Origin of the sequence: Methylosinus sp., from assembly GCF_036560965.1 — a bacterium.
GTDB lineage: Bacteria > Pseudomonadota > Alphaproteobacteria > Rhizobiales > Beijerinckiaceae > Methylosinus.
Map to the genome: position 1 here is coordinate 1 of NZ_DATBQF010000044.1, position 55375 is coordinate 55375.

Annotated in this window: 58 protein-coding genes and 1 tRNA gene (1 of these 59 cut by a window edge); 26 read left to right on the forward strand and 33 right to left on the reverse strand. The window is 64.8% G+C overall.

Going from position 1 to position 55375, the window contains the following annotated elements; translation table 11 throughout:
* Positions 1 to 860 (reverse strand): tyrosine-type recombinase/integrase (locus VIF40_RS11975; protein WP_331937739.1); only part of this gene is annotated, 860 nt, incomplete at its 3' end.
* A gap of 401 nt (positions 861 to 1261) precedes the next feature.
* On the reverse strand, positions 1262 to 1723 hold the full coding sequence (locus VIF40_RS11980) for a hypothetical protein (RefSeq protein ID WP_331937740.1): 462 nt from the start codon (positions 1721 to 1723) through the stop codon (positions 1262 to 1264).
* Between the two features lie 919 nt (positions 1724 to 2642).
* Between VIF40_RS11980 and VIF40_RS11985 the strand changes: the two genes are divergently transcribed.
* From VIF40_RS11985 to VIF40_RS11995, 3 genes are all read left to right on the forward strand, one after another.
* Positions 2643 to 2807, forward strand: coding sequence for a hypothetical protein (locus tag VIF40_RS11985; protein ID WP_331937741.1), 165 nt, complete (start codon positions 2643 to 2645; stop codon positions 2805 to 2807).
* Positions 2804 to 3112, forward strand: coding sequence for a hypothetical protein (locus VIF40_RS11990; protein WP_331937742.1), 309 nt, complete (start codon positions 2804 to 2806; stop codon positions 3110 to 3112). Before VIF40_RS11985 ends, VIF40_RS11990 begins: the two co-directional genes overlap by 4 nt.
* Positions 3113 to 3173: 61 nt before the next feature.
* Positions 3174 to 3449: a hypothetical protein gene (locus VIF40_RS11995; RefSeq protein ID WP_331937743.1), complete on the forward strand. Its 276-nt coding sequence runs from the start codon at positions 3174 to 3176 to the stop codon at positions 3447 to 3449.
* Positions 3450 to 3847: 398 nt separating this feature from the next.
* Here VIF40_RS11995 and VIF40_RS12000 read toward each other — a convergent pair whose 3' ends face one another.
* Complete coding sequence (locus tag VIF40_RS12000) at positions 3848 to 4108, reverse strand: GlsB/YeaQ/YmgE family stress response membrane protein (RefSeq protein ID WP_331937796.1); 261 nt, start codon at positions 4106 to 4108, stop codon at positions 3848 to 3850.
* Between the two features lie 318 nt (positions 4109 to 4426).
* Here VIF40_RS12000 and VIF40_RS12005 point away from each other — a divergent pair, with 318 nt between their 5' ends.
* The 4 genes from VIF40_RS12005 (at position 4427) to VIF40_RS12020 (ending at position 7630) form a co-directional block, all read left to right on the forward strand.
* Positions 4427 to 4813, forward strand: coding sequence for a hypothetical protein (locus VIF40_RS12005; RefSeq protein WP_331937744.1), 387 nt, complete (start codon positions 4427 to 4429; stop codon positions 4811 to 4813).
* A gap of 40 nt (positions 4814 to 4853) precedes the next feature.
* Complete coding sequence (locus VIF40_RS12010; RefSeq protein WP_331937745.1) at positions 4854 to 5375, forward strand: hypothetical protein; 522 nt, start codon at positions 4854 to 4856, stop codon at positions 5373 to 5375.
* A complete protein-coding gene (locus VIF40_RS12015; protein WP_331937746.1) occupies positions 5372 to 6688 on the forward strand; it encodes an APC family permease in 1317 nt (438 codons plus the stop codon). Before VIF40_RS12010 ends, VIF40_RS12015 begins: the two co-directional genes overlap by 4 nt.
* Before the next feature lie 528 nt (positions 6689 to 7216).
* Complete coding sequence (locus tag VIF40_RS12020; RefSeq protein ID WP_331937747.1) at positions 7217 to 7630, forward strand: isoprenylcysteine carboxylmethyltransferase family protein; 414 nt, start codon at positions 7217 to 7219, stop codon at positions 7628 to 7630.
* Positions 7631 to 7936: 306 nt separating this feature from the next.
* On the opposite strand, the gene VIF40_RS21485 is transcribed toward VIF40_RS12020, so the two are convergent.
* From VIF40_RS21485 to rpe, 6 genes are all read right to left on the reverse strand, one after another.
* Complete coding sequence (locus VIF40_RS21485; RefSeq protein ID WP_414684797.1) at positions 7937 to 8005, reverse strand: hypothetical protein; 69 nt, start codon at positions 8003 to 8005, stop codon at positions 7937 to 7939.
* The gene (locus tag VIF40_RS21490; RefSeq protein WP_414684794.1) at positions 7978 to 8235 is read right to left on the reverse strand and encodes a hypothetical protein; all 258 of its coding nucleotides are present in this window, start codon (positions 8233 to 8235) and stop codon (positions 7978 to 7980) included. The genes VIF40_RS21485 and VIF40_RS21490 overlap by 28 nt, the downstream gene beginning before the upstream one ends.
* On the reverse strand, positions 8235 to 8576 hold the full coding sequence (locus tag VIF40_RS21495; RefSeq protein ID WP_414684795.1) for a DUF6538 domain-containing protein: 342 nt from the start codon (positions 8574 to 8576) through the stop codon (positions 8235 to 8237). The genes VIF40_RS21490 and VIF40_RS21495 overlap by 1 nt, the downstream gene beginning before the upstream one ends.
* A 97-nt stretch (positions 8577 to 8673) precedes the next feature.
* Positions 8674 to 8748: transfer RNA gene (locus VIF40_RS12030), tRNA-Gln, on the reverse strand.
* Positions 8749 to 8827: 79 nt separating this feature from the next.
* Positions 8828 to 10324, reverse strand: coding sequence for a pyruvate kinase (locus VIF40_RS12035; protein ID WP_331937749.1), 1497 nt, complete (start codon positions 10322 to 10324; stop codon positions 8828 to 8830).
* 83 nt (positions 10325 to 10407) lie between these two features.
* The gene (gene rpe / locus VIF40_RS12040) at positions 10408 to 11094 is read right to left on the reverse strand and encodes a ribulose-phosphate 3-epimerase (RefSeq protein ID WP_331937797.1); all 687 of its coding nucleotides are present in this window, start codon (positions 11092 to 11094) and stop codon (positions 10408 to 10410) included.
* Positions 11095 to 11292: 198 nt separating this feature from the next.
* Between rpe and VIF40_RS12045 the strand changes: the two genes are divergently transcribed.
* Complete coding sequence (locus VIF40_RS12045; protein WP_331937750.1) at positions 11293 to 11655, forward strand: hypothetical protein; 363 nt, start codon at positions 11293 to 11295, stop codon at positions 11653 to 11655.
* Positions 11656 to 11708: 53 nt separating this feature from the next.
* Here the strand turns inward: VIF40_RS12045 and fba are convergent, their stop codons facing one another.
* The 3 genes from fba to VIF40_RS12060 form a co-directional block, all read right to left on the reverse strand.
* A complete protein-coding gene (gene fba, locus VIF40_RS12050; RefSeq protein ID WP_331937751.1) occupies positions 11709 to 12791 on the reverse strand; it encodes a class II fructose-bisphosphate aldolase in 1083 nt (360 codons plus the stop codon).
* A gap of 220 nt (positions 12792 to 13011) precedes the next feature.
* The gene (gene tkt / locus VIF40_RS12055; RefSeq protein WP_331937752.1) at positions 13012 to 15012 is read right to left on the reverse strand and encodes a transketolase; all 2001 of its coding nucleotides are present in this window, start codon (positions 15010 to 15012) and stop codon (positions 13012 to 13014) included.
* Between the two features lie 13 nt (positions 15013 to 15025).
* A complete protein-coding gene (locus VIF40_RS12060; RefSeq protein ID WP_331937798.1) occupies positions 15026 to 15901 on the reverse strand; it encodes a phosphoribulokinase in 876 nt (291 codons plus the stop codon).
* 451 nt (positions 15902 to 16352) lie between these two features.
* Between VIF40_RS12060 and VIF40_RS12065 the strand changes: the two genes are divergently transcribed.
* Positions 16353 to 17354 (forward strand): adenosine kinase, encoded by a 1002-nt coding sequence (locus VIF40_RS12065; protein WP_331937753.1) that lies wholly within the window; start codon positions 16353 to 16355, stop codon positions 17352 to 17354.
* Positions 17355 to 17418: 64 nt separating this feature from the next.
* On the opposite strand, the gene VIF40_RS12070 is transcribed toward VIF40_RS12065, so the two are convergent.
* From VIF40_RS12070 to VIF40_RS12090, 5 genes are all read right to left on the reverse strand, one after another.
* On the reverse strand, positions 17419 to 18327 hold the full coding sequence (locus tag VIF40_RS12070; protein WP_331937754.1) for a hypothetical protein: 909 nt from the start codon (positions 18325 to 18327) through the stop codon (positions 17419 to 17421).
* 3 nt (positions 18328 to 18330) lie between these two features.
* The gene (ubiB, locus tag VIF40_RS12075) at positions 18331 to 19893 is read right to left on the reverse strand and encodes a 2-polyprenylphenol 6-hydroxylase (protein ID WP_331937755.1); all 1563 of its coding nucleotides are present in this window, start codon (positions 19891 to 19893) and stop codon (positions 18331 to 18333) included.
* A gap of 31 nt (positions 19894 to 19924) precedes the next feature.
* Positions 19925 to 20686, reverse strand: coding sequence for a bifunctional demethylmenaquinone methyltransferase/2-methoxy-6-polyprenyl-1,4-benzoquinol methylase UbiE (ubiE, locus tag VIF40_RS12080; protein WP_331937756.1), 762 nt, complete (start codon positions 20684 to 20686; stop codon positions 19925 to 19927).
* A gap of 120 nt (positions 20687 to 20806) precedes the next feature.
* Positions 20807 to 21421, reverse strand: a complete 615-nt coding sequence (locus VIF40_RS12085) for a hypothetical protein (RefSeq protein WP_331937757.1) — start codon at positions 21419 to 21421, stop codon at positions 20807 to 20809.
* A gap of 2 nt (positions 21422 to 21423) precedes the next feature.
* Positions 21424 to 22836: a P-loop ATPase, Sll1717 family gene (locus tag VIF40_RS12090; protein WP_331937758.1), complete on the reverse strand. Its 1413-nt coding sequence runs from the start codon at positions 22834 to 22836 to the stop codon at positions 21424 to 21426.
* 184 nt (positions 22837 to 23020) lie between these two features.
* Here VIF40_RS12090 and thyX point away from each other — a divergent pair, with 184 nt between their 5' ends.
* The 3 genes from thyX to VIF40_RS12105 all read left to right on the forward strand — a co-directional run bounded on the left by thyX (position 23021) and on the right by VIF40_RS12105 (position 25585).
* Entirely contained in the window at positions 23021 to 23701 is a 681-nt protein-coding gene (gene thyX, locus VIF40_RS12095; protein WP_331937759.1) for an FAD-dependent thymidylate synthase, read from the forward strand.
* 6 nt (positions 23702 to 23707) lie between these two features.
* The gene (mutM, locus tag VIF40_RS12100) at positions 23708 to 24580 is read left to right on the forward strand and encodes a bifunctional DNA-formamidopyrimidine glycosylase/DNA-(apurinic or apyrimidinic site) lyase (protein ID WP_331937760.1); all 873 of its coding nucleotides are present in this window, start codon (positions 23708 to 23710) and stop codon (positions 24578 to 24580) included.
* Between the two features lie 129 nt (positions 24581 to 24709).
* Positions 24710 to 25585: an FkbM family methyltransferase gene (locus VIF40_RS12105; protein ID WP_331937761.1), complete on the forward strand. Its 876-nt coding sequence runs from the start codon at positions 24710 to 24712 to the stop codon at positions 25583 to 25585.
* A 143-nt stretch (positions 25586 to 25728) separates the two neighbouring features.
* On the opposite strand, the gene VIF40_RS12110 is transcribed toward VIF40_RS12105, so the two are convergent.
* A complete protein-coding gene (locus VIF40_RS12110) occupies positions 25729 to 26118 on the reverse strand; it encodes a hypothetical protein (RefSeq protein WP_331937762.1) in 390 nt (129 codons plus the stop codon).
* A 345-nt stretch (positions 26119 to 26463) separates the two neighbouring features.
* Here VIF40_RS12110 and VIF40_RS12115 point away from each other — a divergent pair, with 345 nt between their 5' ends.
* The 4 genes from VIF40_RS12115 to VIF40_RS12130 all read left to right on the forward strand — a co-directional run bounded on the left by VIF40_RS12115 (position 26464) and on the right by VIF40_RS12130 (position 30346).
* A complete protein-coding gene (locus VIF40_RS12115; protein WP_331937763.1) occupies positions 26464 to 27219 on the forward strand; it encodes an ABC transporter ATP-binding protein in 756 nt (251 codons plus the stop codon).
* Positions 27216 to 28043 carry an ABC transporter permease gene (locus VIF40_RS12120; protein ID WP_331937764.1) on the forward strand — a complete coding sequence of 276 codons (828 nt, stop codon included), beginning with the start codon at positions 27216 to 27218 and terminating at the stop codon, positions 28041 to 28043. Before VIF40_RS12115 ends, VIF40_RS12120 begins: the two co-directional genes overlap by 4 nt.
* Positions 28044 to 28220: 177 nt before the next feature.
* Positions 28221 to 28901, forward strand: coding sequence for a response regulator transcription factor (locus VIF40_RS12125; protein WP_331937765.1), 681 nt, complete (start codon positions 28221 to 28223; stop codon positions 28899 to 28901).
* Complete coding sequence (locus VIF40_RS12130) at positions 28898 to 30346, forward strand: HAMP domain-containing sensor histidine kinase (protein WP_331937766.1); 1449 nt, start codon at positions 28898 to 28900, stop codon at positions 30344 to 30346. The genes VIF40_RS12125 and VIF40_RS12130 overlap by 4 nt, the downstream gene beginning before the upstream one ends.
* Here VIF40_RS12130 and VIF40_RS12135 read toward each other — a convergent pair.
* From VIF40_RS12135 to VIF40_RS12145, 3 genes are all read right to left on the reverse strand, one after another.
* A complete protein-coding gene (locus VIF40_RS12135) occupies positions 30307 to 31149 on the reverse strand; it encodes a tRNA nucleotidyltransferase (RefSeq protein ID WP_331937767.1) in 843 nt (280 codons plus the stop codon). The genes VIF40_RS12130 and VIF40_RS12135 overlap by 40 nt on opposite strands.
* A 62-nt stretch (positions 31150 to 31211) precedes the next feature.
* A complete protein-coding gene (locus VIF40_RS12140) occupies positions 31212 to 32963 on the reverse strand; it encodes a SulP family inorganic anion transporter (protein WP_331937768.1) in 1752 nt (583 codons plus the stop codon).
* 69 nt (positions 32964 to 33032) lie between these two features.
* The gene (locus VIF40_RS12145) at positions 33033 to 33302 is read right to left on the reverse strand and encodes a helix-turn-helix domain-containing protein (RefSeq protein ID WP_331937769.1); all 270 of its coding nucleotides are present in this window, start codon (positions 33300 to 33302) and stop codon (positions 33033 to 33035) included.
* A gap of 147 nt (positions 33303 to 33449) precedes the next feature.
* On the opposite strand from VIF40_RS12145, the gene ung reads away from it, so the two are divergent.
* Positions 33450 to 34118, forward strand: a complete 669-nt coding sequence (ung, locus tag VIF40_RS12150; RefSeq protein ID WP_331937770.1) for a uracil-DNA glycosylase — start codon at positions 33450 to 33452, stop codon at positions 34116 to 34118.
* A gap of 291 nt (positions 34119 to 34409) precedes the next feature.
* On the forward strand, positions 34410 to 35321 hold the full coding sequence (locus VIF40_RS12155) for a phosphatase PAP2 family protein (protein WP_331937771.1): 912 nt from the start codon (positions 34410 to 34412) through the stop codon (positions 35319 to 35321).
* Here VIF40_RS12155 and VIF40_RS12160 read toward each other — a convergent pair.
* From VIF40_RS12160 to VIF40_RS12175, 4 genes are all read right to left on the reverse strand, one after another.
* The gene (locus VIF40_RS12160) at positions 35246 to 36001 is read right to left on the reverse strand and encodes an SGNH/GDSL hydrolase family protein (RefSeq protein WP_331937772.1); all 756 of its coding nucleotides are present in this window, start codon (positions 35999 to 36001) and stop codon (positions 35246 to 35248) included. The two genes, VIF40_RS12155 and VIF40_RS12160, sit on opposite strands and share 76 nt — an antisense overlap.
* An 11-nt stretch (positions 36002 to 36012) precedes the next feature.
* The gene (locus VIF40_RS12165; protein WP_331937773.1) at positions 36013 to 37116 is read right to left on the reverse strand and encodes an OpgC family protein; all 1104 of its coding nucleotides are present in this window, start codon (positions 37114 to 37116) and stop codon (positions 36013 to 36015) included.
* Positions 37117 to 37236: 120 nt separating this feature from the next.
* Positions 37237 to 38400, reverse strand: coding sequence for a DNA replication/repair protein RecF (recF, locus tag VIF40_RS12170; protein WP_331937774.1), 1164 nt, complete (start codon positions 38398 to 38400; stop codon positions 37237 to 37239).
* Positions 38401 to 38453: 53 nt separating this feature from the next.
* Entirely contained in the window at positions 38454 to 38864 is a 411-nt protein-coding gene (locus VIF40_RS12175) for a hypothetical protein (RefSeq protein ID WP_331937775.1), read from the reverse strand.
* Positions 38865 to 39041: 177 nt separating this feature from the next.
* On the opposite strand from VIF40_RS12175, the gene coaBC reads away from it, so the two are divergent.
* The 5 genes from coaBC to rpsT all read left to right on the forward strand — a co-directional run bounded on the left by coaBC (position 39042) and on the right by rpsT (position 42661).
* Entirely contained in the window at positions 39042 to 40358 is a 1317-nt protein-coding gene (gene coaBC, locus VIF40_RS12180; RefSeq protein WP_414684796.1) for a bifunctional phosphopantothenoylcysteine decarboxylase/phosphopantothenate--cysteine ligase CoaBC, read from the forward strand.
* On the forward strand, positions 40358 to 40843 hold the full coding sequence (dut, locus tag VIF40_RS12185; protein ID WP_331937776.1) for a dUTP diphosphatase: 486 nt from the start codon (positions 40358 to 40360) through the stop codon (positions 40841 to 40843). The genes coaBC and dut overlap by 1 nt, the downstream gene beginning before the upstream one ends.
* Positions 40840 to 41286, forward strand: a complete 447-nt coding sequence (locus VIF40_RS12190) for an Rrf2 family transcriptional regulator (RefSeq protein ID WP_331937777.1) — start codon at positions 40840 to 40842, stop codon at positions 41284 to 41286. The genes dut and VIF40_RS12190 overlap by 4 nt, the downstream gene beginning before the upstream one ends.
* Before the next feature lie 110 nt (positions 41287 to 41396).
* The gene (locus tag VIF40_RS12195; RefSeq protein WP_331937778.1) at positions 41397 to 42170 is read left to right on the forward strand and encodes an enoyl-CoA hydratase; all 774 of its coding nucleotides are present in this window, start codon (positions 41397 to 41399) and stop codon (positions 42168 to 42170) included.
* 224 nt (positions 42171 to 42394) lie between these two features.
* A complete protein-coding gene (rpsT, locus tag VIF40_RS12200) occupies positions 42395 to 42661 on the forward strand; it encodes a 30S ribosomal protein S20 (protein ID WP_331937779.1) in 267 nt (88 codons plus the stop codon).
* A 157-nt stretch (positions 42662 to 42818) separates the two neighbouring features.
* Here the strand turns inward: rpsT and VIF40_RS12205 are convergent, their stop codons facing one another.
* On the reverse strand, positions 42819 to 43127 hold the full coding sequence (locus VIF40_RS12205; RefSeq protein ID WP_331937780.1) for a hypothetical protein: 309 nt from the start codon (positions 43125 to 43127) through the stop codon (positions 42819 to 42821).
* A gap of 438 nt (positions 43128 to 43565) precedes the next feature.
* Between VIF40_RS12205 and dnaA the strand changes: the two genes are divergently transcribed.
* Positions 43566 to 45044, forward strand: a complete 1479-nt coding sequence (gene dnaA, locus VIF40_RS12210) for a chromosomal replication initiator protein DnaA (RefSeq protein ID WP_331937781.1) — start codon at positions 43566 to 43568, stop codon at positions 45042 to 45044.
* A gap of 19 nt (positions 45045 to 45063) precedes the next feature.
* Here the strand turns inward: dnaA and VIF40_RS12215 are convergent, their stop codons facing one another.
* From VIF40_RS12215 to trxA, 5 genes are all read right to left on the reverse strand, one after another.
* Positions 45064 to 47097, reverse strand: a complete 2034-nt coding sequence (locus tag VIF40_RS12215; protein WP_331937782.1) for a glycosyl transferase — start codon at positions 47095 to 47097, stop codon at positions 45064 to 45066.
* 97 nt (positions 47098 to 47194) lie between these two features.
* On the reverse strand, positions 47195 to 48748 hold the full coding sequence (locus tag VIF40_RS12220) for a hypothetical protein (RefSeq protein ID WP_331937783.1): 1554 nt from the start codon (positions 48746 to 48748) through the stop codon (positions 47195 to 47197).
* Between the two features lie 421 nt (positions 48749 to 49169).
* A complete protein-coding gene (modC, locus tag VIF40_RS12225) occupies positions 49170 to 50264 on the reverse strand; it encodes a molybdenum ABC transporter ATP-binding protein (RefSeq protein ID WP_331937784.1) in 1095 nt (364 codons plus the stop codon).
* Positions 50261 to 50980, reverse strand: a complete 720-nt coding sequence (modB, locus tag VIF40_RS12230; RefSeq protein ID WP_331937785.1) for a molybdate ABC transporter permease subunit — start codon at positions 50978 to 50980, stop codon at positions 50261 to 50263. The genes modC and modB overlap by 4 nt, the downstream gene beginning before the upstream one ends.
* Positions 50981 to 51022: 42 nt before the next feature.
* On the reverse strand, positions 51023 to 51349 hold the full coding sequence (gene trxA / locus VIF40_RS12235) for a thioredoxin (RefSeq protein WP_331937786.1): 327 nt from the start codon (positions 51347 to 51349) through the stop codon (positions 51023 to 51025).
* Between the two features lie 219 nt (positions 51350 to 51568).
* Here trxA and VIF40_RS12240 point away from each other — a divergent pair, with 219 nt between their 5' ends.
* On the forward strand, positions 51569 to 52369 hold the full coding sequence (locus VIF40_RS12240; RefSeq protein ID WP_331937800.1) for an ABC transporter permease: 801 nt from the start codon (positions 51569 to 51571) through the stop codon (positions 52367 to 52369).
* Positions 52359 to 53099: an ABC transporter ATP-binding protein gene (locus VIF40_RS12245; RefSeq protein WP_331937787.1), complete on the forward strand. Its 741-nt coding sequence runs from the start codon at positions 52359 to 52361 to the stop codon at positions 53097 to 53099. Before VIF40_RS12240 ends, VIF40_RS12245 begins: the two co-directional genes overlap by 11 nt.
* Before the next feature lie 36 nt (positions 53100 to 53135).
* Here the strand turns inward: VIF40_RS12245 and VIF40_RS12250 are convergent, their stop codons facing one another.
* Both VIF40_RS12250 and VIF40_RS12255 read right to left on the reverse strand, forming a co-directional pair.
* Entirely contained in the window at positions 53136 to 54299 is a 1164-nt protein-coding gene (locus VIF40_RS12250) for an LptF/LptG family permease (RefSeq protein WP_331937788.1), read from the reverse strand.
* Positions 54300 to 54454: 155 nt separating this feature from the next.
* Positions 54455 to 55375: the 3' portion of a hypothetical protein gene (locus VIF40_RS12255; RefSeq protein WP_331937789.1), read on the reverse strand. 9 nt of this gene lie beyond the right edge of the window; only the last 921 of its 930 coding nucleotides appear in the window; the start codon falls outside the window, past its right edge — the gene reads right to left on this strand; its stop codon occupies positions 54455 to 54457.

Genomic DNA, 55375 nt, shown 5'->3' on the forward strand with positions numbered 1-55375 from the left:
CCTTCCCGGCGCGGGATGGCGCGCAAGATCGCAACGGCGGCGGGAGACAGGGGAACGTCATGGGCCTTGCGATTTTTCGTGCGGGCCGAGCCGATGCTCCAAAGCCCCGCCTCCAGGTCCAGCTCATCCCAAAGCATTCCGCCAATTTCCTCGCGGCGCTGGCCCGTCAGTATGAGAAGCCGGATAATGGCGCCATAGTCGCCATCGCCGGCATGGCGCCACACAAGGGCGAGTTCGGCGTCGCCTAGCACGCGGTCGCGGGCCGTCTCGGCTGTTGCTTTGTTCGTCCCGACCACGGGGTTTATGTCGGTTAGCCCCTCGCCGATCGCCCAACCATAGAAGCTCGACAAGGCGGCGCGGGCGCGATTCGCGGCATATGGTCCATTAGCTCCCGCGATCTCGGCGAGGCGCGCGGCGACCATCGCTCGCGTGACGGAATGGACGGCTGTTTCATGCAGCGGCGACCAAAGCACGCACAGATAGCGGCGAACCTCGATTAAGCTGTTCTTTTTCAGTCGACTCTCGGCATGGCGAATCAAATAGCTATCAATGATCGCCCGCAGTGTGACGGCTGCTCGAGCGCGGGTGTCGTTTTTCTCGTCTTGCGGATCGTGCCCCAGGTGAACCTTGCTCAGGGTAGTTTTCGCGCGGCGGCGGGCTTCGTCCGCGTCCGTGTTTTCAACCGTTCCCAAAGACACGCGGCGCTGCTTCGCGCCGATCCTGTATTGCGCGAGCCAAGTCCGCTTGCCTCCAGCCCTTAAGCGAAGCCCGAACCCGGGAAGGTCGTCGTCAAAAATGATGGCGTCGGATTTTCCGGCGGGCAAAGAGACTTTGGCGACATTCGCCTTTGTGAGCCGCATGGGATAGCCTTGGGAAGCACATGGGAAGCAATCTTGTGGCTTCGTATGATTGCTTATGGTTCCCAAAATCAGAGGTTATACGCCGAATGTCAAGTGAAATCGGCGGTAATGCTCCCTTAAAAATACGTATGACCACGCAAAGCCCGTGACTTTTAATCAGAGGGTCCCGGGTTCGAGCCCCGGCGCGCTCACCAAATAAAATCAAATAGTTACGCCAGAATCCGCGATCCAAAAAGTCCCGAATATGCCGTTTCGGACAACAATCGAGGGATTTCGTCGTCCACCCAAATGCGACACCATGCCTCGGGACTGCCAGCCCACAATCGCCGGCCTGCAATCCCAAGGTCCCAGCACGGCGTCCAAACGGGCGGCGAAGGCATGCCGGCAAGGTGGAAGCTGATCTAGCGTCCGGCCACAATCCGCCGAATCGCCTCTTTCACCCACTCCCAATGACCCGCCGGGCGCTTTGCGTCCACAACGTCCGGCGCGTCGTGCTGGCGAAACCGCGCCTCGGAATAGGCTTGCTCGCCGAAACGCTCGATTAGCACCTTGGCGTCGGATTCAATGAGGGCGCGGTATGCGGCGCGGCGGCGGAGCCAACCGATCACTGGCAAACCTTCCCAGCCGTGCGCCAGACATATTGTGGTCGCGATGGTCTCTTGCGTGACGGCTGGATTCAGTGGGAGATCGGAGCTCATAGCCGGCCACGTCGACGCCCACAGCGCGGCCAAGATCACTTTTGGGTCCATCTGGCGCCGAATCTCGAAATTGCGTAGGCTTCGATTCTGCATGACGATCGCCTCCCGCACAATCGCCGCTCTCCAATCCCAAGGCGTCGCCGGCGCATGGGTGACGTGCTGCAATCCGGTTTGCCTGCGCTCAGTCCGGCGTTCCCATGTCATTCGCTTGCAATCACTTAACGCTATTCGACGACGCCAAACCTCGAATTGCAGGGGTTTCAACATCGGAGAATTTCGCGGAATGGTTAAGGTCAGGCATGACGCTGAATTTGCCTGGCTTGTCTCAGGCGAAATTGGCTCGAACGAGGTCCTGTCCCCCCAAACGTCGTTCTCTCCTCTCAAGCTAGCGGCTGAATTTGACGCGTGGTCAGAAAGTCGTGCATGACATGATCGTGGCCGATATCCATGCGTCTCTCGACCTCGGCGCGTTGAAGCACGCGACGGATTTGTCTTTTGTCTGTCGTATTACGCGCGTTCATTTCGGAATTCCCGGCGCCTGTTCGCCCGACGGACTGTGAGTAAGGCCCAGCCCTTCACGGCGCTTGGTCTCGTTTGCCAAAACGACGCCCTTCGATTGTCGCCAGCGCGCGCTGGTCGGCGCCTCTGGACGAGATGATCCTCATGCAACTCGAATTCTATGGATACGGCATCTCGCGGACCATGCTCGCGTGCGCAGGCATGGGCGCCACTATGGGCATGCTTGTTGGTGGGACAACTTTCGGCGTTCCGACCGCGATTGTTGCGGCGGTTATTGGTGCGATCGGGGGTGGCGTCCTAGGGCGATTCATAGAGTGGAAGGGCCAACATTCCGGCTTGCCGTCCAAGCGGAGGCGCGGTTCTGGCCAAACGCGGCATTACGTCGCCAGATCGATTCCGGAGCGCGCGTTGCACTTGGAAAACAGTGACTTAGGAAACCAGGCGGGGACTAGCGCGACGAAAGCCGCGCCATCGTGACGCACTCGTCTCTTGTTGTCCGTCAAACCAACTGGCGCAGAATTCCGATATTTTGCCAGATGTGAAAACTTCCCGTGAGGAGCCTCAATTGCAGAAGCGTCGAGATACGGGCGATCTCGTAAAGTTTATAGGGATGATCGGCATTATCGCGGTGATGTCCATTGCGGTCGGCGCGGCTCTTATTGGTAGCAGCGGTGTGGCTGCCGTGATGCCGGATTTGAGCGAGCGCCAGATGGTGGAAATGGGGCGTTGATCAAAGAAAAACCCGGTTCGCACGGGACTGCGAACCGGGAAAAGAAAGGGACGGCTATGGTCTCGACCATTAAGGGCGACCGTCCCGCAAATCAATTTGGCGCAGGGGCGATTATCGTCAAGCCTCAGCAAGCGCAAAAAACCCGGCCATTCCTGACCGGGCTACGCAGATACCTGGGATGGTTTGCTGATGGAAAGCACCAGCACATAGAATTGGAATTCCGCCATGCGCGACTTCAAGCCCGGCAGTACGTCGATCATACCAAAGAAAGGCTCTTCGACGCCACTTGTTGCCTGAGCGAATAGCCCCACGTTCTCCTTCAAGGCGCCTCGCGCCGGGCGAGACGCTCGCAAGAGGGAGGCGACGATGAGGAATGCAATCTGCTCTACGTTTGCCCCGCCCAGCGAGTGGGGATTGAGCCGGCACACACATCCAGCTGTGGTCCAAGCGATCTTCGCTCTTTCCAGTGAGGAGCGGGCGCCAGAAGCGATATGTAACATGCCGACCGCCGACGAATGGCGCAAGGCGGGCGAGCTCGTCGCGGAATATGTCGATGATGGCGACTTCGCGATCGACGGCGGTCGATTTGCTTGGAATTCCTTCGTGTCGTTCCGCTTGCGGCCAATCCGTCGGGAACATTAGCTCCACGCAAGACGGCCCATCGCTACATCCGCGCTCGGGGGGTTCCATCCGCTCGGAGTGCGAGTTGCAGCGCCTCGACGTTTCGCCGGACTGGCGCCGGTATGGGGTGGCGGGAATGGGACGGTGACCCCAAAGGAAAAGCCCGGCCATTGCTGACCGGGCTGTGCAAAACTTGCAAGGAACGCAGGCACTCGGAACTCTGCCTCGCGAGATTACCTGTTTCCACGGCGGTCGATATTCAATTGCGTCAGATTGACGCAAAACCCAAGCGCCGGCCTCAAAACGCAAAAACGGCCCGCCGTACATCCGGGCGGGCCGCTTCGTGGCGTGTGGTCTTGATAACGCTCGGCTGAGGGACGAAGCTACAGCAGGCCGGCCGTCGCTCGCCGATGTTTCCTTCAAACGCGCCGGATTAAACGAACCAGCAAGAGCAGGACGATAGCGCCGCCCGTGGCGTTCAGACTGGCGCGCACGAGCCCGGTTCCAAAGTGAACGCCGAGCCGAGGCGCCAGCCAATTCCCGACATAGGCGCCGATCACTCCGACGACGATGTCGCCAACGATCCCCATTCCATATTTCGTCATGAACTTCGCGGCGATCCATCCGGCGACGAGGCCGACCAACAGAATCACGACAAGGCTTTGATAGGGCAGATGCAGGGCGGCCAGATGCATGCGGTTTCCAATGTGCTCGTTCAGACTATCCGGCGCGCATCTCAAACACAAAACGGCCCGCCGCTACAACCGCGCTCGGGCTTCTGGGTCGCGTCTGATTTGTAATCAGTAGGTCGCGGGTTCGAATCCTGCAACCGGCACCATCTCCCGTCAGATCGTCTGATAGCGTCCGAAAATCCCTAAAAAATAAGCATGTATCGGCGAAATTGCGTCCGAGTAGGTCTCGTGGCGCGCGTCGGTATCCACCGCATAGGTGGGTATTTATGTTGGTCTCTGCGAAACCCCGTCCCGGCGGATACCAACATGCATCTCACGGACCTCGAAATCCGCGCCGCCATCGTCGAGCCCAAAGCGTTCGGGGAGCCGCTTCGCGCCATTGCGAGCTATGAAGGCGCGCCGGAGACTTGTGTCGCGCTCGAGCTCTCGGCTTTGACCTTTGTGCGCCCCGGCGAGTTGCGCGCCGTCGAAGGGGCGGAGTTCGATCTCGACAAGGCGGCTTGGACGATATCGGCCCGCTCGCGCCGCCACGGCCTCATGGGCTCGCGGATCGCCTCGATCGACGACCTTCCCATCGCCGCCGTCGACCGCCATTTTCGCTGTGAAGAATCGGTTCGAGCGCCAATATGTGATGGCGGCGTTCCGCATTCCCAACACATTGACCCGGCTCTGCTCGCTCAATGGGCGGCGTGAAGGTCGAGTTCTGAGAATCCATTGATGCGAGGAGATTGCGATGAGGGCGGTGATTTGGATTGCGGTCTCGCTGGCCGCTCTGTCGGTAGTCGGAGGCGCTCATGCGCAAGTTCCGGCCGAGCACAAGAATCCCGATGGCGGTTTTCATCGTCGCTTCGAAGACGCCGACAAAGGGGCGAAGCATTTCGACGATCCCGCCTGCGACGTCTGGCAGAAGCCCGATGAGAACGTCGCCGCGCTGCAGCTGCCGAACATCGCGCCTGTGCAGGCGAGGCCTGAAAGCGCCAATTTGCCGCGGCCGGTCGATCTCGCGCTGCTCGTCGATACTTATCATCACATCGACAATCGCGTCGATAATTTCAGCGGGCGCTCGTCGAAGCCGGGCGGCCGGCTCGCGCTCGTCGATTTCAACGGCGCCGCCAAGGACGGTCCGCCCGCGGCGCATCGCGTCTCGCTCGACACGGCGACCGAGGAGCTGAAAGCCGCCGGCTATGAGCGCGTCGATATGGTCGATTTCCTGCCGCGGCAATATTTCGCCATGTTCGAGACGTCCGCGCAATGAGCGCCGCGCCGGCGTCTCCTTCGAAAAGCGCTGCGCTCATCGACGAGCGCGGCGCTATCGCGCTCGTCGTCGCCAATACGATCGGAACCGGAGTGTTCACGACATCCGGTTTCGCCCTCGGCGATCTCGGCGCGCCCTCCTATGTGATGCTGGCCTGGGCGGCCGGCGGTCTCTATGCGCTCTCCGGCGTCGTGGTCTACGCCGACCTCGCCACGAAGATTCCCGTCTCCGGAGGCGAATACGCGTTTCTGCGGCAGACATTGCATCCGGCGCTCGGCGTCGTCGCGGGATGGATATCGCTCGTCGCCGGCTTCACGGCGCCGATCGCCGCCTCCGCGCTCGGCGCCGAGCTCTATCTCACCAAGGCGGGCGGTCCCGTTTGGAGCGCCCCTTTCGTCGCCTCGGCGATCGTGCTCGTCCTCTCTCTGCTGCACGCTTTCGCGCCGAAGCAGGGCGTCGCGTTTCAAAACGTCGCCGTGCTCATCAAGGTTTTGGCGATCGTCGCCTTCGTCGGCTTCGGCGCGCCGCATGCGGCCGAAACCGTCTCGCGCGGCGATGCGGGCGTCGCGCCCTTTTCGACGCTCGCCTTTTTCGGCTCGTTGGTTTGGATTTCCTACGCCTATTCCGGCTGGAACGCCGCCGTCTATGTGACGGGAGAAGTCGCCGGCGGCGGCGTGACGGTTCGCCGCGCGCTCTACGCCGGAACGCTGCTCGTCATGGTCCTCTATCTCGGCGTCAGCGCCGTCATTCTCTATGGCGCGCCGATCGAGGCGCTGAAGGGCGTCGCCGAGAGCGGCGCCGTCGCAGCGCGGTCCTTCGGCGGCCCCGTGGCCGAACGGGCCCTGAGCGCGCTCATCGCCCTCGCGCTCGTCACCTCCGCTTCATCGATGATCGTCAGCGGACCGCGCGTCTACGCGCGCATGGCGCAAGACGGCGCGCTGCCGGCGATTCTCGGACGCCTGCATGGCGAGCGACCGCGCATCGCCGTGCTGACGCAGGGCGTGCTCGCGCTTCTTGTCGTCTGGTCGGCGAGCTTGCGCGATATTCTCGAATTCGTCGGCGTCACATTGAGCCTCTCCGCCGCGGCAGTCGTCGTCGGCTGGATTCGGCTCGAGCTGCGCGCCTCCTATCGGCCGCGCTTCGTCCAGGCGGGCGCGGCGCTGCTGTTCCTTCTCGCCACGGCCGGCGTCGCTGTCGCGGCGATCCTCATGCGCCCGATGTCGGCGTTGGCTTCGACCGCGCTGATCGGGGCCGCGGCGATCGCTTATTTCGGAGGCGCGCATGGCCGCCGACGTTCCGCGAATTCATCATGACCAATGGAAGGAGCCCGCTCTATCGAATTCGTAAGGACGGACGCCGACCGCTTCGCCGAATGCGCCGCCGGAGCCTCGACCTCGGCGGCGCAGGATGTTGTATTTCACGACCACGAGACGTTGGCGTGACCGGATCGAAGTGATAGTTCAGACTGCGCGGTCCGCGTCCAGGCCGCGCCATGCGCGTCGCCATCGAAACCGTCTGAATGCGTCGACAAGTGCGGATTGGTCGGCTAAGCCGAGACGAGCCGGCTCGGGTCGTTCGCCCGGCGACATATTTCGAAATTGGCGGAAGGTCGAATGACACGATCATATTTGAAGGCGAAGCTGCTCGATCTCGTTTTAATGAGCCCGGTCGTCGCTTGGTTCTGTCTCGGAATATTCGGCTCGTTTCAGATGATCTCGCCGTCCGAAGGGCTTCTCGTGAATTGCTCTCTCGTGGCGAATATCGCGTTCCTCGGTCTGATCGTCTTTTTGATGCTCGTCCGTCTGCCCTCTCTTCGAACCGAGAAAGGCGTCGGCCCGAAATTGGCCGGCGTCCTCGGCTTTTTGCTGCCGATTCTCATCGTCACCGCGCCGGCTGCCAAACTGTCGCCCCCGATGAAGGATTTTTCCATCGGCCTGGTCCTCGTCGGGACGCTGATCTCCATCGCGGGGATCATCTCGCTCGGCCGGTGCTTCAGTATTTTGCCGCAAGCTCGCGCGCTCGTGACGAACGGACCTTATCGGCTCGTGCGACATCCGCTCTATGCCGGAGAAATACTGGCTCTGATCGGAATCATGTTCCGCTATCAGCAGCCAACGGCGCTGTTTTTGACGCTGCTTTCGATTGCCGCTCAACTGCCGCGCATGTATTTCGAGGAGCGCGTCCTGGAGGCGGCTTTCCCATCGTATCGTGAATACGCCAAGCGCACCGCGAGGCTCATACCCGGCGTTTATTAGAAAAGCGAAGGGCCGCGTCGGAGCCTGCGTCTTCGGCGGTCTCCGCGGACGCGCTCGACGACTCCGTCGACTCCGTCGACTCTTCGTCCTCGTCCTTCGGCATTTCCGGCGCGTTCTCGCCGAAGTCCTCTGGAATCCAATCCATCGCGCTTTGGCGCGGCTCCGGCCGGATGCGCAATCGTGCGTCCGCCGGATTCGCCGCGCGCGATCAACGACGCCTGCGCGATCGCATGGCCGACGGCCAAATGCGCGACGACATGCCCGGCCTCGTGGACGGCGGCGATGCGCAGCTCTTCCGGCGACCGGTTAGCCGAACGCTTCCTCGTGAACCTCGACATCCAACTCGGCTATGCGGGCTTGTAGCCTTTGTTGCACATCCTCGACCGCCTTGTCGTAGATAATCGGCCCGATCTCTCCTCGACGAGCGTCGCGAGCCGCTCCTGCTTTTCGGCGGCGACGTTTTGGCGCTGCATGAGATCGAGCATGAAGGCGATCTCGGCGATCTCGTCCGGCCTCATGCCCTGCGCCGCCATTTGCGCGGCAGAGCGCTCGTCGACGGCGGTGGCGCGTCCGCGCGTCTCGAGCAGGCGATAGACGTGCCCCATCACGCGCTCGCTGCGGCGGCTCTTCTCGGGATCGAAGTCGTTCTCCGTGCGTTCGCGCGCAGCCACGGCCTCGAGCTTGTCGAGGCGCTGCGTGAAGACGATGCGGAACACCTTCTGGATTTGTTGTTGGGAGAGGCGGCGGGTCTCGAGCGGCCGGAAAAAAACAACGATCGGCGAGCGCTTAAAATCTGGCCGGCGAGGTAGCGCGCTCTCCCGGGGTTGCTGGCGCCCAGGCCGAGAATCAGGGTCGCAGAATTTCTCGATTCGGCGAGCGCCGACGGCAGTCGCCGCCGCCAATAATAGAACGCGCCGCGACGCACGACATGGGGTATGGCGGGCACGAAAATCTCCGTGGTGCACCAGCCATATGTCGCACGGATGTGGAAACGCGCCCCAGCTGAGGCGATTTTCCAGCGATTCCAATGATTTGTGGGATTCTGGCTGGGGCGGGAGGATTCGAACCTCCGTATGGCGGAATCAAAATCCGCTGCCTTACCACTTGGCGACGCCCCATCGCGCCGACCGGCCGAGTCGCCGGGCGGCGGCTATCCCATAATGCCCCGGCGTCGCCTCCGCAACCGTCTCGCGCGCTTCAGTCCCAGGCGCGCAGCGGGGTGAAGCGGGCGAATTTCTTCGATTGGTGGCGATCCATGCGCGCCAGCACGTCGCGCAGGAATGTCACCGCCTCGGCGAGAAACGGCCCTTTGTTCAGCATCACGCATTCGGCCCGTTGCGCCATGGCTGCGTCTGTGGTCTCGGCGCGGCTCGGCGCGCCCTCCTTGATGAACTGGTCGAGCACCTGCGTCGCCCAGATCACCGGCACATGCGCCGCCTCGCACAGCCAGAGAATCTCCTCCTGCATTTCCGACAGCCGGGCGAAGCCGAGCTCGACCGCGAGGTCGCCGCGCGCGATCATCACCGCCGTCGGATGATGCAGCGCCGAGCGCACGATGAGCTGCGGCAGATTGCGCACCGCGAGCGGCGTCTCGATCTTCAGCACGATCGTCTGTCTCGGCAGCGCGCCGCGCCGCGCCGCGAGATGGTCCTGCAGCAGATCGACATCGGAGGTCTCCTGCACGAAGGAGAAGCCGACGAGATCGGCCTTGGCGGCGACGACGTCGAGGTCGCGGAAATCCTTCGGCGTCAGCGGCGGCAGGCGCAGATCGGTGGTCGGAAAATTCAGCCCCTTCTCGACCTTCAGCCGCTCGCCCTTGCTGCGCGCGCTGAACACCTCGAGCTCCACGGCGCCGGCGCCGGCCTCGGCGCTGACGACGCGCGCGCCGATCTTGCCGTCATTGATCCACACCTCGGCCCCGAGCGCGAGCTGGCCGATCGCCTCCGGAAAGGAGGGGCGGATCGCGACGGGGCCGGCGGAGCGCGGATCGAGCGTCGCGACCATGGAGAAACGGTCGCCGCGATAGAGGCGCAGCTTCTCGGGCGCGCGCAATTGCTCGATCCGGCACTTCGGCCCGGCGAGGTCCATCAGCACGCGGCAATTGCGCCCGAGCGCGGCTTCGGCGGCGCGTATATTGGCGATCATCGCCTCCCAGGCGGCGGCGTCGTCATGCGCGCAATTGATGCGCGCGCAGCCCATGCCGGCCTCCATCAGACGGCGGATGAGCGCAGGCTCGCCCGCGGCCTCGCTCGGCAGCGTCACCATCACGACGGCGTGGGGCGTCCTGGGGACGGCGCCGAAAATGCGGTCGCGCGCGGCGTCGAGGGCGTCCTCGCCGGCGCGCATCGCCGTGGGTGTGGGGTAGGGGGCGTCGGTCTCGCCGGTCAGCCGGCGCAGCGTCGCCGATAAAGCGTCGAGCGCCTCGATCACCTTCGCTTCGCTGCGGCCGAGCGAGGACAGGCCGTAGCTCGACAGGCGAGATTGCAGATCGCTGAGGTCGCGGCGGCGCAAAGCGAGATAATGCGCGAGATTTTCGGTCCCCGGGACGGCGTCCCCGGAGAATGGCCCGCCCCAGCGCTCGATGAGCGCGCGGCCGTCGGCGACGACCGCCTCGCGCAATTGCGACAGGGCGGTCGAAAGGTCCAGGAGATCGGCGCGAGCCTCGCTCGCCGGCCTGTGGGTGACGTCGTTCATCGGATGAGGTCCGCTGGAGACTGGGGCCTGATGCTCTCGTCCTCCTTCGTGACGGTTTCGCAACGGCGGTCCGCGACGATTTGTCAAACGGCGAGCGAGCCGGCCGCCGCGGCGGCCCCACGCAGCGCCGCGATATTTTGCGCATAGGCGGCGACGCCGGCTCCCGCGAAGACGGCGGATCCGGCGACGAGAACGTCGGCGCCCGCCTCGACGATCGCAGTCGCCGTCTGCGGCGTGACGCCGCCATCGACCTCGAGGAATATGTCGCGCCGACCGATCGTCTCGCGGATGCGGCGGATCTTTTCGAGCTGCGCTGGGATGAAGCTCTGGCCGCCGAAGCCCGGATCGACGCTCATCACCAATATGAGGTCGACATCGTCCAGCACATAGTCGAGCGCGCGCTCGCTCGTGCCCGGATTGAGCGAGACGCCGGCCTTCTTGCCGAGCGAGCGGATGAGCCGCAGCGAGCGATGCAGATGCGCGCCGGCCTCGGCGTGGACGGTGATGACGTCGGCGCCGGACTTGGCGAAGGCCTCGACATAGGGGTCGACCGGCTCGATCATCAGATGCGCGTCGAAGACGCAGGCGGCGTGCGGGCGCAGCGCCTTCACCAATGCGGGGCCGAAAGTGATGTTGGGCACGAAATGCCCGTCCATCACATCGAGATGAATCCAATCGGCGCCGGCGGCGACGACGTCGCGCACCTCCTCGCCGAGCCGCGCGAAATCGGCGGAGAGAATGGAAGGGGCGATGACGATGTCATTGGTCATGTGGAAGGCTCCGGTCATGTGAGAGGCTCCATCGCAGCCGGACATCGAGATAATGGCGGGGCCCGCCAAAGGCGAATGCGATCCGGCGGGCCGCGTCGGCGCGCGTCACGCAGATTTCGCAATGGCCGTGCACCAATGCGATGGCGGCGCGCGTTCCGAACCGCGCGTCCGCCACACACGACATAGAGGGGGGATCCCATGAAGAAAGCCATTGCTCTCGCGGCGCTGCTGGCGCTGTCGGTCACCAACGCTCTCGCCGCCGATTGCGTCGTTCACATCAAGCGCACGGCCTGCGCCGGTCAGGAGGCGGAATCCTACAAGAAGTGCGACGGCAAGCAGGAATGCGACACGCAGGAATCCGCTGCGAGCGAAGCCGAATGCTCCAAGGCGGCGTTGAAGCACTGCGACAACTCCCGCCTGGACATCACCAAATACAAAGTCGTGACGGCGACCTTCAAGGGCGCGGCGCTGACGGGCGGTTTCGCCGCCGACGGCAAGGCCGCCGCGAAAGGCGCGAATTTCTGCGCTGCGGATCGTCCCGATCTCAACAAGTGCAAATAAGCGCGACGCGAGTCTCGGCGCGCCCGATATATCAGGGCGCGCCGTTTTAGACATCACTCCGCCGCCTTCTTTTCCGCGAATTGCGGATCGAGCGCGCCGCTGGCGTAGCGCTTGGCCATATCGGCGAGCGGGATCGGCTTGATCTTGCTCGCCTGGCCGGCGGCGCCGAATTCCTCGTAGCGCTGCTTGCACACTTTGCGCATCGCCTCCTGCGCCGGCTTCAGATATTTGCGCGGGTCGAACTCGCCCTTGTTCTTCAGCAGCGTCGCGCGGATCGAGGCGGTGATGGCGATGCGGCAGTCGGTGTCGATGTTGATCTTGCGCACGCCGAATTTGATGCCGCGCTGAATTTCCTCCACCGGCACGCCCCAGGTCTGGGGCATTTCGCCGCCGGCCTCGTTGAACGCGTCCTGCAAATCCTGCGGCACGGACGATGAGCCATGCATCACGAGATGCGTGTTCGGCAGGCGGCGATGAATCTCCTCGATCACATGCATCGCGAGAATGGCGCCGTCGGGCTTGCGCGAGAATTTATAGGCGCCATGCGAGGTGCCCATGGCGATGGCGAGAGCGTCGACCTTGGTGCGGGCGACGAAATCCACCGCTTGATCGGGATCGGTCAGCAGCTGGTCGTGGCTGAGCTTGCCCTCGGCGCCGTGGCCGTCTTCTTTCTCGCCTTCGCCGGTCTCCAGCGAGCCGAGCACGCCGAGCTCGCCTTCGACCGAAGCGCCGACCCAATGGGCCAGATCGACGACGCGGCGCGTCACTGCGACATTGTAGTCATAGCTCGCCGGCGTCTTGCCGTCCGCCTCCAGCGAGCCGTCCATCATCACCGAGGTGAAGCCGAAGCGAATGGCGCTGGCGCAGGTGGCTTCGCTATTGCCGTGGTCCTGGTGCATGACGAGCGGAATGTCGGGATACATGATCGCCAGCGCCTCGATCATCTTGGCGAGCATCACGTCATTGGCGTAGGAGCGGGCGCCGCGGCTCGCCTGGATGATCACCGGAGCGTCGACCGAGGCGGCGGCCTCCATCACCGCGAGGCCTTGCTCCATATTGTTGATATTGAAGGCCGGCACGCCATAGTCGTGCTCGGCGGCGTGGTCGAGCAATTGTCTCAGGGTGATCAGCGCCATGTGCGGTATCCTCCGAGCGTCGGGATTCGCGTCTTTGGCGGCGCCGCCCGAGCAATGCGGCGTCGCAGGGTTCGATTCCGCAGATAGCGATATAGCGGAGCGCGGAGGATGTCATCTCCCTCGCGCGCCGGCGCGCAGAGAATTGCGCGGCCGGTCGTTCGACGTTGAAACGCCGCGCTCCGGGCGGAGGCTCGGAGCGCGGCGTCGCGGCGCGGATCGCCTAGAGCAGCGCCTCGGCCGCATCGGCGACGCCCGCCGCAGTGATTCCGAAGCGTGTGTAGAGCGCGTCGGCCGGAGCGCTCGCGCCGAAGCCGGTCATGCCGACGAAGGCGCCGCGCTCGCCGATCCAGCGGTCCCAGCCGAGCCGCACGGCCGCCTCGACGGCGACGCGCGGCGCAGCGCCGAGCACGCGGTCGCGATAGTCCCGAGGCTGCGCTTCGAACAGCTCCCAGCAGGGCATGGACACGACCGCCGCGCGCTTGCCGCGCGTCCACAGGAGATCGGCCGCCGCCAGCGCGATCTGCACCTCGGAGCCGGTGGCGATCAGCGTCATCTGACGTCCGCCGCTCGGCTCGCGCAGCACATAGGCGCCGCGGGCGGTGAGATTCTCGCCGATCGGCCGCTCCAGCGTCGCCAGATTTTGGCGCGACAGGCTCAGCACGGAGGGCGTCGTCCGCGCATTGAGCGCGATCTCCCAGCATTCGGCCGTCTCGATCGCGTCGGCCGGGCGGAAGACGTAGAGATTGGGCATGGCGCGCAGCGCGGCGAGATGCTCGACCGGCTGATGCGTCGGCCCGTCCTCGCCGAGGCCGATCGAATCATGGGTCAGCACATAGACGACGCGCTGGCCCATCAGCGCGGAGAGGCGGATCGCGCCGCGCGCATAATCGGAGAAGACGAGGAACGTGCCGCCATAGGGAACGAAGCCGCCATGCAGCGCGATGCCGTTCATCGCCGCCGCCATGCCATGCTCGCGCACGCCGTAATGGATGTAGCGGCCGGAGAAATCCGCCGCCGAGACCGAGCCGAGCCCCTTGGTGATGGTGAAGTTCGAATGGGTGAGATCGGCCGAGCCGCCGATCGTCGCGCTGGTCGCCGCATTGATGACGCCGAGCGTGGTCTCGGAGGATTTGCGCGTCGCCACCTTGGGCCGCTCGGAGGCGAATGACTCGCGCAGCGCGCGCAGCGGCGCCGCGATCTCCTGCGCGATGTCGCCCGTCAGAAAGCGCTCGAATTCGGCGCGCTTGGGCGAAGCGGAAAGGCGCTGCTCCCAGGCGAGCCGCTCGCTCGTCCCACGGCGGCCGGCGGCGCGCCAGGCGTCCAATGTATCGGCGGGAATCTCGAAAGGCGCATAGGGCCAGCCGAGCTCGGCGCGGGCGAGCTCGATCTCCGGGCCGCCGAGCGGCGCGCCATGCACGGTTTCCTTACCCTGCTTGCTGGGCGCGCCATAGCCGATGACGCTGCGGCAGGCGATGAGCGACGGCCGCTCGTCCTGCTGCGCCTGCGCGAGCGCATCGGCGATCTCCTGCGGCGCATGGCCGTCGACGCGCTGCACATGCCAGCCGGCGGCGGCGAAGCGCGCGAGCTGATCGGTGGAGGTGGAGAGCGTCGTCGGCCCGTCGATGGAGATGCCATTGTCGTCCCACAGCACGGTGAGGCGGCCGAGCTTCAAATGGCCGGCGAGATCGATCGCCTCATGGCTGACGCCTTCCATCAGGCAGCCGTCGCCGGCGATGACATAGGTGCGATGGTCGACGAGATCGTCGCCGAAGCGCGCCGCCTGCAGCCGCTCCGCCATGGCGAGGCCGACGGCGGTGGCGAGACCCTGGCCGAGCGGGCCGGTCGTCGTCTCGACGCCGATCGTATGGCCGAATTCGGGATGGCCCGGCGTCTTCGAATCGAGCTGGCGGAAGCTTTTCAGATCGTCGATCGAGACGCCCGGATAGCCGAGCAGATAGAGCAGCGCATAGAGCAGCATGGAGCCATGGCCCGCCGACAGCACGAAGCGGTCGCGGTCGGCCCAGTCGGGCGCGGCGGCGTCGAATTTCACGAATTGCTGGAACAGAACCGTCGCGACGTCGGCCATGCCCATCGGCATGCCGGGATGGCCGGATTTGGCCTTCTCCACCGCGTCCATCGCCAGCGCGCGAATGGCGTTGGCGGCGCGGCGCTCGTCCTCGGCCGCGGCGACTTCGGCGACAGTTTCCAAAACATTCGACATCTGGTTCGTTTCCTCAGGCTTCGCCACGTTTGCGTTTCATCAGCTCCAATATCCGCGGCGTGAGTATGAGCTGCATGGCGAGATCGAGCTTATTGCCCGGAATGACGATGGAATTGGCGCGCGACATCCAGCTGCCGGCGATCATCGTCACGAGATAGGGAAAGTCGACGCCGCGCGGATCGCGGAAGCGGATGACGACGATCGATTCGTCGGGGCTCGGGATCGAGCGGGCGACGAAGGGATTGGAGGTGTCCACCGTCGCGGCGCGCTGGAAGTTGATGTCGGTCTCCGAGAATTGCGGGCAGATGTAATACACATAATCGTGCATCCGGCGCAGGATCGTCTCGGTGACGGCCTCGGTGGTGTAGCCGCGCGTGTTGCGGTCGCGATGGAGCTTCTGCGTCCATTCGAGATTGATGACCGGGACGACGCCGATCTTGAGATCGGCGTAGCGGGCGACATTGACCTCCTCGGTCACCACGGCGCCGTGCAGGCCTTCGTAGAACAAGAGGTCCGTATTGGCCGGCAGCTCGCGCCAGGGCGTGAAGGCGCCGGGCGGCGAGCTCAGCACCGCGGCCTCGTTCTCGTCATGGACATAATGGCGAAATTGCCCCGTTCCGGTCTCGCCATATTCCTTGAACAAGGTCTCGAGCTCGCCGAGCAGATTGGCCTGTGGGCCGAAATGGCTGAAATGCGCATTGCCGCTCGCCTGGGCGTCGGCCATGGCCGCTTTCATCTGGTCGCGCTCGAAGCGATGGAAGGAATCGCCCTCCACATAGGCGACCTCCACTTTCTCGCGGCGGAAAATCTGCTCGAAGGTCTGCTTGACCGAGCTCGTGCCCGCGCCGGACGAGCCGGTGATCGAGATGATCGGATGCTTGATCGACATGGCGACGCCCATCGCAGGCCGGCAAAGGTCCAGCATTTTTTCGTTTGGAGCGAAATCTGATCGCTCGAACGGCTCCGTTCGAGCGGAAAGCGCTCCAGCTCATATGCGGTCTGCGCGCCGGACCGCCCCTCGGGGCGCGCGGCGAGCGAGATCGCGCGGCCACATCTCTCGCCGATGCGGCCACGCTGCAATTCTCCTACAAGAAAAGGCGGGCGTTTGCTCGGTCCCCGCGAAAAAAATCTCGGTCGCCGCCCCGCGCTGCGGCGCAGGCCGCGGCGCGTTTCCGTTTAAATAAATATTTCAAGATATTAGCCGTCGGGGGCGGGGCGCGGGGCGCGGGCCGGCGGCGGCGGTCGTCCGGCGGCGCCCGGGCGCGGTCGGTTGACGTCTCGGCGGCGTCGATTACAGAGGGCTTTCCGGCGCTCACGCCCCCGTTCCACAAGGTGATTTCATGACTGCGACCTATGATGTCCTCGGCGTCGGCAACGCCATTGTCGACACTCTGGCCCGCGCCGAGGACGATCAATTGGTGGCGGCCGGGCTCCACAAGGGCGGGATGCAGCTCGTCGACGAGGCCCGCGCCGCCGAAATCTACGCCGCCATGGGGCCGACGACGGTGATGTCCGGCGGCTCGGCGGCCAACACGCTCGTCGGCGTGGCCGGCTTCGGCTTCGCCGCGGCCTTCATCGGCAAGGTGAAGGACGATGACGCCGGCCGCGAGTTCGCGCATGACATTCGCCAGTCGGGCGTCGCCTTCGACACGCCCTTCGCCGCCGACGGCGCGGCGACGGCGCGCTGCCTCATTCTGGTGACGCCGGACGGCCAGCGCACCATGAGCACGTTTCTCGGCGCCTGCCAGGCTCTGGGGCCGGAGGATGTCGACGAGGAGCTCGTCCGCGCCTCCAAGATCCTCTATCTCGAAGGCTATCTCTGGGACCCGCCGGCCGCCAAGGAGGCGTTTCTGAAGGCGGCCAAGGCGAGCCGCGCCGCCGGCAATCGCGTCGCGCTCTCGCTCTCGGACGCTTTTTGCGTCGATCGCTATCGCGGCGAGTTCTTAGGGCTGGTGCGCGACGGCCTCGTCGATATTCTCTTCGCCAATGAGAGCGAATTGCATTCGCTCTACGAGACCGCCGATTTCGCGACGGCGGTGAAGGCGCTCGGGGCGGAGGCCAATCTGCTCGGCGTCGTCACGCGCTCGGACAAGGGCGTCGTCGTCGTCGAGGGGACGAAATGCGTCGCGGTTCCGGCCTTCCCGGTCAGGGAAGTGGTGGATACGACCGGCGCCGGCGATCTCTTCGCCGCCGGCTTCCTCGCCGGCCTCGCGCGCGGCCTTCCTTATGAGGGCGGCGCCTCGCTGGGCGCGCTGGCGGCGGCGGACGTCATCGCCCATGTCGGCGCGCGGCCGCAGAAGGATCTGCGCCAGCTCGCCCGCGACCACGGCCTGCTGGCCTGAGGGCCTGCGGTCGCTTCCGCCGATCGGGAGTGGCGCGAGCCTGCCGGCTCAGCGGCCGCTCCCCTCAGCGCTTTGCCGCGGCCAGCGCGTCGGCGAGCGCCTGCGCCTCGCGCGTCAGCGCGGCGAAGAATGTCTCCGATTTCGCGTGTTCGGCGAAGCAATGGCGAAAGGCGGCGGCGCCTTCGTCCTGCAGCTTCGAATAGGTCTCGAAATCCTTCTCGTCGGCTCGGCCGGAGGCGGAATAGGAGTCCATGGCCTTTTTGGCCCTGGCCTGATGCGCGCTCCAGGCCGTCTCGCAGACGGGCGACGTCTCGATCTTCGCCTTGGCGGGGGCCGAGGCGATAGAGAGCCGATCGCCGCTGGCGATCGCGACGATGATCTCGTCGGGCAGCGCTCCGCCGGCGTCGTCCTGGCTGCGCAGATCGAGAATGGCGACCGCCAGCGTCGCCGCGGCAGGCTTGGCGATCGGTAGATCGGCGTATTTCTCGACGCCGGCGTCCGGGCTCACCGCCAGAGTGTAGAAGTAAGGCGAAGCCAGCGCCTCGCCGAGCGATTGCGGCGGCTTCTCGCCCTTCGACCAGCTCCTGCGATGGGCGCGCAAAAACGCCTCGGCGAGGCTTACGGTCGAGACGGTCAGCTGCGATTTGTCGTCGTCGCCGGCAAAGGCGAGGCCGTCGAGCTGATCCGCGCCGACTCCGTCGAACAGCGTCTCGATCGTGTATTTGCCGAGCTTCTGGAAGCCGGGGGCGGCGACGGGGCCGACGATCGCCTCGATCTTCTCGCCGAGCTCCTTCAGCGCCTTCTGCTCGTCCGCCTCGGCCTGTCCCGCGGCTTTGCCGCTGGCCTCCAGCTTGCGGAGCTTGGCGATATGGCGATCGCGGGAGGAAAGATAGGCCTCCTCCGGCGTCGCGGCGGAGGCGGCGAGCGGGAGAAAGGCGAGAAGAAGCGCCAGCGGACCGGCTTTCGCGACCATAGGTCACCCCATCCAGTGGATTGCGAGCAGCGCCAAGAGGACGACCGCCAGCATGAACCAGCGGTCCGAGCGTCGTCGCGCCCGCGCCAGACCTTCGAGCGATTCGTCCGAGAGCCGCACGCCCTTCGCGCCGGCGGCCGCCAGCATCTCGATGGCGGCCTCGGCGTCGCCGAGGAGCTTGGGCAGGCGCGTCGCGAATTTGGCGACCTCGACAGCCGCCTTGCCGGCGTCCTCGAGCTTGGCCTTGGGGCCGAGATTGTCCTCGATCCAGCCGCGCACGACCGGATCGGACGTTCTCCAGATGTTGAGCGTCGGATCGAGCGAGCGGGCGACGCCCTCGGCCACCACCATGGTCTTTTGCAGCAGCACCAGCTCGGTGCGCGTGCGCATGTCGAACAGCGCCGTCACCTCGAACAGCAGGGTCAGCAGCCGCGCCATGGAAATGTCTTGCGCATTCGCCGTATGCAGCGGCTCGCCGATGGCGCGCAGCGCCTGCGAGAATTCCTCGACCGAATGGATCGGCGGCACATAGCCCGCCTCGAAATGCACTTCGGCGACGCGTCTATAGTCGCGGGTGATGAAGCCGAACAATATTTCGGCCAGGAAGCGCCGCTCCTTGAAGCCGAGCCTTCCCATAATGCCGAAATCGATGGCGACGAGCCGGCTCTTCTTGTCGACGAAGAGATTGCCCTGATGCATGTCGGCGTGAAAGAAGCCGTCGCGCATCGCCGTGCGCAGGAAGGATTGCAGGACCTTGCGGCCGAGGTCTTTCAAATCATGGCCCTGGGCGGCGACGCGGGCGATGTCGGAGAGCGGCGCGCCGTCGATCCATTCGAGCGTCAGCACCTCGCGGGTGGTGCGGTCCCAATCGACGCTGGGGGCGCGAATGTCGGGATCGTCGGCCACATTGTCGCGAAACTCCGAGGCCGCCGCCGCCTCGAGACGGAAGTCCGTCTCGAGCTTCACCGAGCGGGCGAGCGTGTCGACGACCTGGATCATCCGCAGCCGCCGCGCCTCGGCCGAGAAACGCTCGGCGGCGCGGGCCAGAATATACATGTCGGCGAGGTCGCGGCGGAACTGGCGCTCGACATCCGGCCGCAGCACTTTCACCGCGACCTTGCGCTCGCCTTGCGGATAGGCGACGCGGGCCGGATGCACCTGGGCGATGGAGGCGGCGGCGACCGGATCGCCGAAGGAGAGGAAAATCTCCTCGACCGGCTTGCCGAACGCCCGTTCGATGATCTCGACCGCGGCCTTGCGGCCGAAAGGCTCCATGCGATCCTGCAGCGCGGTCAGCGCATCGGCGATCTCGCCGCCGACGACATCGGGCCGCGTGGCCAGGAACTGGCCGAGCTTCACATAGGAAGGGCCGATCTGGGCGAAGGCGCGCACCAGCGCTTGCGGCGTGTCGCCGCTGCCGGGCAGGGCGATGAGATTGCCGATGCGCAGCAGAAATTGCGCCGGGACAGGCAGGACGGCCGGATCGACGCCCTTGAACACGCCTTCGCGCGCCAGAATGAAGCCGGCGCGCGCCAGTCGGAAGAGATGCCCGAAGCCGATGAGCACGAAGAGCCGCCGTTCGTCTTTAAGGAAAAGATCAGAGCTTCCAGCCGGAATGGATCGCCACCACGCCGCCGGTCAGCCGCTCGAAGCCCGTGCGGCGGAAGCCGGCGTGACGGATCATGCGCTCGAATTCCTCCGCGCGGGGGAAGCGCTGGATCGACTCGACGAGATAGCGATAAGGCTCGGCGTCGCCGGCGACGAGCTTGCCGATCGCCGGGATCACATTGAAGGAATAGGCCTCGTAGATCTTGTCGAGCCCGGGGATCGCGACCTGCGAGAATTCCAGGCACAGGAAGCGCCCGCCGGGCTCGAGCACGCGATGCGCCTCGGCCAGCGCGAGATCGATGCGCGGCACGTTGCGAATGCCGAAGGCGATCGTGTAGGCGTCGAAATGCGCATCCGGGAAGGGCAGGGACTCGGCGTTGGCCTGGACGAACTCCACCTTGTCGGAGAGGCCGCGCTGGACGGCCCGGTCGCGGCCGACGTCCAGCATGTCGCCATTGATGTCGAGCACGACGATCTCCGCCTCCGGCCCGGAGGCCTTGGCGATGCGGAAGGCGATGTCGCCCGTGCCGCCGGCGACGTCCAGATGGCGGAAGGGGGCGTGGCGGGAGGGCCGCACCTTGGCGGCGAAGACATCCTTCCACAGCCTGTGCATGCCGCCCGACATCAGATCGTTCATAATGTCGTAGCGCCGCGCCACCTTGTGGAAAACATCGTCCACGAGGCCTTGTTTTTCGTCCAATCCGACTTCGGAGAAACCGAAATGGGTCGAGGTCTCGTTTTGCGATGTCATAGTCTCTCGCGTCCGGATGGCGTTCCGGGCGATATAACGCGCCTTTCGGCCCATGGCTATGGCTGGGGCCGCTATCCGCATGTTTTCGGAGTGCGAGCAACTGAATCTCTGCGTCATGCCTCATAAGTGGGTGATTAGGCCTCGGCAGACCTTGATGAAGACGATCGCCGATGGAAAGCCCAGGAAAATAAATCCGGCAATGTATAATACCAGCGTCGATGACCTTGAAATTTTATTTGAATGATCGACTACGTCATAGTATATTTTTAACGTATCAATCAGTGTTTCTGAGCCAAGCGGCGTTGCGCCAGAGCTAAGTAAGGCGCGCTCTGCAAATTCCAGGTCTAATGGGCATTGATAACATTTAGCTCTTGATATTTCTTTTAAAAAATTTGAAATATCTCGTTTTGTTATGCTCTGCTGGATGCGTTCAGCGAATTCAATTTCGTCTCCATACGTTTTAATTGTGTCCGGGCATCTTATTTGATATACAATTGATCCTATTCCTATAAAAGATAATGCAAAATATAGTAAAAATATCCTTGTATTATATATAGTTTCTATTAAGTCATTTTGATTTTTGTGCGCAGGGAACGCTAACTGAAAAAATCCGCCATCTGCAATATTTTGGTTCAAAATAATATAATAGCCAATCAGCGGGATGAGAATGGTAGATTTTGCAGGTAGGGAGTTTCCGATTGCTCGGAGCGATGACCATGTCATGGCGTGATTCATATTTACTTCTTTCCGAATAGTGAATCGAGTACTGCATTGATATCTTGTGGTTGCAGTGCCCACCGATATGCGGGATGGATTTCCCACCCATATCCAAAATCCACTATTTCGCTCGCTAGAAATCGGCTCTCTTCGAAGTACTTGCGATCAATTCCTTCGATGGTCTCTCGGCGGGCTGTGATAAAATCAATTTTGTAAAGGAATTGGATAAGGCTTTTCGGTGTGACGGACCATCCGTTCGTAAAGCGAAGCGGAACATGACGCATAACATCGCCTAATTTCGAAATTAGTTGGTCTGTACTGAATTGATAGCTGTTCGCGGTGCGGTGCTCCTTTTTAAGCGGACGCATTTCGAATATAAGTCGTTGAATTTCCGGTAGCTCACCCCTAAATTCGTTCGTGATATCTTGGAGACGCTCCTGAGAGTACGCTTCAAAAAAATCTTTAAGGTGCTCCGTAGTGATTATCTCGGCATTCGCTAACTGAGCCTTTTTTGCACCACCGCGTAATAGCTTTACAAGATCACGCGGTCTTGCTCGAGTAAGTGACAGGAGTACATTATGCATAGGGCGAGCCTCCCAATGCCCAGAACCAGAAAAAATAGGCTCAATAACTTTAGATAGAATTGTATCAGTTATCTGTTGTTGTGATAATTTTATTTTGCCTTCATAGTTGTTGTCAAAAAAAGTCTCTATACGCCGAGCCATGAGTCGAATTATATCATCATTTGTCCATCTTAGCCAAATAACATTGCTATCGATTTTATCGGTCGACTCATCGGATGTTCTAACCAAGAAATAAACATCACTACGTAGTCCTATACGAAATGTAATATTCGCGTTATTTGAAGGGCTTGAAATATCACGAATGGCATTTAATAGAGCAGAAATTTGTCTTATGTCCTCGCGACTCGCTGACCAGCCTCGATCGATGTCATCGATATAGATATTTATGCGGTCAATTTCCTTTCTATCGCCAAGACATAAGGAAATAAATTTTAAAATTTCCTTTGTCTTTCCTTTTTTCTGCTTTTCAAAAATTTCTGTTGCCTTAGGACCATATAGATACTCAGCAAGGCGTTCTGCAATTTCTTTTGAAATGCCGCTCTTCCACGTTTCAATTTGGATATTAAAATCTTTCTCCTGTGCAGCGGTGGCCTTGATATCAATTAGGTCGCCAGGCTGTAGCCAAATACTGAACTTTCTGGACGCTTTATCGGAAAGAAAGGCGCGTTTCAACAGTGCGCTCTTGCCAACACCTTTGTGCCCGACAACAATTCTAATGGGGAGGGCTGCCATCAGAGAGTTATACGCTCCAACAACATAGAAGTACGACAGGAATCGTGCTTCATCTTCGTTTTCGGCGTCATCTGCACCAAACAGGCGTTCTATCACTGCGTCCGAAAAGACAGGCATAGAAATTTCTCCGGGGGACAGCTCGCCGAATCCGAGGTAAGTCGATGTCCCTGTTATGAAGGGTGCACTAGCCGCTTTCAACGAATTTTCGTAAGTGCGTTAGACCGGGGCAGGGCGGATCGGATCAGGTAAAATGAGTTCGAGGAGTGGCGTCGTGGTTTCATCAGCTTCCAGAGCCTAAAAAATGTCCGATCAGATCAAAGTCCTGGACCATGGTTTCGTCCGCCTCGTCGATCATATGGGCTCGGACCTCTCCATCGTGCGCGCGGCCCGCGTCTCCTATGACGCCGCCTGGCGCGCCGGCGAGAACGAGGGCTCGGACAAGAAGCTCATCGATTACCTCTGGAAGAACCGCCATACGACGCCCTTCGAGGCGGTGGAGCTGCAATTCGAGGTGATGGCGCCGATCTTCGTGCTGCGCCAATGGCACAGGCACCGCACCTGGACCTATAATGAGCTTTCCGGCCGCTACCGCGAATTGCCGGAGACCTATTACCTGCCCGATCCCGAAAACATCGGCGAGCAGGCGACCGCCAATAAGCAGGGCCGCCAGCCCGGCGGCGATCTCGAGGGCCGCCGGGCCGAGGTGGAGAAGCTGCGCGCCGGCTTCGAGGCCGCCTTCGCGACCTATCGCGCGCTGCTGGCCGCCGGCTGGCCGCGGGAGCTCGCCCGCACGGTTTTGCCGCTGTCCACCTACAGCCATATGTTCGCAAAGGTCAATTTGCTGAATCTATTCAAGTTTCTGTCTCTGCGCGCCGATCCTCACGCGCAATATGAGATCCGCGTCTACGCAGAGGCGATGGAGAGGCTGGTCGAGCCCATCGTCCCTGTGGCCGTCGCGGCCTGGAAATCGCACGGGTTCTGAGACGCCATGCCCGAGCTGCCCGAGGTCGAGACAGTCCGGCGTGGTCTCGAGCCCGTCTTCACCGGATCGGGACTGGCGCTCGTGGAGCTGCGCCGCGGCAATCTGCGCTTTCCGTTTCCGCCGGGCTTCGCCGCGCGGCTCGCGGGCCGGCGCGTCGAGGCGCTGAAGCGGCGGGCCAAATATCTCGTCGGCGCGCTCGACGATGGCGAGACGCTGATCATGCATCTGGGCATGAGCGGCTCCTTCCGCATCGAGGCGGACGCGCCAGAAGGGGTCTATCATCGCGCGGCGAGCACGAAAGCGGCGCATGATCATGTGGTGTTCCATTTCGCGAGCGGCGCCAGCGTCACCTACAATGATCCGCGCCGTTTCGGCTTCATGCTGCTCATCCCCGGCGCCGAGCTGTCGGAGCATCCGCTCTTTGCCGGGCTCGGCGTCGAGCCGCTCGGGCCGGAGCTGACGCCGCAGCGTCTGGCCGAGGAGCTGCGCGGCCGCAAGGCGCCGCTCAAAGCCGCGCTGCTCGATCAGCGCATCATCGCCGGCCTCGGCAATATCTACGTCTGCGAGGCGATGCACCGCTCGCATCTCTCGCCCTTGCGCGCCGCCGGAACGCTGGTCGACGCCAAGGGAAAGCCGAAGCGCGGTCTCGTCGAGCTCGTCGCGGCGATCAAGCAGGTGCTGGGCGAGGCGATAGAGGCGGGCGGCTCCAGCCTGCGCGACCATCGCCAGACCGATGGCTCGCTCGGCTATTTCCAGCATTCCTTCCGCGTCTACGACCGCGAGGACGCGCCCTGTCCGACGCCGGGCTGCCATGGCCATGTCTCGCGCGTGATCCAGAGCGGGCGCTCGACCTTTTTTTGTCGCGAATGCCAGAAGTGAGCGCGCGCCAGTTCTGCGCAAGCGGCGGCGCTTAAAGCTCGACCCCGATCAGCGGATGATTGCAGCGCTCCGTCCTCGCCGATCGACGCGCCGGCCATCGCGCGAGACATTCCATCTGGCGAGATTTTCATGGAACAGGCTGACATCCTCCCCCCTTTCATCGATCTCGCCGGGGCGAGCGTCCGGCAGAAGATCATCGACATCGGCGCGCGCCATATCAGCGGCGAGCCGGTCTATGCGCCTTTGCTGCGCGGCGGCGAGGCGACCATCGTCGGCTTCGAGCCCGACGAGGCCGCCGTCGAAGAGCTGAACGCGCGCAAAAATCCGGGCGATGTCTATCTGCCGCACGCCGTCGGCGATGGCGGACGCCATACGCTGCACATATGCGCGGCGCGCGACATGACCTCGCTGCTGAAGCCCAATCCGGCGGCGATGGCGATGTTCCACGGCTTTCCGGTCTGGTCGGAAGTCGTCGCGACGCAAGCGATCGACACTGTGCGGCTCGACGATGTGGCCGAGACAGAAGGCGCGACATTTCTGGAATTGGACGTGCAGGGCGCGGAGCTGATGATCCTGCAAAACGCCGTCGAAAGGCTGCGGCGCGCTTATGTTCTCCATATCGAGGTCGAGTTCCTGCCGCTCTATGAAGGCCAGCCGCTATTCTCGGAGATAGAGCTGTTTCTGCGCGCGCAGGGCTATGTTCTGCATCGCTTCACGCCGATGATGAGCCGCGTGCTGAAGCCGCTGATGCTCGGCAGGGATATTTTCGCCGGCATGAGCCAGATCGTCTGGAGCGACGCCATTTTCGTGCGCGACTTCATGCGGCTGGAGCGTCTCTCCGACGAGGAATTGCTCGGCGTCGCGCAGATCGTCCATGATTGCTATCGCTCGGCCGATCTCGCTTTGCGCCTGCTCACCGAGCATGATCGCAGAAGCGGCCGCAATCTGGCGCGCGCTTATATGTTCGGCCTGCGCCATCATGCGCCGCGCGAGGCTGCGGAGTAGGGGCGACCGGTCGATCGCGCCGGCGCCGCTCGCCGATCGGAGCCGCTGCGATCGCGGCCTCCCGCCGGCCGTGATCGCGAGGGCGACGGACGCTCGCCGGAAAGCCCGGGGCGTCCGTTAAAATCCGTGCTCGGCGACGCCGATCACATTCGCGACGCTTTGATGACGAAACCCGAACCGCTGGGGCATTGGGCCTTGCCGATGAGCTTCGCGGAACCGGCGTCGGCGCCCGCGGGGATATGGCCGGTCCAGACGCAGCCGCTCTTGTCGTCGCTGCGGCCGTTCAGAGTGACCGTGTAGATGTCGCCTTTTTTCGAGCCTTCGAGGGAGTAGGCGAAGGGTTTGCCGTCGTCGAATTGCATATCCGCCTTGCCGGTGATCTTGTCGCCGTCTCCGGTCATCGTCCAGGTTCCTTGAACGGTCATGACGCCCGAGCTGCTCTCCTCTATGACGCTCCAAATCTGGCCCGCGGCCAGGGCCGGCGTCGTGACGAAGACGAGCGCCACGACGGCTTTCGCTGCAAGTCCGAGCATTTTGTGCTTCCTTGGGTGTGATGCGGCGATGCGCGACCGCCGACGAGGGGTTGGTGAACGCGGCGCCGACAGGCGCGCGTGCTCACGGGTCTGATCCGGGGCGTTTCGATCGCTTCGAGGCGATCGAGCACAACGCTCCGGCGTGACGTCGCGCCGTCCCTCTTGCGGCTCCCATAGGGAGCGCGCCGACGCGAGCCCGCGAAGACTCGCACGAAAGGCGCTTTGCTGCAAATAGGCGAGACCGCCGCCCAGGGCGGCTGAAGCGGGCCTGTGTGGCGTGGCGATTGATTTGCCGGCCCCGACTCGCGATAAGGGCGGGGAAACAATCCGCTCCCCCGAGGCGTCATGGCGCTCGAACTCGGCCTCGCCTTGCGCGTGGCGGGCCTCTCCAAGTTTTATGGCGCGACCGTCGCGGTGCGGCCGCTGAGCTTCTCGCTCGCCGCGGGCTCGGTGACGGGCCTGCTCGGCGGCAATGGCGCCGGCAAGACGACGACCATCGGCATGATCATGGGCCTCATCGAGCCGACGACCGGATCGATCGAGATCTTCGGCCGTGATTTTCTCGCGGATCGCTATCACGCGCTCGGCCGCATGAATTTCGAGAGCCCTTATGTCGACATGCCGCATCGGCTCACCGTGCGGCAGAATCTCACCGTCTTCGGCCGCCTCTATGGCGTTCGCGGCGTCGCCGCCAAGATCGAGGAGCTCGCCGCGAGCCTCGCCTTGACGGATTTTCTGGACCGACCGAGCGGCCGTCTCTCCGCCGGGCAGAAGACGCGCGTCGCGCTCGCCAAGGCGCTCATCAACGAGCCGGAGCTCTTGCTGCTCGACGAGCCCACCGCCTCGCTCGATCCCGACACCGCCGATTGGGTGCGCGCTCATCTCGAGGATTACCGCCGCCGCCGCAATTGCGCGATCCTGCTCGCCTCGCACAATATGGCGGAGGTCGAGCGCCTCTGCGATCATGTGATGATGCTGAAGGAGGGAAGCCTCGTCGACGACGGCTCCCCCGCCGAATTCCTGGCGCGCTATGGCCGCGCCAATCTCGAGGAGGTGTTTCTCGACGTCGCGCGCGGCCGCGGCAATGGCGGCGCCGCATGAGCGCCGCTCTCGAATTCTCGCTCGCGCGCGTCGGCGCGATGACCTTGCGCTATTCTTATCTGCTGCGCTCCTCCATGCCGCGCATGGTGGAGATGATGTATTGGCCGACGGTGCAGATGCTCACCTGGGGCTTTCTGCAAACCTATCTCTTGCGCGCGCCCGGGGGCCTCGCCGGCGCCGACGCTTCGACGATCGCGGCCGGCTCGCTCATCGGCGCTGTGCTGCTGTGGGACATATTGCTGCGCGGCCAGCAGGGCTTCTCCTTCTCCTTTCTCGAGGAGATGTGGTCGCGCAACCTGCCCAATCTCTTCATGAGCCCGTTGCGTCCCGCCGAATTCGTCGCCTCGATGATGGCGATGAGCCTCATTCGGCTGTTCGTCGGCATGGTTCCGGTGACGATCCTCGCCATTTGGTTCTTCGGCTTCAATCTCTGGGCGCTCGGCCTCGCTTTCGCGGCATTTTTCGCCATTCTCATCATTTTCGCCTGGAGCGTCGGCCTGTTCGTATCGGGACTGCTGCTGCGCTACGGATTGGGCGCGGAAAGTCTCGTCTGGTCGCTGATGTTCGTCATTCAGCCGCTCGGCTGCGTCTATTATCCGGTCGCCATTCTGCCTTCCTGGCTGCAGCCGATCTGCTGGGCGCTGCCGCCGACCTATGTGTTCGAGGGATTGCGCGGCGTGCTCGTCCACCATGCGTTGCGCGTCGATCTCATGATCTATGGACTGGCGCTGGACGCGGCGCTGTTCGCCGCCGCCTCCTACGCCTTCGTGCGCCTGCTCGCCGCGGCGCGGCGCGCCGGGACGCTGCTGCAGACCGGCGAGTGAGCGCGGCCGCTGTCGCCGGCGCTCGATAACGCCGAAACAACGCGTTCGGCGCGCCCGGCGCGCGCCCGACCGAAGCGCGCGATTTCGGTTGCGGCCGGGCGGAGGGCGCTCGATAATGGATCGACAGTCCTCGCGCGGCGAGCCGTTCTGTCGACAGTCGATGGGAACCGTCGTTCGATGCGAATTCTGATCGTAGAAGATCAACCGGATATTTCCATGCTGATCGCCGATCGCATTCGGCGAGCCGGCTATATTCCGGATTGCGTGGGCGCCCTGGCCGACGTTCCCGACGCGCTCGAGGCCTGTGATTATCCGGTGATGCTGCTGGACCGGCGCCTGCCGGACGGCGACGGCCTGTCGGTCATCGCCGAGGCCAAGCGGATTCGCCCCGGCATTCGCATTCTGGCGGTGACGGCGGCCCGCTCGATCGAGGAGCGCGTCGACGGGCTCGACGCCGGCGTCGACGATTATCTGACCAAGCCCTTTTCGCCGGAGGAGCTGCTCGCGCGCATTCGCGCCAGCCTGCGGCGGCCGGGCGGCGATCCTGCGCCCCCGGTCGCGATCGGCAGGCTGGACTTCGATCTCAATTCGGACAGCGCCTCCATCGGCGGGACGCCCTTCGTGGTGCCGAGGCGGGAGCTGACGCTGCTCGGGGCGCTGATGCGCCGAGCGGGACGGGCGGTCACTTTCACGACGCTGCTCGAAGAGGTCTACGGCTCGGACGACCTCTCGCACATAGGCGCGCTGAAGATGGTCGCCATGCGACTGCGGCAGCGGTTGAACGACCAGGCCGCGGGCGTGGAGATTCACGCGCCGCGCGGCATCGGCTATCTCATTCGCGAAGCGCGGGGGCCATGAGGCTACGGTCGCTCTCGTCCCGATTGATCGTCTATGCGATCATCGGCTCCATTCTCGGTTATCTGACGCTGCCGACGACTTTTGTCGTCTGCGTTCTCGTCACGGGCGCGTATGGAGGGAGCGCGAGCCTCGACGAATTGACGAGGCCCCGCGTGCGCGAGGTGATGGTCGCGGCGTTGCGCAAGGACGCCGCCGGCGAAAGATCGATCGCCATGACCGACGCGCTGCGGAGCTTTATGTCCGCCAATCCCGATTTTCGTTTCGCGGCTTTTGATCCGCGCTCCGGCCAGGCGCTGGCGGGATCGGCGCCGGAATTGGTGGCGGCCTTCGAAGGCGTCGGTCGTCTGAAGCTGTCCCGATCGACCGTCGATCTGCCCGTCGGCGGAGTGATGCGCAAAGCGGAATCTGCCCTTTTCAGCGCGCCGATCGGCGAGTTCGTGGTCGTGACCTATGGCGCGAAATTGCAGTGGCGCGACCTTTTTCTCCTGCCTTACTACATGACCTCGCTCTACGGGGCGTTGATCTTCCTGCCCCATTGGGCGGCGATGTGCCTCATCGCGCTCTTCGTCGTCAATCGCGGCCTCGCGCCTTTGCGCAAGGCCGCGGCGAAAGTCGCGACGATCGACGTGAACTCGTTGAAGGAGCGCATCGCGCTCGAAGAGGCGCCGTCGGAGATGCGGCCCTTCATCGAAGCGGTCAACAAAGCCTTCGAGCGGGTGCAGGAGGGCGTCGACCGGCAGAGGCGGTTCTCCGCTAATTCCGCGCATGAATTGCGCACGCCGATCACCATTTTGCGGGCGCGCGTCGGCAAGATGGCGGAGGGCCCGCTCAAATTCGAGATCGAGCGGGACGTGCTGCGCGTGCAGACGATCGTCGAGCAGATGCTGCTGCTCGCGCAGATCAAGGAACGCGGGCGGATCGCGCCTCAGAAGTTCGATCTCTACGATGTCGTGCTGACTGTCGCCGCGGATTATGTGCCGATCGCGATCGACAATGATCGCGAGATCCAGTTCGAGGCGCCGTCGCGCCGTGTGACGGCGCTCGGATTGCGGTGGAGCGTCGAGAGCATCGTCACCAATCTCATCGCCAATGCGCTGCGCGCGGAGCCCGCAGGCGGCGTCGTGATCGTTCGCGTGCTGCCCGAATGCGCGATCGAGGTCGTCGATCACGGGAGCGGCGTGGCCGACGCCGACCGCAAGCGCATTTTCGAGCCCTTCTGGCGCAAGGACGACGCGCCCCCCGGCACGGGGCTGGGCCTATCGATCGTCCGGGAGCTCGTCGAGCTGCTCGGCGGCGACGTCTCCGTCGACGAGACGCCCGGCGGCGGCGCCACCTTCAAGGTGCGGCTCCCCGAGGCGGGAGCCGATCCGAGCGAAGCGGCGGCCGGCGTCGCGGGACGGGTGGTTCAGCTGTCGCTCGACCAGCGTTGCGAGCGGAACGCCTGAGCGATCGCCTCGGCGCGGGCCTCCGGAGTGGCGGGCTCGATCACGGCGCAGGCCAGTCGCGCCGTCTCCAGCAGCACGGCCTTGGGATAGGCCTCGCCGGCGCATCCGGCATGGGCGGAGAAATCGCAGGCGCAGACGCTCATCAGCCGCGCGAATATCTCCGGCGCGTCGAAGGCGCCGAGCCGCTCCAGCATTTGCGCCACGGGACCGGCGCGCACTTCCGAGGCGCGATGCACGCGCTCGCATTCCGAAAGCGCCAGCAAGGCGAGCTCGAGACAATCGGCCGGGACGCCGAAACGCGAGACGATCGCCTCTATGCGCGGGCCGCCGCGGTCGATGTGCTTGTAATGGAGCGGCAGATGCTCGCGCGGCGAATCCGCCTTGCCGACATTCATGACGAGCAGGGCGAAGCGCACGGCGAGCGGCGCGTCGATCCGCCCGGCCTCGTCGAGCGAGCGCAGCATATGCGCGCCGAGGTCGACCTCCGACTGCCCCTCCGATATTTGCGGAACGCCGAACAAAGCGTCGACTTCGGGCAGGATCGCCTGCAGCGCGCCGCAGATGCGCAGGATGCGCAAAGCCTTGCCGGGCGCCGGGCCGGACAGGCCGAAATGGAGCTCCGGCCAGATATCGGCCGCGTCCAGGCCGGCGAGACCGCCGTTCTCGACCTGATCGGCCAAATGATTCATCGTCTCCTCGCCCGGATCATTGTCCGTTTCGGCGAGGAGGGCCGCCATGCGAAGAATGCCGAGGCCGGGGTCGGTCTGCCCGAAATCGGGCTCGGGAATATGTTCGGACGCCATGAGATATCACAAGTGAGAGGATGCCCGGGGAGACAAGCAAACAGCTTGCCGCGCCGGGGGGCTCACGCGCGGCCGGCTATGGCGGCTCCCGTCAGTCCCGGCTCGCGATCCGTCGTCGGCGGCGTCGGCGAGACCCGGCGCCGCGCGTCGGCGACAGTGCCGGCGTAGAGCGTCTCCGGCTCGTGCAGGCCGGCCGAGAGCAGCGCCCGGCGCACGCCCGGCCGCGCCCCTGCGACGCAAACCACGGTTCCCGCCCGCCGCAATCGCGCGACAAAGCTCTCGAGCGCCCGCGCCGCCGTGCTGTCGACGAGCGGCGCCTCGCTGAAATCGAAGATGAAGACGCGCGGATAGCGGCCGATCTCGTCCAGCGCGGCGCTTACTGTCGTCGAGGCGCCGAAGAAGATCGCGCCGCTGATCTTATAGACCATCACCTGCGCGTCGGAGGCGGCCGCCGAGTCATAGGCGGGGCGCTGGCCGCCGTAATCATCGGCCTGATCCTCGTCGAGGAAGGATTCGCCCGTCTGCACCTCCACGCTTTCGGCGAGGCGATGTAGGAAGAGGAAGGCGCCGAGCGTCACGCCGACGCCGATGCCCATCGTCAGATCCTCGAAAATGGTGAGCAGGAAGGTCGAAAGCAGCACCAGCGCATCGCCGCGCGAGGCTTTGAGCAGGGCGACGAACTCCTTTTTCTCCGCCATGTTCCAGGACACGACGGCGAGCACCGCGCCGAGCGAGGCGAGCGGGATGAAGGCCGCGAGCGGCGCGGCGACCAGCATGAAGGCGAGGAGAAACGCCGCATGCAGCACGCCGGCGATCGGACCCTTGGCGCCCGAGCGCACATTGGTCGCCGTGCGGGCGATGGTGCCGGTCACCGGCATGCCGCCGAAGATCGGCGCGACGATATTGGCGATCCCCTGCGCGGCGAGCTCGCAATTGGAGCGATGGCGACGCCCGCTCATGCCGTCGGCCACGACGGCGGAGAGCAGCGACTCGATCGCGCCCAGCAGGGCGATGGTGAGGGCGTCGGGCAGCAGCGCGCGCAGCCGCGCCAGATCGAAGGCGGGAGCCGCCGGGGCCGGCAGCGTCTGCGGCACGCCGCCGAAGCGCGAGCCGATCGTCTCGACGTCGAGATGCAGCGCCGCCGTCGCGCCCGCGCAGAGCACGACCGCGATCAGCATTCCGGGCCAATGGGGGCGAAAGCGCCGCAGTCCGAGAATGACGGCGAGCGCCAGCGCCGAGACGGCGATCGTCGCCGGCCGGACGCTGCCATGCGCCTCCCACAACGCCGCGAGCTTGGGCGCGAGAGCGGCCGGCTCATGCGGAACATCGAGGCCGAGAAGCTCCTTGAGCTGGCTGGCGAAGATGATGACGGCAATGCCCGCGGTGAAGCCGACGGTCACCGGAAAGGGGATGTATTTGATATAAGTGCCGCCGCGCAGCAGGCCGACCACGAGCAGAATGACGCCCGCCATCATGGTGGCGAGCGCGAGCCCGTCATAGCCCTGGCGCTGCACGATCGAGAAGACGAGAACGATGAAGGCGCCGGCCGGCCCGCCGATCTGGAAACGGCTGCCGCCGAGCGCCGATACGAGAAAGCCGCCGACGATCGCCGTATAGAGCCCGCGGTCGGGACTGAGCCCGGAGGCGATGGCGAAGGCCATGGAGAGCGGCAGCGCGACGATCGCGACGGTCAGGCCGGCGATGGCGTCGGCGCGCAGATCGGCGAGGCCGTAGCCCTCCCGCAAAATGGTGACGAGCTTGGGCGTGAACAGCTCGATGAAGCTCGGCTGGCGAAAACGTCGATCTCTCAACATCTGCTCCCGTGTGCGAGGAGCGGCGGGATCGTCGGCGCGAAGTCGGCGGTCGTCGTCGCGGTTTTCCTGTCAGGTCGTCGGATTGGGCGGACCGGGGCGGCGCATTCTGACGCCGCGTCCGCCGCCTTCGCTGCGGGCGTTCTCGCCGATCAGCTCGACGCCGGCCTCGGTCAGCGCCTCCACGACCTTGGTGAGCGTGTCGATCACGCCGCGGACATTGCCGTCGCTCGCCTCCATGCGCTGTATCGTCGGCAGGGAGACGCCGGAAAGCTCGGCCAGCTTTTTCTGATCTATGCCGAGCAGCGCCCTTGCGGCGCGCAATTGAGCGGCGGTGATCATCTCATATGCTCACGCTTTTTATATTAGCAGACATGTTTTACATCGCCAAGATGATGTTTTAAACATCATCTGAGCCATTGTGCAGCGCGGCCGCGGCACGCACGCCCTGGTTTTCGCCGGACCCGCGCGCATGTTAGCTTGGCGGATATGAACAAACCCGTGCAAATCGACGAGAGCTGGAAGCTTCGCCTCGGTGCGGAGCTCGAGCAGCCCTATTTCGGCGCGCTGCGCCATTTCGTGCGCGAGGAATATGCGCGAGGCAAGGTCTATCCGCCGGCCAAGCAGATTTTCCGCGCCTTCGACGAATGCCCCTTCGACGCTGTCGAGGTGGTTATACTGGGGCAGGACCCCTATCACGGCCCCGGCCAGGCCAATGGCCTGTGCTTCGCCGTCGGCTGCGACATTGCGCCGCCCCCTTCGCTCCAAAACATCTTCAAGGAGCTCGAGGCCGATCTCGGCCGGAAGGTCTCGCGCGACCCGGACCTTTCGCGCTGGGCGCGGCAGGGCGTGCTGCTGCTCAACGCCACGCTCACCGTGCGCGAGAGCGCCGCCGGCTCGCATCAGGGCAAGGGTTGGGAGCGCTTCACCGACGCCGCCGTGCAGGCGCTCTCGCGCGAGCGGGAGGGGCTGGTCTTCCTGCTGTGGGGCAATTACGCCCGGCAGAAAGGCGCGGGCGTCGATCGTTCCAAGCATCTGGTGCTCGAATGCGCGCATCCTTCGCCGCTCTCGGCGCGCAATGGTTTCTTCGGCTGCCGGCATTTTTCCAAAGCCAACGCCTATCTCGAATCGAGAGAACGCGCGCCGATAGACTGGTGAGACGGCTATATTACTGGAAGACAATATAAAATTAGTCGTTTACCGAAATGTAACCGCGGTTTCGTAATCGAGTATTCATTGGGACGCCGGCGCGAGTCGGCATTTTCTGGGACGCTTTCGTCGAGTCCGGCGGCGCGTCTCCAAATCATATCAAGACACGAGTTTCGTATGTATTTGACGTTGCTTTGCAATTTCCTTCATGTTTCCCGCCGAATTTGCGACCTTTGTCTCGATCATCTACGATCGCGCTTCGTCGCCGTCCCATCTGCCGCGGCGCGGCTCAGCCTCGCATTGATCACGACCGCCTATGTCGGCGCAAAAGCGACAGGGCTGACGCTGCCATCCTTCTCTGACCCGAGCCTTTTCCTCGTCGCAGTCTTCGCTCTCGACGTCTATTGTCGCTTCGCCTCGCCGAGCTTCGTCTCACGCGCCGCGCCGATTTTCGTCTATTCGTTGATCTATCTGGTGGCGACGTCGCTCGCGGGCGCGTTTGCGAGCTATGCGACGCAGCGTCTCGCCATGCCGCTGCAGGACGAGTTGTTTCTCTCGCTCGATCGATGGCTCGGCGTCGATTGGCTGGCCTTCGTCCATTATATCGACGATCGCCCTGTGTTGGCGGAATGGCTGCGGAAAGCCTATGCGAGCATGTCCCTTCAGATCGTCGCGCCGGTGTTTCTGCTGGCCGCGCTCGAGCGCATCGATGAATTGCGCATCTATCTTCTCTCCTTCACGATCGCGCTCACGGCGACGATCGTCATCGCCGCTTTGTTTCCGGCCTCGAGCGCGATCACTCTCATCGACAATTCGATGTTTCACGAGCTTCGGTTCGCCGGCCGCACCCCGCTGGATCATCTGACGCGCTTGCGCGAGGCCGGTCCATTGAACTTCGCGAACAGCGGGATCGGCGGCCTTGTGAGCTTTCCTTCGTTTCATGCCGTGGTCGGCGCGCTGACGCCTCTCAGCCTGCGCTCTGTGCGCCCGGTCTTCTACCTCTTGTGCCTCGTCGACGCTGCCCTGTTGGTGGGCACGGTGACGGACGGCGGACATTATGCCGTGGACCCGATCGGCGGAGTCGCGGTCGCCTATCTGTCCTATCGGTTCGCGCGGCGCATAGAGGCAAGGCGGAATCAGTTTCCGCTCGGCCGACGCTTGGCGAACACGCCGACGATCACCGCGCGCGCAATATGCTCGGCCATGCATTGATAGCCGAGATCGTTGAGGTGGAAATTGTCGCGCGCCATCATCTGCAGATTGGCGTGGTTCTGCGCGATGAAGCGCATCGCGTCATAGCGGCGAACATAGGCGACATTCTCGGCGCTGGCCACGCGTTGCAGCACGTTGCGGATCGCGAAATATTCCTCGTCGCGCGAGAAGCGCGAGCTGTATTGCAGGCCGACGAGAACGACGTCGATCTCATTCTCCTTCAGCCAGCGGATCGTCGAGCGCACCGTATTCTCGAATTCGTCCGGCGCGACGCGCACCAGCGCGTCATTGGTGCCGAGCTGCCACAGCAGAAGATCGGGCTTCTCGCGCGTCACCTCGCTCTTGATGCGCTCGGCGGTGACGGCGGCGACCTCGCCCGAGACGCCGCGATTGGCGACGACGACGTCGACGCCCTTCATCGCGCCTTCGAGAATGGCTTCGAGCTGGGCCGGATAGCTCTTGCTATCCGATGAGGCGCCGACGCCCGAGGTCGAGGACGAGCCGATGGCGAGAATGCGCGCCGTCTTGCGCTCGCGCAGCGCCCTGGCGAAATGCGGCAGCATGGCGGGCGCGGCGATGTCGCCGGCCGGCGCCTCGCAGGCCGGGCTGAGCGGAGGCGGCGCCTCCGGCGGCGCGGATTCCTGAGCTGCGGATGCCTGAGCGAAGACGAGCGAGGCCATGAGCGCCAGCGCTAAGCCGCAGGCTCTTTCGACGTTTTTGCCCGCAGCCTTTCGCGCCATTCCGAAGCCCATGCGGCCGCTCCCATCACAATGAGCCCGAACATAACGATAAAAGCGTCGCTTACAACATCTCCGCCATAGGCGAAGCGGAACACCTGTCCGGCGAGGCTCAGCAGAGAGCCGGCGCAGAAGACATTGAGCGAATTGCGGCCGAGCAGCGACAGAAACGCGCCGAGGCGCGGCAAAGCCCGCGATATCGCGCCGAAAGAGCCGGCGAAGACGGCGACGATGGCGAGGCTGGAGAGCAGCCGCGCCGGAGAGAGAAAGGTCTTGTCGAAGACGAAAAAGAGCTTGGGCTCCGGCAAGGCGATCGGCGACGGGTCGAAGTCGATCCGCGCCGCGGCGACGCCGAGCAGCACGATCGGCAGCGCGATCCACCCTATCGGCTTGCGGTAGCGGCGGGCGAGGCCGCCGATTCCATCCTCGCCGGCGAGCAGAAAGCCGAGGACGAAGATGAGCTGCCAGGCGAGCGGATCGAAGAACCAGGCGCCTTCGACCGGCCATGTCGGGAGATTCACGCCGAAGGCCAGCGCAAAGGCCCAGATGGCGAGCGAGACCGGAAGCAAAGCCGCTCGCGCATGGCGATAGGAGAGGGCGATCAGCGGCGAGACGAGCATCAGCGCCACATAGAGCGGCAGAATGTCGAAATAGCCGAGCTGAAAGGTCAGCGCGACGAGGCCGAGATGGGCGCGCACGGGATCGGCGAAAATGGCCGAGGCGTTGTTCCAATCGAGCAGGAATGGCGCGTCGAGCAGCAGAGAGGCGCCCGCCAGAAGAGCGATCGCCAATTGCGCGATCACCAGCTGGGCGAGATAGACGGTGAAGGCGCGGCCCTCGAGCCGCAGGATCAGATAGCGCGCCGACAGCGGCTTGGCCGGCCCGTCGACGAGCTTGCGCAGCGCCCAGCCCGCCAGAAAGACGAACAGCTCCGCCGAATCGGAGATCGCGACATTGCGGAAGGTGAATCGCTCGAAGACGATGCCGGGAATATGGTTGACGAAGATCGTGACGAGAGCGAAGCCGCGCCAGAAATCGATTTCGTTCGGCTGCCGCATGCGCTCTTCGATCGTTGGCGTCTTCACTGGCGCCGCTCGCCCTTCGGGCGGCGGCGCGGCCTTTTCAGGGCCTCGAATTCGGCCTTTTTTAGGACCGCCGCCGATAGCGTCCAGCGAGCCTCATGCCGCGCGCTCGACGCGTCCCGGAACGACGCGCAAAAGCTGCGCGCGGCCGGCGAGCGAGGCGAACACCTGCGGATCGGCGCCCGTCATCCACACTTGTCCGCCGATGCGCGAAAGCTCGGCGTAGAGCGCCTCGCGCCGCAGCGGATCGAAATGGGCGGCGACCTCGTCGAGCAGCAGCAGCGGCGCGCGTCCCGTGGTGGCGGCCACGAGGCGGGCGTGGGCGAGCACGAGGCCGGTCAGCAGCGCCTTCTGCTCGCCCGTGGAGCAGGCGCGCGCCGCCTCGTCCTTGGGGCCGTGGCGCACCGAAAGATCGCTCGCCTGCGGCCCTTCCAGCGTGCGGCCGGCGGCGGCGTCGCGGCGGCGCGAGGCGGCGAGCCGCGCGCGATATTGGTCCTCGACGCGCAGAGCGGGCTCTTCGCCGAGCATTCGCTCGAGGTCGCCCTCGATCGTGACATCGGCGAAGGGAAAGGGCGAGCTGTCGTCGCGCTCGCGCGCGATGAGGGCGCGCAGCCGCAGCACGGTCTCGCCCCGCGCGGCGGCGACGGCGACGCCGAGCGCGGCGATCTCGCGTTCCGCCGCATCGAGCCAGCGCGCGTCCGGCGCATCATCGGCGAGCAGGCGATTGCGATTGCGCAGGGCGCGCTCGAGCCTTGCCGCGCGCGCGCCGTGCTCGGCGTCCAGGCTGAGCGCCAGCCGATCCAGAAACCGCCGCCGATCGCCCGCCGGGCCGGCGAACAGCCCGTCCATGGCCGGCGTCAGCCACAGCGGGCGCAGATGATCGGCGAAAGCGCGGGCGGAGGCGGCCGGCGCGCGATCGATGCGAAAGCGCCGCGTCGCGCCCTGCTCGCCGCTCGCGGGCTCCAGCCCATGGCCGAGCTGCGTCGTGACGCCGTCGGCGGCGAGCTCGATGGAGACCGCGAAGCCGCCCGCGCCCTGGCGGCGCGCGCAATCGGAGAGCTCGGCGCCGCGCAGCCCCCGGCCGGAGGAGAATAGCGACAGCGCCTCGAGAATATTGGTCTTGCCGGCGCCGTTCTCGCCGGAGAGCGCGACGAGCGGCGCCTCGATCGCGCAATCGAGCGCGGCGTAGGAGCGATAGTCGGCGAGCAGCAGCCGGCGCGCCATGGGGGCGAGAATCGCGGGGGGATCGCTCGGCGTCATGCCGCACGCTTTGCCATGACCGCGCGCGAAGGGCCAGCGCGAGGGCGGCGGCCTCAGGCGCGCCCGTAGACTTCCGCGCCGGCCAGCAGGCGCAGGCGGAAGCTGGCGGCGTCGAAGCCGGCCTCGCCGTCGGCCTCGTCGATCAGCGGCTCGGCGGCGGCGGCTTTCAAGAGATCGGGGTGGATGAGGTTGGCGCCCAGCTCGCCGCCCGGGCTCGTCCAGCCGCGCAGGGCGTCGGCGCTCTGCAGCCGCAGCAGCGCGGTGACGCGCAGGTCTATGGCGACCGCGACGATGTCAGCCGTCTCGGACAGGCCGCGGCGATCGAGCAGCTCGAACAATCGAGCCGAGCGCGAGCCGGAAGCCCAGCGTTCCTCCGCCGGAAGCGAGCGCAGCATATCCAGCACCTCGCCGAGGAGATCGGCCGAGATCGGGATGCTATTCACTTTGTCGAGATAGTCGGACATCCCCTTTCCTCGCCCTTTCCTGGCGCGCGGGCGCTGACGAATATAGACCAAGGCGTCGCGACCGGATACGGCTTTGGCGCTGTTCGGCCGAATATGGTTGACGCCCGGCGCCGCCCTTTCCGGGCCGGCGCGAAAAAGAGTATTCTGTCGCCCCCTCATCGCCAGCGGAGCCGTCGCGTGGTCTTTTCCGATCCGCAGAGCCTTTCGGGCAACCCTGTTCCGCCGGGCGATCCTGTTCTGCCGGGCGAGCCTGTTCTGCGAGGTAAACGCATACTGCTCGTCGTCGGCGGCGGCGTCGCCGCCTATAAGGCGCTTGAGCTGGTGCGCCGGCTGCGCGAGCGCGGGGCGGCCGTGCGCGCTGTCCTCACCGGGGCCGCAACCCGCTTCGTCACGCCGCTCTCCTTCGCCAGCCTCACCGGGGAGCGCGTCCACGAGGATTTGTTCTCGCTCACCGACGAGCAGGAGATGGGCCATATTCGCCTCTCGCGCGAGGCCGATCTCGTCGTGGTCGCGCCGGCGACGGCGCATCTCCTGGCGCGCATGGCGCAGGGCCTCGCCGATGATCTGGCGACGACTCTCCTGCTCGCCACCGACAAGCGGACGCTGCTGGCGCCGTCCATGAATCTGCGCATGTGGCTGCATCCGGCGACGCAGCGCAATGTCGCGACGCTGCGCGGCGACGGCGCGCTTTTCGTGGGTCCCGACGACGGCGAGATGGCCTGCGGCGAGTTCGGCCCGGGACGGATGGCCGAGCCGCTCGCCATTGTCGCGGCAATAGAGGCGGCGTTGCGTGGGAATACGGTTTTGCCGCTTCCCGCGGTCGCGCAGGGGCCGCTCGCCGGACGCCATGTGCTCGTCACCTCGGGGCCGACGCGCGAGCCGATCGATCCGGCGCGCTATCTCTCCAACCGCTCCTCCGGCAAGCAGGGCCACGCAATCGCGGCGGCGGCGGCGCGCGCCGGCGCGCGCGTCACTCTGGTGAGCGGCCCGGTCGAGATCGCCGATCCGCAGGGCGTCGCGACGCATCATGTCGAGACGGCGCAGCAAATGCTCGCGGCGGTGGAGGCCGCGCTGCCGGCGGATATTTTCATCGCCGCCGCCGCCGTCGCCGATTGGCGGGTCGAGCCTTCGGCGGACAAGATCAAGAAATGCGCCGCGCGCGAGCCTCCGACGCTCGTTCTGCGCGAGAATCCGGACATTCTCGCCAGCATCGCGCAGCGGCGCGAGGGGCGGCCGGCGCTGGTCGTCGGCTTCGCCGCGGAGACGCGCGACGTGCTCGCCCATGCGCAGGAGAAGCTCGCGCGCAAAGGCTGCGATCTCATCGTCGCCAATGACGTGGGCGCGGCCGCCGGCGTGTTCGGCGCGGACAGCAACGAGGTCCATCTGGTCTCGGGCGCGGGCGTCGCATCTTGGCCACGGCTGGACAAAGCCGAGGTCGCGGCGCGGCTCGTCGCGCATATTTCGCAAAGACTGGCCGCGGAGGAGACGCCGTGATGAAGATCGCCATCCGCCGCCTTCCGCATGGCGAAGGCCTCGCCGCGCCCGCCTACGCCAGCGCGGGCGCCGCCGGCCTCGATCTCAGCGCGGCGATCGCGCCGGGCGGCAAGCTGGTGCTCGAGCCCGGCGCGCGCGATCTCGTGCCGACGGGCCTCTCCATCGCGCTGCCGCCGGGCTATGAGGCGCAGGTGCGGCCGCGCTCCGGCCTCGCGCTCGAATTCGGCGTGAGCGTGCTCAACGCGCCCGGCACCATCGACAGCGATTATCGCGGCGAGGTGAAGGTTCTGCTCGTCAATTTCGGGACGCACCCCTTCGAGATCTCGCGCGGCATGCGCATCGCGCAGCTGGTGGTTGCGCGCTACGAGCGAGTCGAGCTCGTCGAGGCCGCCGAGGCGTTGGCCGAGACCGCGCGCGGGGAGGGCGGCTTCGGCTCGACAGGGATGCGCGACGGCGGCGTGGCGAGCGAGGGCTGCGGGGAATGAGCCTGCTGCCGCGTCCCGCGCGCCTCGCCGTGCTGGCGGCGCTCGACATTGCTCTGCATGGGCGTTCGCGGCCGGTGTCGTCGCGCGCGCTGGCGGCGCGTCACGATCTGCCGCCGCGGCATCTCGAGAGCATGCTGCAAGCCATGGTCCGCGCCGGCATTCTCAAGAGCGTGCGCGGCCCGGCGGGCGGCTATGAGCTGGCGCGCGAGCGTCGCCGCCTCAATGTCGGCGAGATCGTGCGCGTCGCTCTGCGCGCGGAGGAGGGGGCGATCGACGGCGAGGGGCCGGCGCTGCTGAGGCTCGCGGTCGATCCCATATTCGCCGACGCCGAGCGGCAGGCGCTCGCCAAGCTCGATATGATCACCTTGGACGAGCTGCATGGGCAGGCGGTCGCCGCGGGCCTCGGCGAGATCGAGACGAACGAAGGCGATTTCGAAATTTGAGCGCCCATTCGGCGCCCGCAATGCAGGGGGCATGCATGGCGTGGCCACGCGGCCCGAGCGGGCCTTGCGGCCTCGACTCGCCGAATGATCGAGGAAACAGGAGGCCGGCCTTGGAATATGAGACGATCAAGATCGAAACGCATGGACGCGTCGCGCTGCTGCGGCTGGACCGTCCCCGCGCGCTCAATGCGCTGAACGCCCGTTTGATCGGCGAGGTCGCCGACGCTTTGACGCATTTCGAGGCGGACGCGGGAATCGGCTGCGTCGTCCTCACCGGCTCCGCCGAGGCTTTCGCCGCCGGAGCCGACATCAAGGAGCTGCGCGACAAGACCGTCGCCGAGGCCTATCTCGACGACTTCCTGGCGCGCTGGGACGGGGTGGCGCGGGCGCGCAAGCCTGTCATCGCCGCCGTCGCCGGCTATGCGCTCGGCGGCGGCTGCGAGCTCGCCATGATGTGCGACTTCATCCTGGCCGCGGACACCGCCAAATTCGGCCAGCCCGAGATCAAGCTCGGCGTCATTCCAGGGTCCGGCGGCACGCAGCGTCTGGTGCGCTCCATCGGCAAATCCAAGGCGATGGAGCTGGTCCTGACCGGACGGCTGATGGGCGCGGAAGAGGCCGAGCGCTGCGGCCTCGTCGCGCGCATTCTGCCGGCGGACCGGCTGATCGAGGAGGCGTTGAAGACGGCGCAGACGATCGCGGCGCTGTCCCTGCCGGCCGTTCTCATGGCCAAGGAGGCGGTCGAGCGCGCCTATGAGACGCCTTTGTCGGAAGGCGTGCGTTTCGAGCGGCGATTGTTCTATTCGCTGTTCGCGACGCATGACCAGAAAGAGGGCATGACCGCCTTCATCGAGAAGCGTCCGCCGCATTTCGAGCATCGTTGAGCGCGACTTCCGCGGCCGCTCCGGCATTCCTTCTTCGGAGCGAACTCCGATCGATCGAGTGAGTCCGGTCGATCGGAAGGCGCTCCAGCCGCTCGGACCGCGGGCATTGACGAAACGACGCCGGCGCGCGTATAAGGCCCGCGAGCTGGCCGCGATTTCGCGGCCGCTTTGCTTTTCTGGGCGGCGACCCCGCCCGCCTCGCCTCGACCGTCGAAGGAACAAAGATGGCCAACACCAGCTCGGCCAAGAAGGCCGTCCGAAAGATCGCCCGGCGCACGGCCGTCAACCGCGCGCGTCGCAGCCTGCTGCGCACGCAGGTTCGCAAGGTCGAGGAGGCGATCGCGAGCGGCGACGCCGCGACGGCCGCCGCCGTGCTCAAGAGCGTCGCGCCGGTCGTCATGCGCGCAGTGCAGCACGGCGTCATTCACAAGAATACCGCATCGCGAAAGGTCTCTCGTCTGACCGCTCGCGTGAAGGCGCTGTCCGCCTGATCTTTTCTTACGCAAACAGCGTGTTTCGAAAGCCCGGCTCCGCCGGGCTTTTTTGCGTTCTGCGTAATTCTTCGACCACGCGGGAAAACCGATTCCGCTAGTCCCCGTAGTGTGAGATTTATTTTCACACGTTTTTCTTGTGCGCAGAGTATATGGTTTAGAAACAGTTAATTGCATCATAGGCCCGTTGCGCCGGCAACGCTCGGCGGGCTTGACACGCGCTCTTCGCCGCTGCGGCGCTGCGGAGCTGCGGCGATCGCTCTGCGGCGCCCTCGTCGGCGATAGATTTTTCTGAGCGGGGAATCATGACTTTATCCTGGCGATGCGCGATGTGCGGCGGTGTTGCGGCGTCGATCTGGGCATTCTGCGGCTCGACGATCGTTGCGTGCGCAAAAGCGGGCGTGTAGGTTCTGAATGTGGCGTGGCGTTGCGGAGCGGCGTCGCTCAGATGGGTGAGTAAAAGCATGTAGGCCTTCGGCTGACACCGTCTCGGCGAGAGACCGCCCGACGCGTTCGACAAACGCGTCGACCACACCGTAAATGCATCGGCCGAATTCCCGCTGGGTGCGTTTCAGTCTGCGTATCTTCAGATCCGATTGTTAGGACCGCGACGAGCTTTCGCTCATCGCGGATGTAGGGGTGATGTGATGGCTTTTGGGCGGCGAGCCGACACGAGAACGAGCGACGACGAAGCGCAGCGCTACGGCGCGCCGCGTCGCAGTCGAAAGGGCAGGAGAAACCCGTTCGACTTCAGCGAGAGTTCCGTGGGTCCCCCGAGCAGGCTGTAAGCGTCCTCGAAGCGACGATCGCGCCTTTCGATCGAAACCGACCACTCTATCCGTTTCACTGTGACGACGCTGCCGAGGCGGCGCGCCTCAACTCGTCTTCAGCGCGAAAGAAAGCCATGTCCGATAATAACGAAGACCAGTCGAATTCCAGCGAAATGTCGGCCGAGGACCGGCAGAAATGGGAGCGCGTGCGGGGTCGGTTGCGCGCCGAGCTCGGCGAAGCGGTCTATAATTCCTGGTTTGCGCGGCTGGAGCTCGAAGGCGCGAAGGGCGGCGCCGCATTGCTGACGGTGCCGACGAAATTCTTGAAGAGCTGGATTCAGACTCATTACGCGGATCGCATTCGCACGCGGCTCTTCGCCGAGTTCACTTCGCTCGAGCAGATCGTCATCGACGTGCGTTCGCCGACGCGCCGCTCGCGTCCGCGCGATGCGGACTCCGCCGTCGGCGCGGCGACCGAGAAGGCGCAGACGCCCGCCATCGTCGAGCGCATCGAGGCGCAGCCCGCCAAGGCGCCCATGCGCGCGACGGGGCGCGGCGAGGGCGAGTCGTTCGGCGGCTCGCCGCTCGATCGTCGTCTTTCTTTCTCGACCTTTCTGGTCGGCCCCTCCAACCAGCTCGCCTATGCGGCCGCCTGTCGCGTCGCCGACGCCCGTCCCGGCGAGCATCCGTTGTTCAATCCGCTCTACACGCATGCCGCCGTCGGACTCGGCAAGACGCATCTGCTGCAGGCGGTGGCGCGCTCGGCCAATGACAATAAGCGTCGCGTGCTCTATCTGACGGCCGAGAAGTTCATGAGCGGCTTCGTCTCGGCGCTGACGCAGCATTCGTCGATCGCCTTCAAGGAGAAGCTGCGCAACATCGACGTGCTGATCATCGACGATGTGCAATTTCTGCAGGGCAAGTCGATCCAGCAGGAGTTCTGCCACACGTTGAACTCGCTCATCGACGCCGGCAAGCAGGTCGTCGTCGCGGCCGACCGTCCGCCGTCCGATCTCGAGACTCTCGACGAGCGCGTGCTCTCGCGCTTCAAGGGCGGGCTCTGCGTCGACATCGGCCCGCTCGACGAAGAATTGCGCATGAAGATTTTGGAGGCGCGCATCGCCGCCGCGCAGGAGGCGCAGCCCAATTTCCATGTGCCGCCGGCGGTCATGTCCTATATCGCCAAGACGATCGTGACCAACGGCCGCGATCTCGAAGGCGCGGTCAATCGCCTGCTCGCGCATTCGACGCTGAATGGCGCGCCGCTCTGCGTGGAGACGGCCGAGAACGCCATTCGCGATCTGGTGCGCAGCGCCGAGCCCAAGCGCGTCAAGATCGACGACATTCAAAAGCTCGTCGCCAGCCACTACAACATCTCGCGCGCCGATATTCTCTCCTCGCGCCGCACCGCCAATGTCGTGCGCCCGCGGCAGATCGCCATGTATCTGTCCAAGGTGCTGACGCTGCGCTCGCTGCCGGAGATCGGCCGGCGCTTCGGCGGACGCGACCATACGACCGTGCTGCACGCGGTGCGCAAGGTCGAGGATCTCGCCTCCAAGGACAAGAGCCTGTCCGAGGTGATCGAGCTGTTGAAGCGAATGCTCGCCGAATGAGAGGCGCATGGCCGCGCGCTCAGCGCGGCCGCCACATGCGCGCGTCGGGCTCGATCGGATAGGCTGCGTCCCATTCCGCGAGCTTGCGCTCATAGAGCGCCGCATAATCGGCGTCGCTCTGCAGCTCGATCTTCTCGAGATCGAGATCGAGCCCGATCTCGTGATAAATGTCGAGATTGCGTAGATCGGGCCGCGGCAGCGCGCCGCTCTCGTAATCGCTCCACATAGCGCGATAGAGCGTCTCCAGCTCGGCGACGAGACGCGGCGTGTCGAACAGCAGCGATGTGTCGCGCGCTCTCGCCAGCTTGTCGCGGACGCCTGCGAGCTTGCGCCTGTCTTTGCCGAGCTCGATCGCGAGCGCGATGTAATCCTCGGCCGAGGCGCAGGCGAGCTCGCCGACGCCGGCCGCGCGCACCAGGCTCGCGCAGACGCGCGAGGCGAAGCTGCGGCCGGGGTAGGTGACGATCGGCACGCCCATCCACAGCGAATCGGCGGCCGTCGTATGGGCGCCATAGGGGAAATTGTCGAGGAAGAGATCGGCGAGCGCATAGCGCGCCAAATGCTCCGGATTGGCCATTTTATCGGCGAAGACGATGCGCTCCGGCGCGACGCCGCGCGCCTTCGCCTCCGCCCGCACGCGGTCGTTGGTCTGTTCCGTGCCGGTCAGCAGCCACAGCACGCTGCCCGGAACCGCCGTCAATATGCGCGCCCAGCGGTCGAAGGTCAGAGCGGTGAGCTTCTGCATGCCGTTGAGCGAGCAATAGACGAAAGCGTCTTCCGGCAGCCGCGCCTCGGCGCGCGTCGGGCGGCTCGGCGCGACGACGCGCTTGCGGTCGTTGGGCTGATAGCAGGGCAGACGCAGCACTTTCTCGGAATAATAGATCTCCGACCCTTCCGGAACGATCACCGGATCGGCGATGATGTAATGATGGTAGGGGCTGCCCATCGTGCCGGGAAAGCCGAACCAATTGACGATGATCGGCGCCGGCCGCAGCGAGAAGACCTTGGTGCGCGCGTCCTTGGTGTAGCCGTTGAGATCGACGAGAATATCGATTTCGTCCTCGGCGATTTTTCGCGCGGCGGTCTCGTCGTTCATTCCATTGATGTCGGTCCAGCGATCCACGGCGGCGACGATGCGCTCGCGCGTCGGATCATTGCGCGCGATGCCGCAATAATAGGCGTGGATCTCGAAATGGGCGCGATCATGCGATTCGAGCACATCCGTCATGGCGAAGCCGACGGCGTGCTCGCGTAGATCGGAGGACACATAGCCGATGCGCAGCTTTCCTTTGGCGGCCGTCCGCTTCGGCTCCGCGGGGAGCAGGCGGCGCTCGGGCCGGCCGATGGCGCGCTTTTCGTAGTGATGCGCCTTGGCGAGCTGGAACATCGGATCGTCGCAATGATTGGCGAGCGACAGCGACGAAATTCCATTGGCGAGATCGGCGCGGCTCACGCGCTCCGAGGGCGGCATCACGGGCCATTTGCATTGCCGCTGGCGCAGCGCGATCCAATGCTGGACCACCTCCTGCCGCTTGGGGTCGATCTCGAGGATCTGCCGCAGCGCATCTTCGGCCGCCTCGTCCTTGTTGAGGCTCTCGAGCACGCGTCCGGTCTGCTGCAGCGCGCTCAGTCTGTGAGCGACGGCGTCGCCATTGATGGCGGCGGTCCGCTCGACCAGCGCCATCCATTGCGCGACCGCCGCGCCGATCTGGCCCGAATCCTCGAGCAGCCGCCCGAGATTGATATAGGGCGGCTGGAAATCCGGCTGGATGCGGATCGCCTCGCGCAGCGCATTGATCGCGCCGGGGCGGTCGCCCGTCTCCGACAGCGCGGTCGCATAGTTGAAATAGGCCGCATAGACGACGGGATCGTCCGAATTGAAGGCGATCCAATGCTTATAGAGCTCTGCCGCCCGTCGATCGAGCCCCGCCGCCTTGATCTGCGCGGCGGTCATGAACAGATCGGCGATCGTCAGCTTGCGCGAGAAGGATTTCTCGATCGCATTTTTGAACAGCGCGAGGGCGGACTCCGATTCGTTCGGCTGCGTGGTCATGTCGACGTCCATTCGAGAGGGCGGCGCCCGAGCGATGCCGCCCGAAGCGCCGTTGCGGACGCGTGACGAAGGTCACCGCGTCTCGCGCCCCCCGCCGTCAGCCGATGAGAGACACGAGCGCGATAGCTTGATCCACGGACATTGCCTGAATCTGGGTTGTCGTGAAGGCGTTGCCCTGGGTCGTGGACAGCGAGGCGATATCGCTCGTCGTGAGTCCGGCGATCGCTGTCGTCGTGAGCGCCGGAATGCCGGTCGTGCTGCTCAGAGCCGTGAAATTGGTCGTGCTCAGCGCGGCGAGCTGCGTCTTGGTGAGGCCCGCGACCTGCGTGCTGCTCAGGCCGTCGATCTCGGTCGTGGTCAGTGAATTGACCGCCGTCGCCGAGAGGGCTCCGACCTGCGCCGAGGTCAGCGCGCCGACCTGGGTCGATGTGAGATTGCCGACCGCGGTCGAGTCCAGCCCGGAGATTTGCGAGGTCGAGAAATCGCCGGCGTCGATCGCATCCAGATAGCTCGCCGAGAGCCCGTCCAGCTGCGTGGCGGTGAGGCCGCGGACCTGGGTCGAGCTGAGGTCGGTGACCTGCGTGGTGGAGAGATTGGAGAAGGCCGTCGTCGTCATCTTGCCGATCTGCGTTGCGGTAAGGCCGGCGAGCTGCGTGGAGGAGAAGGCCTGCACCTCGGTGGAGGTGAGCGCGCCGAAGGCGGTGGCGGAGAGCGCGCCGATCTGCGCCGAGCTGAGACCGCCGACCTGAGTCGTCGAGAGGTCGCCGACGGTGGCGGCTCCGAAGGCGGCGATCTGGCTGGTGGAGAAGTCCGCCGTGTCGACGGCGTCGAGATAGGAGGCGGTCAGCCCGCCGATCTGCGTGGCGGTGAGGCCGCGAACCTGGGTCGAGCTGAGGTCGGTGACCTGGGTCGTGGAGAGGTTGGAGAAGGCGGTGGCAGTCAGCTTGCCGATCTGGGTGGCGGTGAGGCCGGCGAGCTGCGTGTTGTTCCACGCCTGGACTTCCGTCGACGAGAGGCCGGCGAAAGCAGTGGCCGACAAAGCGGAGATTTGCGCGGAGCTGAGGCCTTCCGCCTGAGTGGTAGAGAGATTGCCGGCGGCGGCGGCGTCGAGGCCGGCAATTTGGGAGGTGCTCAGATTGGCGAGATTGACGGCGATGAGATCGTCGGTGCTCAGCGCATTGAGCTGCGAGGTGGTGAGCCCGCGCAACTGCGTCTGGCTCAGCGAGGTGATCTGCGTCGTCGACAGATTGCTGATCGCGGAGGTGGTGAGCTTGCCGATCTGCGTGGAGGTGAGCGCGCCGAGCTGCGTGCCGTCCCAGCCTTGCAGCTCGGTCGAGGTGAGCGCGCCGATCTGCGAGGAGGTGAGGGCCGAGACCTGGGTGGCGGTGAATTCGTCGGCCTGCGTGGTCGTCAGCGTGCCGATCTGCGCGAGCGACAGGCCGGCGATGGCGTTGGCCGAGAGAGCCGCGATCTGCGTCTGCGCCAGATATTGGAGATCGGTCGAGTTGAGGACGTTGAGCTGCGTCGATTTGAGCGCGGACGCCTGCGTGGTGCTCAACGCGGCAATGTCCGTCGTCGACAGATTGGACATGATCGTGGTGGTGAGCCCGGCAACCTGAGTGGCGGTGAGAGAGGTGAAGATCGAGGTCATCGGGCGCTCCGCTTCTAATGAAGCTGTTTACGAAGATACGAACGTGGGACGGCGTCACATTTGTCGGCTCGAGCGCGCGAGGCTCGGGCGGTCGGGCGCGAACGGAGACGCAGCGACGACGCGCGAGCGATCGCTCCGGCGCGAGCGGCCGGCGGCTGTGTCTTCGTCACAAAGGTTCGGGGAACACCGTCGCGCCAGGCCGTGCCTTCCGTGGGAGCCCTGAGAGCCGAGGCGGCTCGAGGGTCCTGCGCGGGGCCAGCGACGGACAGATCATCTGTCCTGTTCGGCGCGAATGCGAGGCGGATGCATCATCGGATGGCTTCGCGGGTCGGACAATCGCACGCAGGTCTTAATAAACGTCTAAATGAAATAGCTAACAAAAACTTGGCGTCGAGAGACGCCGAGGGCCACGCGGCGACGGTCACGCGCCGGGGCCGATCTCCCTCTCGTCGAGCGCGACGGATTTCACCAGCGCGAAAATTTCGACGCCGACGGTCAGATTCATCTCGGCGACGGAGAGCCGCGTCGCCGCCGATATGAGCCTGCCGCCGCCTTGCAGCTCGATCTGCACGAAGGCGAGCGGACTGGCGTCCTCGTCTATGGCGACGATGCGTCCCTCGAGCACGGTGCGGATGCTGATGTCCTGGGGCCTGCGCCGCGCCAGCGCGACATCGGTGGCGTTGATGAGCGCGCGCACCTTGCGGCGTCCGTCGGCGATATGGGCGGCGATGACGATCTCGCCGGCCGGATGCTCGAGCCGCGTCACGCCAAAGCGCGGATCGAAGGCGCCGACCTCCGCCTCCAGCGCGCTCACCAGCGAGAAGCGGCCGCCTTCGACGAGCCGGCTCGCGGCGGCGAGCGTCTCCGACGGCAGGCCCTGCGCGACGATGCGGCCGCGATCCAGCGAGACCACCTCGTCGGCGAGGCGCAAAATTTCGTCGGCCGCATGGGAGACGAGCAGGATCGGAATGGCGAATTCGTCGCGCAGCCGCTCGATCAGCGTCATGATCTCCTGGCGCCGGTCATAGTCGAGCGAGGCCATGGGCTCGTCCATCACCAAGAGGCGCGGCGAGCACAGCAGCGCGCGCGCGAGTCCGACGCGCTGGCGCTCGCCGCCCGACAGCGCTCCGGCGCGGCGGCGCAGCAGATGCGCGACGCCGAGCGTCTCGACGACCGCGTCGAACGGCACGCGGCGCTCCTCCTTCGGCGTGAAGAAGCGGCCGAACAAAATATTCGTCTTGACGTCGAGATGCGGAAACAGCAGCGCGTCCTGAAACACGAGGCCGATGCGCCGTTTCTCCGGCGGAACGAGCAGGCGTTGCGCCGTATCGACGAGCCGCACGCCATTCACCACGATATGGCCCTCGTCCGGCGCGGCGAGGCCGGCGACGAGATGGGCGAGCGTCGTCTTGCCGGAGCCGGACGGCCCATGCAACGCGAGGATGCGCGCTTTCGACGCGAAGGCGGCGGCGAGGGTGAAGTCGCCGCGCCGCAAGGTGACGTCGACAGCGATCATTTGCCGGCTCTCGTCGCGTCGGCGCGCTTTTGCAATATTTCCGAGACCACGAGCGCGGTCACGGCGATCACCGCCGACACGGCCGCGAGCCGCAGCGCGTCGGCGTCGCCGTCCGGGGTCTGGGTGAGGCTGTAGATGGCCGAGGGAATCGTCTGCGTCTCGCCGGGGATGTTGGAGACGAAGGTGATCGTCGCGCCGAACTCGCCGAGCGCCTTGGCGAAGCCGAGAATCGCTCCGACGATGAGGCCGGGCGCCGCCAGCGGCAGCGTCACCAGGAAAAATGTCCACAGCGGATTGGCGCCCAGCGAGCGGGAGGCGAGCGCCAACCGCTCGTCTATGCTCTCGAAGGAGAGGCGAATCGGGCGGATCATCAGCGGAAAGCTCATGACCGCGGCGGCCAGCGCCGCGCCGGTCCAACGAAAGGCGAAGACGACGCCGAAATAATCCGCGAGGAAGGAGCCGAGCGGCGTCCTGCGGCCGAGCAGCAGCAGCAGCGCGAAGCCGGTGACGACCGGCGGCATGACCAGCGGCAGATGAATGAGGGCGTTCAAGGCCGCATGGCCGGGAAAGCGCCAGCGCGCCAGCGCATAGGCGACGAAGACGGCCAGCGGCAGAGAAACGATGGTCGCCGTCCCCGCCACTTTCAGGCTGAGGGCGATCGCCGTCAGCTCTTGCGGGGAGAAGTCGAGGGAAGGCGCGAGATCCGAGAGTATCATATGCTCAGGGCTCTACGCCTTCGCTCGCGTTACGTCGAGTGCTTATATAGCGGCGTTGATCCAGCGCAGCAATTCGCCTTTCGGCACCGCGCCCACCTTTTGCGAGGCGGCCTTGCCGTCCTTGAAGATGATGAGCGTCGGAATGGAGCGAATGCCGAGCATGCCGGCGACGTTGGGATTCTCGTCGACGTTGAGCTTGACGATCTTGAGCTTGTCCTTGAGCTCGACGGCGATTTCCTCGAGCGCCGGCGCGATGGTGCGGCAGGGCCCGCACCATTCGGCCCAGAAATCCACGACGACCGGCTGGTCGGATTTCAGAACCTCGGCCTCGAAGCTCGCATCGGAGACTTTGACGGTCACGGCAGACATGGCATTCCTTTCGAATTGAAACTTTTTTAAAAGAGTAGGAACCGCGCGGCGCCACGTCAAGCCGAGGTCGGCTGCTAGAGGTCTGCCGCCAGAGGTCTGCTCCGTCCACTGCGCCGGCCGGCGCCCGACCGTTGACAGGGGCGGCGCCGAGCTGGTCTATGCGGCTGCGCCGCCGCATTCGTTCCGAGGAGGTTCGGCCTGTCGCTCGCCCAAACGCCAATCGTCGCCTATGTCGCCCCTTTCGAGCGGGCCTGGCACCATAGGGAGCTCATTCGCGCCGTCGTGCGGCGCGAGCTCACCTCCCGATTCCGCGGCTCGGTCCTCGGGCCGCTGTGGGCCGTGCTCGCGCCGCTGATCATGCTGCTCACCTATACGGTGTTGTTTTCCATAACAGTTCCGCAATTGTCGGCGGGCATGAGCACGGCCGACTACGCCGCCGGCATCTTTGTCGGGCTCATCGTCTTCAATTTGTTCAGCGAGCTCGCCTATCGCGCGCCGGGCCTGTTGCACGAGCATGTGACCTTCGTGAAGAAGTCGATTTTCCCCAGCGAGACCATCGCCTGGGTGGCGACGATTCGCGCCTTCGTCTATGGCGGCATCAGCCTCTGCGTCTATATGGCGTTCCGGCTGCTCACGGCGGGCGAGCTGCCGCTGACGATTTTGTTCACGCCGCTGCTGATCCTGCCCTTCGCCGCCTTCATGCTGGGCATCGTCTGGTTCCTGATGGCGCTCGGCGCCTTCACCCGCGATGTGGCGCATATCATGGTGTCGATCGTGCCGGTGCTGATGTTTGCGACGCCGATCTTCTATCGCCTCGATCAATTGCCGCCGCATATCTCGATCTGGCTGCGGCTCAATCTCGTCGGCGACTATATAGAGATGCTGCGCGGGGCGGCGCTCGACGGGGTGCTGCCCAACCCCATCGCCTATGTCGCGCTGGTGGCCATTTCCTACGGGATATTCCTGTTCGGCTACCAATTCTTCATGCGCTACAAATCGGTCATCGTCGATGTCATCTGAACCCATCATCCGCTGCGACAGCGTCGGCAAGGCGTTCCAGCTCTATCTGCACCGCAACGACCAGCTGAAGCAGGTGCTGTTCGGCCTGTGGAAAAAATTCTATCAGGAGCATTGGGTGCTCCATAATGTCGGCTTCGAGGTCTCCAAGGGCGAGAAAGTCGGCATCATCGGCCGCAATGGCGCTGGCAAGACGACGCTGCTGCAGATTCTCTGCGGCATCACGCGGCCGACTCGCGGCGCCTTCGAGGTGAAGGGCCGCATCGCGCCGATTCTCGCGCTGGGCTCCGGCTTCGACGGGCTGCTGACCGGGCGCGAGAACGCCATGATCGGCGGCGCGATTTTGGGCCTGAAGCGCAAGGAGGTGGAGAAGCGCCTGCCGGCGATCGCCGCTTTCGCCGATATCGGCCCCTTCTTCGATCAGCCCATGCGGCTCTATTCCAGCGGCATGGTGGCGCGCGTCGCCTTCGCCATTTGCGCCAACGCCGACGCCGATATTCTCATCGTCGACGAGGCGCTGTCGGTCGGCGACGAGGTGTTCCAGGCCAAATGCGAGGCCTTTATCGCCGATTTCGCCAAGACCGGCACCATTTTGATGGTCTCGCACGACCTCCGCTTCCTCGCCGATCTCTGCGACCGCGTGATCTGGATCGACGACGGCGCGGTGCGCGAGAGCGGCGCGCCGGAGGAGGTGATTCCCCATTATCGCGAGGTCGTGCTCGCCGCCGCCTGAGTCGTGCGACGGGGGCGGAGGAGCGCAAGCCTCCGGTCAGGCCGCGAGGCTCTGCGGCTCTGTGGCGACGGTTTCAAAGTTGGAAAGCCGGCGCATCGGGCTCGTGCTCATATTGCGGCGGAAAATCAGCAGAATCGACACGCCGACTTCGAGCGCCGCCGCCGCAGCGAGCAGAAAGGCGAAGCGCGCATCGACGCGCAGCATCGATTCGAGCGCCACGAGAAAGAAAATATGCGCCGCCGGAATGGCGATGATGACGAAGGAGCTCATGCCGCCGCGGCGTCCGGTGACGCTGCCGAAGGTCAGCACCAGCGCCATCGCCAATAGCGTATGGGCGATGGCCAGCAGTGGCACGCCGAAGCGCTTGGCCGCCTCGGCCATCCACTCGCCGGCCTGGCGCCGGTCGAGCCGGGCGACCTGCCAATTGGCGATGAATTCCGGCAGCGTCAGCTCATAGACGCCGCGCCAATTGCGCGGCGGCAGCGCCTCGCTGCCCTGCATCGGCAGCGCCATGGCGTATTCGTCGAAATTGGCGATCCGCACCTCATCGGTGTCGAAGGGCTTGGTCTGTATGCTGCCGTTGGACAGCGCCACGATGACGCCCGAGGGCTGGCGGCGGAATTCGGCGCGCGCCGCTGTGATCGTCTCCTCCTGGCGCTTCTCGATGGAGATTTGCCGCACGAAGAGATTGACGGCGATGTCCGGCGTCTCCCAGCGCTGGAGGTAGAGCGTCTTCACGCCATTGTCGAAAGTGTAGAAATGCGCCGCGTCCAACATGCGGTGGTTCAGCGAGTTGCGCACCACATTGATGACGTCCTGCAAGCCGCTGGCGTAATAGGGCGCGACGAGATTGGCGAGCCCATAGCCGACGACGACGAGCGCGCCGGCGCAGACGATCGCCGGCCGGCACACCGACCACACCGACAATCGCAGCGCATAGAGCACGGCGATCATGCCCTCATTGGACATGCGCGCGAATTCGAGCGCCGTGGCGACGCCGATCGCCATGGGCAGGGTGATGAAGCCGACGGTCGGCATGGTGCCGATCAGCGCCGGAACCAGCAGGCCGGCGCGAATCGCGGCCGGCGTCAGCGTGTAGAGCAGATAGGAGAGGACCACCGGCACGATGAGCGCGAGCTGGACGACGAGCGTGCTGAGCAGGATTCGCCGGGCGAGGTAGAGGAAGAGAAGGCGAGGCATGAGTCCTGTTCCGCGCGTCGAGAGCGGCTTCCGCGCTCTCGGTCCTCGAACCCGCGCGAATCGCTCGACAGTCCTGGTCGAGCGGAAAGCGCGCTAGTGCGACCCTCCCGAAAGGAAGGCCGCCGCCGCACGCTATTCTCATAGCGGAATTCGGCCTATTTGCGAAATCTCGCCCAGGCGGCTTTGGAAAACTCCTTCCAGGCCGCGTCGAAGACGCCGGTCGAGGGCAGGGCGGTGGCTCCCGCCCAATGAGCGAAATAGATTTCCTTGCTGTCCGGATCGAGCGGCTTGCCCTCCGAAAAGGTGATTCCCGGCGCCTTGTAGAAGCTCTCATGCGAGGCGCGCTCGACGCAATGCGGCAAAAGCGTGATGGCCAGCCCGCGCCTATGGGTCACGAAATTGACCAGCGGCTGGGCGAAGAGCTGCCCGCGCTTGCGCACCTCGTGGAAGATTTTCGCGTCGTCGCGAATCGTCTCGATGAAGTGCTCGAGCTTCAGATATTTGCTCGATGTGACCCAGAAGCCGTCATTGAACAGCAGCGCGTCGCGCAGAAAGGGGTAGTCCGCCTTCTTCTCGTTGTAGACATATTCGAAGCTCGGCGAAGCGACGATGAATTCGGTCTTTTTGGCCTCGAGCCGGCCGAAAATGGGCGAAAAATCGCGAAACAGCACGACATCCACATCGACATAGGCGACCTCGTCCAGCGGCAGGGCGAGCGCCTGCAGCTTGCGCAGCCGGCGGCGATTGCCGTTGAAGGGGCCGGGATAGAGCTCCGCCGCGAGTCGGTCGATCGCCTCGGGAACCTCCTCGATGAAATGCGCGCCGTAGAGCTCCGCCGCGCGGCGCGTCTGCGCGACATTCTCGTCATAGGGAACGAGATAGAGCGGCAGATGGGCGTTGGTTTGCGCATAGCTCTCGAGGAACGGGAGCAGCCAGTCGATGATCTTGTCGTTTCCGACGATCGCGACGCCATAGCGCTTGCCCGGAGCCGCCCCGCTCAAGTCTGCGGCGGCAGATTCGGGGGCGGCGGACTCGGGGGCGGCGCGTAGCGGGGAAAAATCTGGATTTGCGGGTCG

Coding starts and splice junctions, on each gene's coding strand:
- thyX (WP_331937759.1), top strand. CDS start 23,021: ATGTCCGATCAGATCAAAGTCCTGGACCATGGTTTCGTCCGCCTCGTC.
- VIF40_RS12070 (WP_331937754.1), bottom strand. CDS start 18,327: ATGGTCGCGAAAGCCGGTCCGCTGGCGCTTCTTCTCGCCTTTCTCCCG.
- VIF40_RS12045 (WP_331937750.1), top strand. CDS start 11,293: ATGAAGAAAGCCATTGCTCTCGCGGCGCTGCTGGCGCTGTCGGTCACC.
- VIF40_RS12115 (WP_331937763.1), top strand. CDS start 26,464: ATGGCGCTCGAACTCGGCCTCGCCTTGCGCGTGGCGGGCCTCTCCAAG.
- VIF40_RS12110 (WP_331937762.1), bottom strand. CDS start 26,118: ATGCTCGGACTTGCAGCGAAAGCCGTCGTGGCGCTCGTCTTCGTCACG.
- VIF40_RS12220 (WP_331937783.1), bottom strand. CDS start 48,748: ATGACCTCGATCTTCACCTCTCTCACCGCCACTCAGGTTGCCGGGCTC.
- VIF40_RS12015 (WP_331937746.1), top strand. CDS start 5,372: ATGAGCGCCGCGCCGGCGTCTCCTTCGAAAAGCGCTGCGCTCATCGAC.
- VIF40_RS12125 (WP_331937765.1), top strand. CDS start 28,221: ATGCGAATTCTGATCGTAGAAGATCAACCGGATATTTCCATGCTGATC.
- VIF40_RS12105 (WP_331937761.1), top strand. CDS start 24,710: ATGGAACAGGCTGACATCCTCCCCCCTTTCATCGATCTCGCCGGGGCG.
- VIF40_RS12135 (WP_331937767.1), bottom strand. CDS start 31,149: ATGGCGTCCGAACATATTCCCGAGCCCGATTTCGGGCAGACCGACCCC.
- VIF40_RS12145 (WP_331937769.1), bottom strand. CDS start 33,302: ATGATCACCGCCGCTCAATTGCGCGCCGCAAGGGCGCTGCTCGGCATA.
- VIF40_RS12005 (WP_331937744.1), top strand. CDS start 4,427: ATGCATCTCACGGACCTCGAAATCCGCGCCGCCATCGTCGAGCCCAAA.
- rpe (WP_331937797.1), bottom strand. CDS start 11,094: ATGACCAATGACATCGTCATCGCCCCTTCCATTCTCTCCGCCGATTTC.
- ubiE (WP_331937756.1), bottom strand. CDS start 20,686: ATGACATCGCAAAACGAGACCTCGACCCATTTCGGTTTCTCCGAAGTC.
- VIF40_RS12250 (WP_331937788.1), bottom strand. CDS start 54,299: ATGCCTCGCCTTCTCTTCCTCTACCTCGCCCGGCGAATCCTGCTCAGC.
- ung (WP_331937770.1), top strand. CDS start 33,450: ATGAACAAACCCGTGCAAATCGACGAGAGCTGGAAGCTTCGCCTCGGT.
- VIF40_RS12165 (WP_331937773.1), bottom strand. CDS start 37,116: ATGCGGCAGCCGAACGAAATCGATTTCTGGCGCGGCTTCGCTCTCGTC.
- tkt (WP_331937752.1), bottom strand. CDS start 15,012: ATGTCGAATGTTTTGGAAACTGTCGCCGAAGTCGCCGCGGCCGAGGAC.
- fba (WP_331937751.1), bottom strand. CDS start 12,791: ATGGCGCTGATCACCCTGAGACAATTGCTCGACCACGCCGCCGAGCAC.
- VIF40_RS12085 (WP_331937757.1), bottom strand. CDS start 21,421: ATGAATCACGCCATGACATGGTCATCGCTCCGAGCAATCGGAAACTCC.
- VIF40_RS12160 (WP_331937772.1), bottom strand. CDS start 36,001: ATGGCCTCGCTCGTCTTCGCTCAGGCATCCGCAGCTCAGGAATCCGCG.
- VIF40_RS12140 (WP_331937768.1), bottom strand. CDS start 32,963: ATGTTGAGAGATCGACGTTTTCGCCAGCCGAGCTTCATCGAGCTGTTC.
- dut (WP_331937776.1), top strand. CDS start 40,358: ATGAAGATCGCCATCCGCCGCCTTCCGCATGGCGAAGGCCTCGCCGCG.
- rpsT (WP_331937779.1), top strand. CDS start 42,395: ATGGCCAACACCAGCTCGGCCAAGAAGGCCGTCCGAAAGATCGCCCGG.
- VIF40_RS12065 (WP_331937753.1), top strand. CDS start 16,353: ATGACTGCGACCTATGATGTCCTCGGCGTCGGCAACGCCATTGTCGAC.
- recF (WP_331937774.1), bottom strand. CDS start 38,400: ATGACGCCGAGCGATCCCCCCGCGATTCTCGCCCCCATGGCGCGCCGG.
- VIF40_RS12120 (WP_331937764.1), top strand. CDS start 27,216: ATGAGCGCCGCTCTCGAATTCTCGCTCGCGCGCGTCGGCGCGATGACC.
- VIF40_RS12035 (WP_331937749.1), bottom strand. CDS start 10,324: ATGAACGACGTCACCCACAGGCCGGCGAGCGAGGCTCGCGCCGATCTC.
- VIF40_RS12010 (WP_331937745.1), top strand. CDS start 4,854: ATGAGGGCGGTGATTTGGATTGCGGTCTCGCTGGCCGCTCTGTCGGTA.
- dnaA (WP_331937781.1), top strand. CDS start 43,566: ATGTCCGATAATAACGAAGACCAGTCGAATTCCAGCGAAATGTCGGCC.
- VIF40_RS12130 (WP_331937766.1), top strand. CDS start 28,898: ATGAGGCTACGGTCGCTCTCGTCCCGATTGATCGTCTATGCGATCATC.
- modC (WP_331937784.1), bottom strand. CDS start 50,264: ATGATCGCTGTCGACGTCACCTTGCGGCGCGGCGACTTCACCCTCGCC.
- trxA (WP_331937786.1), bottom strand. CDS start 51,349: ATGTCTGCCGTGACCGTCAAAGTCTCCGATGCGAGCTTCGAGGCCGAG.
- mutM (WP_331937760.1), top strand. CDS start 23,708: ATGCCCGAGCTGCCCGAGGTCGAGACAGTCCGGCGTGGTCTCGAGCCC.
- VIF40_RS12060 (WP_331937798.1), bottom strand. CDS start 15,901: ATGTCGATCAAGCATCCGATCATCTCGATCACCGGCTCGTCCGGCGCG.
- VIF40_RS12175 (WP_331937775.1), bottom strand. CDS start 38,864: ATGTCCGACTATCTCGACAAAGTGAATAGCATCCCGATCTCGGCCGAT.
- VIF40_RS12090 (WP_331937758.1), bottom strand. CDS start 22,836: ATGCCTGTCTTTTCGGACGCAGTGATAGAACGCCTGTTTGGTGCAGAT.
- modB (WP_331937785.1), bottom strand. CDS start 50,980: ATGATACTCTCGGATCTCGCGCCTTCCCTCGACTTCTCCCCGCAAGAG.
- VIF40_RS12215 (WP_331937782.1), bottom strand. CDS start 47,097: ATGACCACGCAGCCGAACGAATCGGAGTCCGCCCTCGCGCTGTTCAAA.
- VIF40_RS12205 (WP_331937780.1), bottom strand. CDS start 43,127: ATGCTTTTACTCACCCATCTGAGCGACGCCGCTCCGCAACGCCACGCC.
- VIF40_RS21490 (WP_414684794.1), bottom strand. CDS start 8,235: ATGGGGCACGTCTATCGCCTGCTCGAGACGCGCGGACGCGCCACCGCC.
- VIF40_RS11995 (WP_331937743.1), top strand. CDS start 3,174: ATGAGGAATGCAATCTGCTCTACGTTTGCCCCGCCCAGCGAGTGGGGA.
- VIF40_RS12245 (WP_331937787.1), top strand. CDS start 52,359: ATGTCATCTGAACCCATCATCCGCTGCGACAGCGTCGGCAAGGCGTTC.
- VIF40_RS12190 (WP_331937777.1), top strand. CDS start 40,840: ATGAGCCTGCTGCCGCGTCCCGCGCGCCTCGCCGTGCTGGCGGCGCTC.